At 71.3% G+C, this 55,677-nt stretch carries 51 protein-coding genes; 25 read left to right on the top strand and 26 right to left on the bottom strand.

Translation table 11 applies throughout. The features are described 5' to 3' along the window. The first annotated feature begins 7 nt into the window (after window positions 1–7). Together AB0F88_RS43345 and AB0F88_RS43340 are read left to right on the top strand one after the other, a co-directional pair. Complete coding sequence (locus AB0F88_RS43345) at window positions 8–1,246, top strand: FAD-dependent oxidoreductase (RefSeq protein WP_362698181.1); 1,239 nt, start codon at window positions 8–10, stop codon at window positions 1,244–1,246. A 196-nt stretch (window positions 1,247–1,442) separates the two neighbouring features. Continuing rightward, a complete protein-coding gene (locus AB0F88_RS43340; protein WP_362698178.1) occupies window positions 1,443–2,021 on the top strand; it encodes a GNAT family N-acetyltransferase in 579 nt (192 codons plus the stop codon). A gap of 25 nt (window positions 2,022–2,046) precedes the next feature. Here the strand turns inward: AB0F88_RS43340 and AB0F88_RS43335 are convergent, their stop codons facing one another. Further along, window positions 2,047–3,657, bottom strand: coding sequence for a hypothetical protein (locus tag AB0F88_RS43335; RefSeq protein WP_362698175.1), 1,611 nt, complete (start codon window positions 3,655–3,657; stop codon window positions 2,047–2,049). Between the two features lie 326 nt (window positions 3,658–3,983). Between AB0F88_RS43335 and AB0F88_RS43330 the strand changes: the two genes are divergently transcribed. Then, on the top strand, window positions 3,984–4,616 hold the full coding sequence (locus AB0F88_RS43330; protein WP_362698172.1) for an ATP-binding protein: 633 nt from the start codon (window positions 3,984–3,986) through the stop codon (window positions 4,614–4,616). Between the two features lie 4 nt (window positions 4,617–4,620). Here the strand turns inward: AB0F88_RS43330 and AB0F88_RS43325 are convergent, their stop codons facing one another. Beyond that, a complete protein-coding gene (locus AB0F88_RS43325; protein WP_362698169.1) occupies window positions 4,621–5,799 on the bottom strand; it encodes a hypothetical protein in 1,179 nt (392 codons plus the stop codon). 52 nt (window positions 5,800–5,851) lie between these two features. On the opposite strand from AB0F88_RS43325, the gene AB0F88_RS43320 reads away from it, so the two are divergent. Next, the gene (locus AB0F88_RS43320; RefSeq protein ID WP_362698166.1) at window positions 5,852–6,574 is read left to right on the top strand and encodes a serine hydrolase domain-containing protein; all 723 of its coding nucleotides are present in this window, start codon (window positions 5,852–5,854) and stop codon (window positions 6,572–6,574) included. Window positions 6,575–6,637: 63 nt separating this feature from the next. Continuing rightward, a complete protein-coding gene (locus AB0F88_RS43315; protein ID WP_362698164.1) occupies window positions 6,638–7,516 on the top strand; it encodes a patatin-like phospholipase family protein in 879 nt (292 codons plus the stop codon). Between the two features lie 174 nt (window positions 7,517–7,690). Here AB0F88_RS43315 and AB0F88_RS43310 read toward each other — a convergent pair whose 3' ends face one another. Further along, window positions 7,691–11,545, bottom strand: a complete 3,855-nt coding sequence (locus AB0F88_RS43310) for a S8 family serine peptidase (RefSeq protein ID WP_362698161.1) — start codon at window positions 11,543–11,545, stop codon at window positions 7,691–7,693. A 295-nt stretch (window positions 11,546–11,840) separates the two neighbouring features. On the opposite strand from AB0F88_RS43310, the gene AB0F88_RS43305 reads away from it, so the two are divergent. Further along, complete coding sequence (locus tag AB0F88_RS43305; protein WP_362698158.1) at window positions 11,841–13,214, top strand: hypothetical protein; 1,374 nt, start codon at window positions 11,841–11,843, stop codon at window positions 13,212–13,214. A gap of 165 nt (window positions 13,215–13,379) precedes the next feature. Here the strand turns inward: AB0F88_RS43305 and AB0F88_RS43300 are convergent, their stop codons facing one another. Next, a complete protein-coding gene (locus AB0F88_RS43300; RefSeq protein WP_362698155.1) occupies window positions 13,380–14,279 on the bottom strand; it encodes a hypothetical protein in 900 nt (299 codons plus the stop codon). Window positions 14,280–14,439: 160 nt separating this feature from the next. Here AB0F88_RS43300 and AB0F88_RS43295 point away from each other — a divergent pair, with 160 nt between their 5' ends. Both AB0F88_RS43295 and AB0F88_RS43290 read left to right on the top strand, forming a co-directional pair. After that, complete coding sequence (locus AB0F88_RS43295; RefSeq protein WP_362698152.1) at window positions 14,440–15,183, top strand: antibiotic biosynthesis monooxygenase; 744 nt, start codon at window positions 14,440–14,442, stop codon at window positions 15,181–15,183. 273 nt (window positions 15,184–15,456) lie between these two features. After that, entirely contained in the window at window positions 15,457–15,972 is a 516-nt protein-coding gene (locus AB0F88_RS43290; protein WP_362698149.1) for a hypothetical protein, read from the top strand. Here the strand turns inward: AB0F88_RS43290 and AB0F88_RS43285 are convergent. Continuing rightward, the gene (locus AB0F88_RS43285; RefSeq protein ID WP_362698146.1) at window positions 15,947–16,900 is read right to left on the bottom strand and encodes an alpha/beta hydrolase; all 954 of its coding nucleotides are present in this window, start codon (window positions 16,898–16,900) and stop codon (window positions 15,947–15,949) included. The genes AB0F88_RS43290 and AB0F88_RS43285 overlap by 26 nt on opposite strands. A 341-nt stretch (window positions 16,901–17,241) precedes the next feature. Between AB0F88_RS43285 and AB0F88_RS43280 the strand changes: the two genes are divergently transcribed. Then, a complete protein-coding gene (locus tag AB0F88_RS43280; RefSeq protein WP_362698143.1) occupies window positions 17,242–19,299 on the top strand; it encodes a hypothetical protein in 2,058 nt (685 codons plus the stop codon). Between the two features lie 321 nt (window positions 19,300–19,620). Here the strand turns inward: AB0F88_RS43280 and AB0F88_RS43275 are convergent, their stop codons facing one another. The 6 genes from AB0F88_RS43275 to AB0F88_RS43250 form a co-directional block, all read right to left on the bottom strand. Beyond that, window positions 19,621–20,382, bottom strand: coding sequence for an ABC transporter permease (locus AB0F88_RS43275; RefSeq protein WP_362698140.1), 762 nt, complete (start codon window positions 20,380–20,382; stop codon window positions 19,621–19,623). Then, window positions 20,379–21,206 (bottom strand): ATP-binding cassette domain-containing protein, encoded by an 828-nt coding sequence (locus tag AB0F88_RS43270; protein WP_362698137.1) that lies wholly within the window; start codon window positions 21,204–21,206, stop codon window positions 20,379–20,381. Before AB0F88_RS43270 ends, AB0F88_RS43275 begins: the two co-directional genes overlap by 4 nt. A gap of 23 nt (window positions 21,207–21,229) precedes the next feature. Further along, a complete protein-coding gene (locus AB0F88_RS43265; RefSeq protein WP_362698134.1) occupies window positions 21,230–21,622 on the bottom strand; it encodes a DUF1048 domain-containing protein in 393 nt (130 codons plus the stop codon). Between the two features lie 2 nt (window positions 21,623–21,624). After that, the gene (locus AB0F88_RS43260; protein ID WP_362698131.1) at window positions 21,625–21,954 is read right to left on the bottom strand and encodes a PadR family transcriptional regulator; all 330 of its coding nucleotides are present in this window, start codon (window positions 21,952–21,954) and stop codon (window positions 21,625–21,627) included. Window positions 21,955–22,781: 827 nt separating this feature from the next. Beyond that, window positions 22,782–23,222: a hypothetical protein gene (locus AB0F88_RS43255; protein WP_362698128.1), complete on the bottom strand. Its 441-nt coding sequence runs from the start codon at window positions 23,220–23,222 to the stop codon at window positions 22,782–22,784. Beyond that, window positions 23,215–23,484 carry a hypothetical protein gene (locus AB0F88_RS43250; protein ID WP_362698125.1) on the bottom strand — a complete coding sequence of 90 codons (270 nt, stop codon included), beginning with the start codon at window positions 23,482–23,484 and terminating at the stop codon, window positions 23,215–23,217. Before AB0F88_RS43250 ends, AB0F88_RS43255 begins: the two co-directional genes overlap by 8 nt. A 79-nt stretch (window positions 23,485–23,563) precedes the next feature. Between AB0F88_RS43250 and AB0F88_RS43245 the strand changes: the two genes are divergently transcribed. Next, entirely contained in the window at window positions 23,564–23,869 is a 306-nt protein-coding gene (locus AB0F88_RS43245; RefSeq protein ID WP_362698122.1) for a hypothetical protein, read from the top strand. A gap of 154 nt (window positions 23,870–24,023) precedes the next feature. On the opposite strand, the gene AB0F88_RS43240 is transcribed toward AB0F88_RS43245, so the two are convergent. Continuing rightward, window positions 24,024–25,139, bottom strand: coding sequence for a LacI family DNA-binding transcriptional regulator (locus AB0F88_RS43240; RefSeq protein WP_362698119.1), 1,116 nt, complete (start codon window positions 25,137–25,139; stop codon window positions 24,024–24,026). A 54-nt stretch (window positions 25,140–25,193) separates the two neighbouring features. On the opposite strand from AB0F88_RS43240, the gene AB0F88_RS43235 reads away from it, so the two are divergent. Then, complete coding sequence (locus AB0F88_RS43235) at window positions 25,194–26,627, top strand: MFS transporter (protein WP_362698116.1); 1,434 nt, start codon at window positions 25,194–25,196, stop codon at window positions 26,625–26,627. Window positions 26,628–26,807: 180 nt separating this feature from the next. On the opposite strand, the gene AB0F88_RS43230 is transcribed toward AB0F88_RS43235, so the two are convergent. After that, window positions 26,808–27,542 (bottom strand): SDR family oxidoreductase, encoded by a 735-nt coding sequence (locus tag AB0F88_RS43230; RefSeq protein ID WP_362698113.1) that lies wholly within the window; start codon window positions 27,540–27,542, stop codon window positions 26,808–26,810. Continuing rightward, window positions 27,539–27,805, bottom strand: a complete 267-nt coding sequence (locus AB0F88_RS43225) for an Atu4866 domain-containing protein (RefSeq protein WP_362698110.1) — start codon at window positions 27,803–27,805, stop codon at window positions 27,539–27,541. The genes AB0F88_RS43230 and AB0F88_RS43225 overlap by 4 nt, the downstream gene beginning before the upstream one ends. A gap of 133 nt (window positions 27,806–27,938) precedes the next feature. On the opposite strand from AB0F88_RS43225, the gene AB0F88_RS43220 reads away from it, so the two are divergent. The 4 genes from AB0F88_RS43220 (at window position 27,939) to AB0F88_RS43205 (ending at window position 31,035) form a co-directional block, all read left to right on the top strand. Then, window positions 27,939–28,784, top strand: a complete 846-nt coding sequence (locus AB0F88_RS43220; protein WP_362698107.1) for a helix-turn-helix transcriptional regulator — start codon at window positions 27,939–27,941, stop codon at window positions 28,782–28,784. Window positions 28,785–28,982: 198 nt separating this feature from the next. Then, window positions 28,983–30,203: an MFS transporter gene (locus AB0F88_RS43215; protein ID WP_362698104.1), complete on the top strand. Its 1,221-nt coding sequence runs from the start codon at window positions 28,983–28,985 to the stop codon at window positions 30,201–30,203. Window positions 30,204–30,466: 263 nt separating this feature from the next. Next, window positions 30,467–30,697, top strand: a complete 231-nt coding sequence (locus AB0F88_RS43210) for a hypothetical protein (RefSeq protein WP_362698101.1) — start codon at window positions 30,467–30,469, stop codon at window positions 30,695–30,697. A gap of 41 nt (window positions 30,698–30,738) precedes the next feature. Further along, window positions 30,739–31,035: a hypothetical protein gene (locus tag AB0F88_RS43205; RefSeq protein ID WP_362698098.1), complete on the top strand. Its 297-nt coding sequence runs from the start codon at window positions 30,739–30,741 to the stop codon at window positions 31,033–31,035. Between the two features lie 158 nt (window positions 31,036–31,193). On the opposite strand, the gene AB0F88_RS43200 is transcribed toward AB0F88_RS43205, so the two are convergent. Together AB0F88_RS43200 and AB0F88_RS43195 are read right to left on the bottom strand one after the other, a co-directional pair. Further along, a complete protein-coding gene (locus tag AB0F88_RS43200) occupies window positions 31,194–32,126 on the bottom strand; it encodes an acyl-ACP desaturase (protein ID WP_362698095.1) in 933 nt (310 codons plus the stop codon). A 253-nt stretch (window positions 32,127–32,379) separates the two neighbouring features. Continuing rightward, the gene (locus AB0F88_RS43195) at window positions 32,380–33,105 is read right to left on the bottom strand and encodes a helix-turn-helix domain-containing protein (protein WP_362698092.1); all 726 of its coding nucleotides are present in this window, start codon (window positions 33,103–33,105) and stop codon (window positions 32,380–32,382) included. A 222-nt stretch (window positions 33,106–33,327) separates the two neighbouring features. Between AB0F88_RS43195 and AB0F88_RS43190 the strand changes: the two genes are divergently transcribed. Together AB0F88_RS43190 and AB0F88_RS43185 are read left to right on the top strand one after the other, a co-directional pair. Further along, the gene (locus AB0F88_RS43190) at window positions 33,328–33,999 is read left to right on the top strand and encodes a DUF4097 family beta strand repeat-containing protein (RefSeq protein WP_362698089.1); all 672 of its coding nucleotides are present in this window, start codon (window positions 33,328–33,330) and stop codon (window positions 33,997–33,999) included. Window positions 34,000–34,073: 74 nt separating this feature from the next. After that, a complete protein-coding gene (locus AB0F88_RS43185; RefSeq protein ID WP_362698086.1) occupies window positions 34,074–35,189 on the top strand; it encodes a serine hydrolase domain-containing protein in 1,116 nt (371 codons plus the stop codon). 40 nt (window positions 35,190–35,229) lie between these two features. Here AB0F88_RS43185 and AB0F88_RS43180 read toward each other — a convergent pair whose 3' ends face one another. The 3 genes from AB0F88_RS43180 to AB0F88_RS43170 form a co-directional block, all read right to left on the bottom strand. After that, entirely contained in the window at window positions 35,230–35,937 is a 708-nt protein-coding gene (locus AB0F88_RS43180; RefSeq protein ID WP_362698083.1) for a DUF998 domain-containing protein, read from the bottom strand. A 233-nt stretch (window positions 35,938–36,170) separates the two neighbouring features. Beyond that, window positions 36,171–37,415, bottom strand: coding sequence for a glycosyltransferase (locus AB0F88_RS43175; protein ID WP_362698080.1), 1,245 nt, complete (start codon window positions 37,413–37,415; stop codon window positions 36,171–36,173). 8 nt (window positions 37,416–37,423) lie between these two features. Then, on the bottom strand, window positions 37,424–38,254 hold the full coding sequence (locus AB0F88_RS43170; protein ID WP_362698077.1) for a DMT family transporter: 831 nt from the start codon (window positions 38,252–38,254) through the stop codon (window positions 37,424–37,426). 210 nt (window positions 38,255–38,464) lie between these two features. Between AB0F88_RS43170 and AB0F88_RS43165 the strand changes: the two genes are divergently transcribed. Further along, window positions 38,465–38,866 carry a lipocalin-like domain-containing protein gene (locus AB0F88_RS43165; protein WP_362698074.1) on the top strand — a complete coding sequence of 134 codons (402 nt, stop codon included), beginning with the start codon at window positions 38,465–38,467 and terminating at the stop codon, window positions 38,864–38,866. A 34-nt stretch (window positions 38,867–38,900) separates the two neighbouring features. Further along, on the top strand, window positions 38,901–40,565 hold the full coding sequence (paaN, locus tag AB0F88_RS43160) for a phenylacetic acid degradation protein PaaN (protein WP_362698071.1): 1,665 nt from the start codon (window positions 38,901–38,903) through the stop codon (window positions 40,563–40,565). Here the strand turns inward: paaN and AB0F88_RS43155 are convergent. From AB0F88_RS43155 to AB0F88_RS43145, 3 genes are all read right to left on the bottom strand, one after another. After that, complete coding sequence (locus tag AB0F88_RS43155) at window positions 40,549–41,169, bottom strand: DedA family protein (protein WP_362698068.1); 621 nt, start codon at window positions 41,167–41,169, stop codon at window positions 40,549–40,551. The genes paaN and AB0F88_RS43155 overlap by 17 nt on opposite strands. A gap of 250 nt (window positions 41,170–41,419) precedes the next feature. Further along, window positions 41,420–41,893, bottom strand: a complete 474-nt coding sequence (locus AB0F88_RS43150) for a TspO/MBR family protein (protein WP_362698065.1) — start codon at window positions 41,891–41,893, stop codon at window positions 41,420–41,422. Between the two features lie 115 nt (window positions 41,894–42,008). Further along, window positions 42,009–42,668: a VC0807 family protein gene (locus tag AB0F88_RS43145; protein WP_362698063.1), complete on the bottom strand. Its 660-nt coding sequence runs from the start codon at window positions 42,666–42,668 to the stop codon at window positions 42,009–42,011. Between the two features lie 292 nt (window positions 42,669–42,960). Between AB0F88_RS43145 and AB0F88_RS43140 the strand changes: the two genes are divergently transcribed. Then, entirely contained in the window at window positions 42,961–43,308 is a 348-nt protein-coding gene (locus AB0F88_RS43140) for a luciferase family protein (protein ID WP_362698060.1), read from the top strand. Between the two features lie 132 nt (window positions 43,309–43,440). On the opposite strand, the gene leuE is transcribed toward AB0F88_RS43140, so the two are convergent. After that, the gene (gene leuE, locus AB0F88_RS43135; RefSeq protein WP_362698058.1) at window positions 43,441–44,103 is read right to left on the bottom strand and encodes a leucine efflux protein LeuE; all 663 of its coding nucleotides are present in this window, start codon (window positions 44,101–44,103) and stop codon (window positions 43,441–43,443) included. Window positions 44,104–45,073: 970 nt separating this feature from the next. On the opposite strand from leuE, the gene AB0F88_RS43130 reads away from it, so the two are divergent. Then, window positions 45,074–46,930 (top strand): cellulose binding domain-containing protein, encoded by a 1,857-nt coding sequence (locus tag AB0F88_RS43130; protein WP_362698056.1) that lies wholly within the window; start codon window positions 45,074–45,076, stop codon window positions 46,928–46,930. A gap of 187 nt (window positions 46,931–47,117) precedes the next feature. Next, window positions 47,118–48,674 carry a cellulose binding domain-containing protein gene (locus AB0F88_RS43125; RefSeq protein WP_362698053.1) on the top strand — a complete coding sequence of 519 codons (1,557 nt, stop codon included), beginning with the start codon at window positions 47,118–47,120 and terminating at the stop codon, window positions 48,672–48,674. On the opposite strand, the gene AB0F88_RS43120 is transcribed toward AB0F88_RS43125, so the two are convergent. Next, window positions 48,658–48,780, bottom strand: coding sequence for a hypothetical protein (locus AB0F88_RS43120; RefSeq protein WP_362698050.1), 123 nt, complete (start codon window positions 48,778–48,780; stop codon window positions 48,658–48,660). The two genes, AB0F88_RS43125 and AB0F88_RS43120, sit on opposite strands and share 17 nt — an antisense overlap. Window positions 48,781–48,844: 64 nt before the next feature. Here AB0F88_RS43120 and AB0F88_RS43115 point away from each other — a divergent pair, with 64 nt between their 5' ends. From AB0F88_RS43115 to AB0F88_RS43105, 3 genes are all read left to right on the top strand, one after another. After that, a complete protein-coding gene (locus AB0F88_RS43115) occupies window positions 48,845–50,875 on the top strand; it encodes a glycosyl hydrolase family 18 protein (RefSeq protein ID WP_362698047.1) in 2,031 nt (676 codons plus the stop codon). Between the two features lie 201 nt (window positions 50,876–51,076). Continuing rightward, the gene (locus tag AB0F88_RS43110) at window positions 51,077–52,465 is read left to right on the top strand and encodes a hypothetical protein (protein ID WP_362698044.1); all 1,389 of its coding nucleotides are present in this window, start codon (window positions 51,077–51,079) and stop codon (window positions 52,463–52,465) included. Window positions 52,466–52,694: 229 nt separating this feature from the next. Beyond that, window positions 52,695–53,546, top strand: a complete 852-nt coding sequence (locus tag AB0F88_RS43105; protein WP_362698041.1) for a PhzF family phenazine biosynthesis isomerase — start codon at window positions 52,695–52,697, stop codon at window positions 53,544–53,546. A 15-nt stretch (window positions 53,547–53,561) separates the two neighbouring features. Here the strand turns inward: AB0F88_RS43105 and AB0F88_RS43100 are convergent, their stop codons facing one another. Further along, entirely contained in the window at window positions 53,562–54,284 is a 723-nt protein-coding gene (locus AB0F88_RS43100; protein WP_362698038.1) for a DUF6597 domain-containing transcriptional factor, read from the bottom strand. Window positions 54,285–54,288: 4 nt separating this feature from the next. Beyond that, entirely contained in the window at window positions 54,289–55,398 is a 1,110-nt protein-coding gene (locus AB0F88_RS43095) for an AI-2E family transporter (RefSeq protein ID WP_362698035.1), read from the bottom strand. Window positions 55,399–55,677 lie beyond the last annotated feature (279 nt).

Here is a 55,677-nt window from a genome sequence, read left to right as displayed (position 1 = left end):
GGAACCCATGACTACCGAGCAGACGTTCGTCATCGTCGGAGCGGGCCTGGCGGGTGCCAAGGCGGCGGAGTCCCTGCGCGACGAGGGCTTCGAGGGCGGGATCACGCTGATCGGCGCCGAGACCGAGCCTCCCTACGAGAGACCCCCGCTCTCCAAGAGCTACCTGCTCGGCAAGGAGGAGAAGGCCAAGCTCTACGTCCACGACGAAAACTGGTACGCCGCCAACTCCGTGGAGCGGCTGCTCGGCCGCCGCGCGACGGGCCTCGACCGGGCCGCGCACCACGTGGAGCTCGACGACGGGCGGCGCGTCCGGTACGACAAGCTGCTGCTCGTCCCCGGCTCCTCCCCGCGCCGCCTCGACGTGCCCGGCGCCGACCTGGACGGCGTGCACTACCTGCGCAGTCTCGGCGACTCGGAGCGGCTGCGCGAGGCCGTCCGCGGTGGCGGCAGGAGAGTGGTCGTCGTCGGCGCGGGCTGGATCGGGCTGGAGACCGCCGCGGCCGCCAGGGAGTACGGCTGCGAGGTGACCGTCGTCGAGCCGAGGGCGGTGCCGCTGCACGCCGCGCTCGGCCCCGAGCTGGGCGCCTTCTTCGCCGACGTGCACCGGCGCCACGGCGTCGACGTACGGCTCGGCCGCGAGGTGACCGGTCTCATCGGCCCCGGCCACGTCCGCGCGGTCGCCACCCACGACGGCGAGGAGATCCCGGCCGACATCGTGATCGTCGGCGTCGGCGTGAGCCCCAACACCGAACTCGCCGAGCGGGCGGGCCTGGCCGTGGACAACGGGATCCTCGTCGACGAGTCCCTCCGCACCGACGACCCCGACGTCTACGCCGCCGGTGACGTGGCCAACGCGTTCAACCCCCTGTACGGCACCCGCATCCGCGTCGAGCACTGGGCCAATGCCCTCAACGGGGGAGTGGCCGCGGCCAAGGCCATGCTCGGCCAGAAGGTGGTCTACGACAGGCCGCCGTACTTCTTCACCGACCAGTACGACGTCGGCATGGAGTTCTCCGGCTGGTTCGCGCCCGGCGGGTACGACTCCGTGGTCGTCCGGGGAGAGCTGGAGTCGGAGGCCTTTCACGCCTTCTGGCTCTCCGGCGGACGTGTCGTGGCGGGCATGCACGTCAACCAGTGGGACGAGGGCATCTCACCGGCGCAGGAGCTGATCCGCGGCGGCGCGACCGTCGCCCCCGACCGGCTCACCGACCTCTCCGTACCGCTGGCCGACCTCGCGAAGAGCTGACCCGCTCCCGTCCCCTCGCTCTCGCCCCTATGCGGGAAGCCGGTCCTTCTGCGGGAAGCCGGTCTCTCCGCGGGAAGCCGGTTCCCTCCGGCTTCCCGATCTCACCCCCTCCCCGTGAACCGGAGCGGCTACCACGCCCGTCCACGGGTAAAAAGCCCTCGGGGGAGGGTGGTGCGACGAAGGCGAGGAGACGGGCATGACCGACACGGCCCCCACCGGCAAGTTGACCATAGAGACACACGGCCGCCGGGAGGCGCTCGCGCTGGCCGGGACGATCTGCGATCTCTACGAGGCGGTGTTCTCGCTGCCCCCGTTCGACGGGAAAGCCGCGGAGTTCGCCAACCAGCGCTCCTACTTCCCCCGGCTGGTCGACCGGCCGGGTTTCCGGCTGACCACCGCGCGGTCCGGGGCGGAGTTCGTCGGGTTCGGGTACGGACACCTGCTGCCGGCCGACACCCGCTGGTGGGGCGCGCTGGCCGAACCGGTCGGTGAGGAGTTCGCGGCCGAGACCGGGACCAGGACGTTCGTCGTCATCGACTACGGGGTGCTGCCCGACCGGCGAGGCGCCGGAATCGGGCACCGGATCCACGACGAGCTGCTCTCCGGATCCGGTGCCGAGCGGGCCACGCTCTCGGTGCAGCCCAAGGCCGTGCTGACCCGGGAGCTCTACCGCAGGTGGGGATGGCGGAAGGTGTCCGAGAAGCTGATGGACCCGCCGATCCCCGCCCCGGTCTTCGAGATCCTGGTGCTTGAGGAGATGCCCGGGGTGCGCTGAGCGGTCGCGGCGGGCCGGAAAGCCGTCAGGCGATGAGCTGGAAGGTGTGCAGCTTCTCGTCCAGGGCGGCGACCTGGCGGGTCCTCGCCCACGGATTCAGCGTCTCGCGGACCTCCACCACCGAGCGGGCCAGCCGCGGCGAGGTGTTCTTGCAGGTGAGGCGAGCGGCCTCGCCGATCTGCTCGCACGCATCGTCGATGGCGCGCAGCCGCAGGTGCCCGCGCGCCAGATCCAGGCGGCTGAACGCCATGTTGCGGACGAACGCCGGATCGATCCGGGCCAGGGACCGCGCGGCCATCTCGACGGCGGTCTGGGCGTCGCCCATGTCCAGCAGGCACTTGGTCCTGGTCGACAGATACTGGCCGTCGCCGTAGAAGTAGAGAAGCTTCGCCCCCACGTCGCCCTCGCCCGCGTGGCCCAGCTCGCGGCGGGCCTGGTCGAGGCTGGTCATGCACCGGGCGTGGTCCTTGTGACGGTCGTTCTTGGCCGAGCGGCGCAACACCGCCGAGTAGGCGCGGGCCCCCACGTCGCACGCGTACGACACCAGCAGCTTGCTGTTGGCGCGATGCCCCCAGGCCAGCGCCCCCAGCGCGTGCTCGACGCCCTGGCGGGGGTCACCCCGCCAGGTCGCCAGCTGCGACCAGTTGGCCAGCACGAAGCTGTTCATCGCGTCGTCGTCGGCCTGGTGTGCGGCCACCTTGGCCTGCTCGTAGTAGTGGTTCGCCCCGTTGAAGTCGTTGAGGTTGAACAACACCCAGGCGGTGAACCGGCAGATGTTGGCCAGCAGCGACAGCAACCGCTCACGCACCTCGTCGTTCGACGCGGCCGGGATGAGTGACCGCACTAGGTGGTGCTGGGCGAGCACGGTCCCCAGCACCGACTGGGGGCCGAGGGTGTCCTCCTGCCGCATGCAGTGGTGCAGCACCGCGTCGATGTGGTCGACGGTGGCGTCGTCCACCCGGGACGGTTCGGCGGCGATCAGGGCGAGCCGGTCGAGCTCGTCGTCGTTGAGCCGGGCCAGCAGCGGAGAGGCCGCCGCCGCGGCGGCGGCGGCCCTGATCAGGGCCAGGACGTCGCGCCGTTTCATGGTCGCCGCCCACTGGGCGAGCGCCCGCACCAGGGCGTCGTACTCCTCGTCGCGCGAGGTCCCGAACTGCACGGGTCCCGTGGGCAGGGTGGGCAGGGCGGCCAGCACCCCCCGGATGTCCTCGGGGCCGAGGCTGCCCGCAGCCCCGGCCGCGACCGGTGCCCGCCCCCGGGACCGGACGGACGGTGTGTTGTGCTCGTCGGCATCGCGGTGGTCTTCACCGTCGACCAGGTCGGCGGTGCGGCACTGGTAGATGCGGGCCAGCCGGTTGAGCCCGGCGATCGGCGGCTCGTTGCCGGTGGGGCCGGGCCACGCTTCCCACGACCCGAGTTTTCGGGTCGTCAGTGGCTCGTTCGGCCAGTACTCGTTCCATAGATGGCAGACCTTGGCTTGTGTCAGGCGATGCGCCTCACGGAAGCCCTGGCGGGAGTTCAGGCGCCAGCGTCGCTTGAACTCAGCGGCGACCTCGGCCCACGTGAAACCACGCTCGCGAAGCTCAGCGCTGAAGGCGTCCATCTGCTGCTTGACGCTGCGCGGTGCACGTGGCATCGGCTCGGCCCCTCCCGGCGGGTTCTCCGGCGGCGATTCTTCGGGCTGAACGTTACTGGTCGCTCACGTTCGGTGACGGTCGAGTGCAGAAACCGGCGATCAGATCACCGCTCCCTGCAATGCCGTCGCTCTTCGGGGCGATGTGACCTCTGAGAGTGACGAACAGACTCGGTGCCGTCGCCTGTTTCCAGCACGCTCCGTACAGCAGGGTTGAGACAACGCCGGAGCCGTCGGATTCGTGTGGTCTCAGCGCTCGGGCGGGGGCGTCCCCATTCTGCGCCGGGGACGCGCGACCGAACCTTCGTTGAACTTCCCTGGAGCCATCAATGACCGTGCTCCCCGTCGAACGGCCGGGACCGATGCACTCACCGTTTCACTCTGATCCGGACACCACCGACCACCTGCCACTGGACGCGAACGAGCTGTGGCTGGCGGCGCAGCCGGCCGCGGCCTCCCGGGCGCGCGACTTCACGCGTGCGCAACTGCTGGTGTGGGGCCTGGAGGAACTGTCCGACCTCTGTGTCCTGGTCGTCTCCGAGATGGCCACCAACGCCATCAAGGCCACCGCCACCCCGCCCGCCCCGTACGGCTACACCTGCCCGTCCGCCTCCGGCGGCCACCCGCACACCGCCGCCTGCCCGCCCACCTGCGCCCGCGCGCGGACCGCCGGCCCGGACCCGATCCTCCTGCGGCTCCGCCTCACCACCGCGGGCCTGTTCGCGGAGGTCTGGGACGGCTGCGACGGCTCGCCCGAGGTCACCGACGCCGGGGAGGACGACGAGAGCGGCCGGGGCCTGCGGCTCGTCGGCATGTGCACCGACGAGTGGGGCCACTACCGGTCACCGGGCGGGGGAAAGGTCGTCTTCGGCCGCTGGGCCCTGCCGTCCGCCTGGCACATCCCGGACGTGCTGCCCCCGCGGCCGTACGCGTACTCCCGGACCCACGCGGCGCGCGGGTGATCTCTCACCCGCGCGGGGTGTACGCGGGGTACGCCGCCCGGTCCACGTCCGCGTCCGGCCACCGGCGGCGCAGCGCCTGTGCCGCCCGGCGGGCCCATCCGGCCAGGTGGGGCAGGGCGCGATGGTTCTCGGCGGTCCACGCCGCGGCGTCCAGGGTGAAGATCAGCTGGAGCCGGCTGTTCTCGCCCGGCACCCGGGCGTCGAGTGTCGGGAACCGGGTGAGGCGGCCGGCGGCCCAGGTCAGGCACGCCGCGGCCAGGCCGAAGCCGAACAGGCGATCGTCGTCCGCCTCCGGTACGCCCCTGGCCAGCGCGCGGCGGTAACCGGCCTCCAGGCCGGTCGCGATCGGGTCGGACACCGTCAGCCACGCCGGGCCCGGCACGTACAGGCACACGGCCGAGGTCAGGGTGTGCCGGTAGCCGGCGAACTCGAAGTCGATGAGCCGCCCGTCGCCGTCCGCCGTCAGGAAGTTGTTCGCCTCGGCGTCCCCGTTGGTCAACGCCAGGAAGGGGCCCGGGTCGGCGAGTTCCGCCAGCAGTCGCGCGAGCTCGGTCTCGGCCCGGCTCGGCAGCGCGACCCCGAACCCCGCGCCGTGCTCCACGGCCCGCCGCCACGCGTCGGCGTCCGGGCACGTGAGGCCGAGACCCACGGCCGGTCGTCTCGCGAGATAGAGCTCCGCGCGCCCGGCCGTGGCCGCGCCCAGCTCGCCCAGCGCCCGCGCGAAGGCCGCCAGCCCCGCCGGTGGAGGCACCGCGCCGTCGCGGCGCAACACCTGGTCCAGCGGCGTGCGGGGAGCGAGGTCCTCCAGGACCAGGAGCGACGCCGCCATGTCGTCGGCCAGCACCCTGGGGGCGAGGTCGAGCCCGAGGTCCTCGGACAGGAAGCGCAGCGCGGCCCGCTCGGTCACCACCTGTCCCGCGTCCGTGCGTGATCTGGACGGATGGACGCGCAGCCACTTCACGATCACCGACGAGGGGAGTCCGGACTCCGGACCGGCCGGGTGCGTGTGCGGTGCGGGCTTCGGTTCGGCCGGGTGCGCGCGCAGGACCGCCCACGGGGCCAGGTGCTCCATGCGGCCGAGTGTCACCGGCACCCCGAACGCCTTCGCCAGCAGCTCCTCCAGATGAGCCCGATCGGGCAGCGGAAGGCTCGTCGCGGGAGGATCCACAGGGGGTGTCGGCACCCTGGCAGGGTGCCAGCCGGGGCCGCGGTCTTCAACGGGTTTCCCTTGACGCGTGGGCTTTTCCGGCCGGCTGTCCGCCGGGCCGTACGGCAGGGTCATCATCTCCGCGGGCGACGTCGCCCGGTTCGCGCGGGCGCACCTGGACGGCGGCGTCGCCCCCGACGGCACCCGGGTCCTGTCCGCCGGCGCCGCCGCGGAGATGCGGCGGCGCGTGGTCGACAGCCCGGACAAGTGGACCGTCAGCGCCGACGGCTGGGGCCTGGGCTGGACCCTGTACGACTGGGACGGCGTCCCCGGCTACGGTCACGACGGCGCCGCGATCGGCCAGTACTCCTACCTGCGCGTCGTCCCGCACGCGGGGGTGGCCGTCGTCCTGCCGGCCAACGGAGGCGGCACCGGCGGGCTGTACGCCGACCTGTTCCGTGAACTGCTGGACGAGCTGGCCGGGGTGCGCGTGCCGGAGGCCTTCGCACCGGCGGCGAACCCGCCCGCGGTGGACCTGACGCGGCTGGTGGGCACCTACCGGCGCGAGGGCGTCGTCACCACCGTCACCCAGGACGTCGACGGCGCGCGCATCCGGTACGAGTTCGTCGACGGCATGAAGGACTTCTCCCCGCCCCTGGAGATGGACCTGGTGCCGGTGTCGGAAACGGCCTTCGCCGCCTCCGGCGGCCCTTCCTTCGGCGGGGAGCACATTCCCGTGGTCTTCTCCACCCTGACCGACGGCACCGAGTGCGTGTACATCGGCATGCGCGTCACCCCCAAGGTCGCCTGAACCCCGGCCCGGCACCGGCGCCCGTCCCGCCGTGAGCCGACGCACAATGAAAACGCGCGTCCGATGTCCACATTGGAAGGGGCGGCGATGGGGAGCAGGGCACTGGTCCTGGGCGGCGGGGGCATCACCGGAATCGCCTGGGAGCTGGGCATGCTCACCGGCCTGGCCGAGCTGAGCGTCGACCTGGGACAGGCCGACCTCGTCGTCGGGACCTCCGCCGGTGCCGTGGTGGGCGCGCAACTCCTGGCGGACCTCGACCTGGAACAGCGGTACGCGGCCCAGCTGGAGTCCCCCGGCGGGGAGGCGAGGCCGCGCCTTCCCCACCTGTACCTGACCCGGCTGGTGTGGGCCACGATCCGGGCCCGCGATCCGGCGGAGTTCCGCGTGCGGATGGGCAGGATGGCACTCGCCGCCAGGACCTCGTCCGAGGCCGAACGGCGGGCGGAGATCGTGCGGTGGCTCGGAGGCGCCCACACCTGGCCGGAGCGCAGACTGGTGATCACCAGTGTGGAGGCGGAGTCGGGGAAGTTCGTGACGTTCGACGCGGCGAGCGGCGTCGAGCTCGTGGACGCGGTGGCGGCCAGCGTCTGCACCCCAGGAGTCCGGCCGCCCGCGACCGTCCGTGGCCGCCGTCATATCGACGGCGGGATGCGTTCTGCGGCGAACGTGGATCTGGCGGCGGGCCACGAGCAGGTGGTGGTGCTGGCACCGGTGACACGCGGAGGCGGGCCGATGCCCGCCGCGGAGGACCAGGTCACCGCGCTGCGACCGAATGCGCGTGTCGTGATGATCTCCCCGGACGAGGACGCCCGGCGGTCGATGGGGTCGAGCCCGCGGGACATGCTCGACCCGGCCCGGCGGCCCGCGGTCGCCCGCGCCGGCCGTGCCCAGGCGGCCAAGGTGGCCGAACTCGCGGCCGACGTGTGGCGAACGACCGGTTAGACCCGGCCGCGGAGCAGGCGGAGGCGCCCGGACCCACCCGGCACGCGGGTGGGTCCGGGCGCCTCCGCACCGAGCCCGGCGAGGAACCGGCCGGCCGGATCGGCCGACCGGCCCGCCAGGCCCGCCCGTCTCCGGTCACCTCGGCCCGAAGGCGTCGGTGACGTCAATCTCCGGTCATCTCAACCCGAAGGCCCGGACGATGGTCTGGGTGACGCTGTTGCCCGCGCTGTCGCGGGCGCCGGCGCGCAGGGTGACCGTGCGGGCGTCGCCCGGGGCGCGCAGCTTCGTCGTCCAGCCCTTCTCGCCGTGGTCGAGGCTCGCCCTGCTCCAGGTGGCGCCGTCGTCGTAGGAGACGTCCAGGGTGGCGGTGCCGATCCGGCCCGAGTCCACCACCGACGGCAGGTGCAGCGGGGTGACGGTCAGCTCGGCCCGGCGGCCGGCCCGGCCCGCCCTGTCCACGTCGACGTCGTAGTCGAGCTGGATCAGCGGCAGGTCCCTGGTCGAGTTGCTCTCGACGTACCCCGAGGTGAAGTTCCACTCGGTCAGGGTGCGGGTCGAGTACGGGTACACCGAGGCGTCGCGGGACGCCTCGTTGACCAGCCGGTAGGGCAGCCGGTCGGGGCTGACGATCGGCGCCAGCATCAGCGTACGGTCGAGCCGCTCGGTCTTCGCCTGCTCCAGGAGGGTGTCGCCCTGGTAGAGCGAGAGGGTCTGCGTGGCGTTCGGGTTGAAGAGCGCCTCACCCGCGTGGCTGCCGCCCGAGGCACCCCAGGAGGGCACGATGACGACCAGCCCGTCGCCCGCGCGGGTCGGCAGGAGGGACGCCGTGTTCATCCGGGGACGCTGGACCGGGCCGAGCCAGCGCGCCTCACTGGTCGTACCGCCCTTGTAGGTGAGGATGTCCGAGCGCTGCTGGGTCTCGTCCGGGATGACGTACAGCGACTCGTGCCAGCGGACGGAGTCGTCCGTGGAGACCCAGTCGGTACGCCTGCTCTGCGCGGGCAGTGCGCTGGTGTAGCCGCTGAACCCGGACTGCAGGCCGTCCTGGAGGTCGATGCGGATCTCCACGGCCGCCTGCTGCTTGTAGTTGTCGAGCGAGACGTCGACGCGGGCCAGGTCGTCCTTGCGCGGCCGGTAGGTCGGGTCGGCCGGGATGGCCCCCTCCCACTTGTGGACGAGGTCGTAGAGGTAGGCGACGGTCGGGTGGGAGACGACGCGCAGCGGCACCGAGCCGCGCTGGAGGCGGGTGATGAACCGCTCGCCCTCGTCGCGGGTGATCGACGCCACGGCCAGCGGGGCGTCGGTCTGCACGGCGTCCCAGGCGTCGAGCCGGCCGCGACCGGGGTTGACGATGAGCAGGAGCTTCGCGCCCGCCTTCGCCGCCGCGTCGGCCTGCGCCTCCGGGGTGACGGACTCGCTCCATCGCACCACGGCGACCTTGCCCGATGCCCGGACCCCGGCGAACTCCGCCGCGGATCCCGTACCGGCGAAGACCGAGCCGTAGGTCCAGCGGCCCTCGGGCAGCGGCTTGGAACGGGTCTGGATCAGCAGGTCGTCGAAGTCCTCCGTCTCGGAGGAGACCGCCAGGCGGGGCTGCTCGTCGCGCCAGCGCGCGGCGAACGTCAGCTTCCCGTCGGTGACCTTGCTGCCGGTGGGCAGCACCCAGAGGCTGTCGTGCTGCACGCCGGGGAGGTAGGAATCGCTCACGGCGCCGTTGCCGAACCCCCGGTAGAAGTCCATCCTGGCCATCGTCGTGGTCCGCGCCTGGTCCCTGCCGGGCGGCAGGACGGATGTGACCTGGCGCGCGGCGGAGGCGTCCAGGGTGATCTGCGTGTCACCGGTGAGGGAGATCTTCGGCTTGCCGAGCAGCACCCTGCCCAGGGAGTACGGGCCGTTGACACCTTCCACGTCGCCCCACATCCACAGGGCGTAGTCGCCGGTCGGCAGCCGCAGCTCGGCGGTGCCGGACGGGTCGACCCCGTGGTACTCGAACGTCTGGTGCCCGTCGGGCAGGTCCCGGGTGATCATCAGGTCACCGGCGAGGGGCTTGCCCGCGCGGTCCTTGGCGCGCACGGTGAGCTTCGCCCGCTCGCCCTCCTTGTGGAAGCCGATCGCGGTGTGGGCCAGCAGGGCGCCCTCGGCGTTCCTCGCGTCGAGCCGCGCGCTGAGGTGGCCGTCGAGCTCGGCCCGGTCGACGTTCAGGACCACGTTCACCGTGGCGGTGCCGCGCGCCGGTACCGTGACCTGGGCCGCGGACAGGTCGAACAGGCCCTCGGGTGCCCCGCCGGTGACCGACAGGTCGAGGGTGACCGGGTTCTCCCCGATGTTGGTGTAGGTGACCGGCTGCTCGCCCTTCTGTCCGGGGGTGTAGGGCCACCGGACCTTGACCTGGGCGGTGGCGGTGGCGAAGACGGTGTTCCGGGTGGCCGCCGCGACGTCGAGCATGCCGCCGCCGACCTGGTAGGCGCTGAACTGCGGAAGGAGCCTGCTGCTGCTGACCAGGGCGTCCTTGAGCTGCTGCCCGGTCCACCCGGGGTGGGTCCTCGACAGCAGGGCCGCCGCTCCCGCGACGTGCGGGGTGGCCATCGAGGTGCCGCTCATCGTCTGGTACGAGCCCTCGCCCTCGGCGGCGTACTGCGACCTGGCCGCCAGCACGTCCACGCCCGGCGCGGCGATCTCCGGCTTGAGGCCGAAGTCCTCCACGCGGGGGCCCCGGCTGGAGAACGGCGCCAGCGCCGTGCCCTTGGGGGCGACGCTCACCGCGGCGACCGACAGCGCGGCGTCCGCGGTGCTCGGCGCGCTGACCGTGCTCTCCTCGGGGCCGGAGTTGCCGGCCGCGATGGTGAACAGCGCGCCGGTCTCGGCACTGAGCTCGTTGACGGCCCGGCTGAGCGGGTCGGTGCCGTCCGTGGGCCCGCCGCCGAGGCTCATGCTGACGATCTTGGCCTTCTGGTCGCGGGCGGCCCACTCCATGCCCGCGATGATCCAGGAGTCCTGGCCGCTTCCCTGGTTGTCCAGGACCTTGCCGACCAGCAGGTCCGCGCCGGGGGCGACGCCCTTCTCCAGGCCCGCGGAGGCGGCGCCGGTGCCGGCGATCGTCGAGGCCACGTGCGTGCCGTGGCCGTTGTGGTCCTTGACGTCCTCGCCGGGGACGAAGGTGGCGGTGTTCTTGACCCGGTCCCTGAGGTCGGGGTGGTCGGCGTCGACCCCGGTGTCGAGGACGGCGACCTTCACCCCCTCGCCGGTGTTCCCGGCCGCCCACACCTCGGGGGCGCCGGTCTGCGCGACGGTGTCGGCCAGGTTCGCCCTGGCCTTGCCGTCGAGCCAGACCTTGGCGATCCCCGAGGTGAGGGAGGGGGCGCCGGTCGCGGTACGCGACTGCTCCCGCGTGTCCGACCCGGTGAGCGAGGTCCAGAAGCCCGCCGCGCCGTCACGGCCCGCGGACAGCGCGGCGCCCTGGATGCTGCTGAGCGTACGGACCTTCTCGGCCCCGCCCGGCACCTTCTCGGCGCGCCTGCCCACCGCGTCGTCGGTGTAGGTGACGATCAGGGGGAGGTGGTCGCTGCGCGCGTCGTCGTAGCCGTACTCCACGAGCCGCGTGACGTCGAAGAGCCCTTCGTCGAGGAGCCCCGCGCCGACGTACCGCGCGGCCGAGTCGGGATACACGTAGAGGTGGTCGTCGACGGTGCTGACCCGGGCGCCGACGCGCCCGCCGTCCGGGCCCGTGACCGACACGACGGTCAGGGCGCCGGCCACGCGTGCGAGCGTGACCTTGTCCCCGGTGATCAGGGTGACGGTGAGCGAGGTTCCGGCGGCCTTGGCGACCCCGGCGAGCTTCGCCGGGGTGTCCCCGGAAGCGGTCGCGGACGTTCGCGCGAAGGCTTTCGCTGAAGTCGCGGAGGTCGTCGCGGGAGTCGTCGCGCCGGCGGATCCGGTGGCGGCGGCCGAGACCGGCGAGGCCGCGAGGAGAACCGTGAGCGCGGAGGCGAGGGCGAGCAGCCCGTGCCTCCGGGGGGGAGTGCCGTGCAAGGAGTTTCTCCCGAAGTGGCTATGGTGCAAAAGATCAGGGGCCATGATTCGGGATAAAACGGGCGTATATCAACAATCCTGTATGGCCAATTTAGGACATGTCGTAATCCCGACAGGGAAGCGCGACGGCCGGGAGAGCCGCGGGCGGCGCGACCCGGCGTCCTGGAACGACAGCCCGGACGACGGCCCGGAACGCGGGGGGCCGCTCGGTGGAACGCCCACGTGGCCACGCACCCGATTACCCGTTCGCCCACTTGGCCACGTACCTGACCGCGCGCCGAACTAAGATCGACAAATGCTCGAGCCGCCCTCCACGGCGCAGGTGACACCGCCCCCGAGAACGCGTCCGAGGGCAGGCCGGGTGCTGCGGCGGCTGGTGGCCGTCGCGGTCGGCGTCTGCGCGCTGCTGGGCGCGGTACGGCTCGTCGTGCCCGCCACCGCGGGCACGGCCGGCGAGCCGCCCGGGGTCCGGCGGCAGCTGACGTTCCTGCGCGCGGCACTCGACGGCGGCGCCGGCGACCAGGCGCAGAGCCTGTTCCCCGAGGGATACTTCTTCCTGCACGCGCTGTACGGCCTGAGCTGGGTCGAGCTCGGCATGCGCGAACCGCCCGGCGAGCGGTCGGCGGCGCTGCGCGAGGCACGCTGGGCGCTGGCGAGGCTGGAGTCGCCGTCCGGCCGTGCCCCGTTCGGTTCGGACCTCACCCCGCCGCACGGCGTCTTCTACCGGGGCTGGACCAACTGGCTGCGCGGCGGGACGCTCGCCCTGCAACCGCCCGCGCGACGCGACCCGGTCGAGCTGCGCCGGTTCGCCGACGACTCCACCGCGCTCGCCGAGGCGTTCGGCGCGTCGGAGTCGCCCTACCTGGAGGCCTACCCCGGGCAGGCGTGGCCGGTCGACTCGACCGTCGCCATGGCGTCGCTGCGGCTGCACGACACGCTGCTGCCGCCCCGGTACGCCGGTACCGCCGATCGCTGGCTCCAGGCGGTGCGCCGGCGGCTGGACCCCCGCACCGGCCTGCTCCCGCACCGGGCCGACCCCGGCACCGGCGCCCCGGCCGAGGTGGCCAGGGGCAGCTCGCAGAGCCTCGGCCAGCGTTTCCTCGTCGAGATCGCCCCGGCCTTCGCCGCCGACCAGTACCGGCGCTTCCGCGACCGCTATGTCGTCTCCCCGCTCGGCCTCGGACCGGCCGTGCGCGAGTATCCCGCCGGCGTGGACGGCCCGGGTGACGTCGACTCCGGCCCGCTCCCGCTCGGCGTGAGCCTGTCGGCGACCGCGGTCGCCCTCGGCACGGCCCAGGTCCACGGCGACGCCCCGCTCGCCGAAGCCCTGGCGAACCACGGCGAACTGGCCGGCCTGCCGATCGACACCCCGTGGACCAAGAGGTACGCCTTCGGCCTCCTCCCGATCGGCGACGCGTTCCTGGCCTGGTCGAAGACCGCACGCCCATGGGTGGCCTCACCACCCTTCCCTCCACCGGCGAGCATCTCGCCCTGGTGGCGCGCGCCACTGCTGGCCTTGCTGCTCGTCATCGGTGCCGTTCCCTGGCTGCCCGCCCTGGTACGGCGCCGCCGGGACCGCCGCGCCCGTCCCGGACCGGCCGGCGCCCGGTTGCCGCCGGAGCCGACATCGCGTGAATTACGGGACGGCCCGGCGGTAGACCTGCCGTGAACCGCCCTCAGGACCCGGATCGGCGGCCTCCGCGGGGGCGAACCCGAGACGCTCGTAGAAGACGCGTGCGCCACCGGCGACGGCGCCCGGGGAAGTCCTGCTCCCGCGCGAGTCTGACGATCACCTGGGCAGTCTGGCAGGGGACGGACGTCGCCTGACGCGGCCCTAACCGAGGTCGAAGGCGACGTCGGCGAGGTTGACCGTCCGCACTTCCGGGTCGTCGAGGAGCTTGCGCAGGTCGGCGAGTTTCCAGCCGTCGACGACGAGCCCGTACACGACGCCCTCCTCGGCCGTCCCGGCGAGCCGGCCGCGGCTCAGGCCGAACTCCTCGAGGTCGTCCCCCTCGTAGAGCAGCCCGACCCACCTGCGGAACTCCGCCAGCGCCGCCTCGGGCTCGGTCCCGCACCGGTAGGTGAGATCCTCCCAGCGCTTCTTGGTCATGTCGCGATTCCAGACGACCGCGTTCATGGGGAACATGTCACTGGAATCGTCGTAGAGGTACGGGGCGTAGATGTAGGAGACGTCCTCTCCTCCGCAGAGTTCGTGCCTCCGGTTGAAGGCGACGAACCGCTCGACGGCCATCGGGTGCGTGAACTCCACGACCGCGACGGCCTCGAGCGTCGGGGGGAGCCCGTCGATGGTCTTCCTGGCCTTCTCCATCAGCTGCCTGTCGACGCCGAGCTCCACGTCCAGGGAAGTGAGCGCGTCGGCCAGGCTGCCGGACGGCCCGCCGAGGGAGGGGGCCCGGACCGAGCCGAACAGGTCTTCCGTGATCTCGTACCCCGTCCGGTCCTCACCGGGACCGGCCCGGCGCGGCTCGCCCCGCAGCGTGTACGTCGTCACCAGCAGGCCGCCGTCGCTGTGGTCGTCCGTCAGGCGCTTGTCCGGATTCACGGCGCGGGCGGCGGTGCCGTACACCAGAGCCGTCCGCTCGTCGTCGAAGCCGCCGAAGAACCACAGAACCCGCTCGACCACGCTGAGGGCCAGGAACAGCGCCGCGGCGACGGCCACGACCTTGACGAGGGACCTGGCCACGTACGCCCAGTCGGGCTCCCTCACGTTCATCGCCGTGCGCTCCTGCGATCGAGATCAAATCGGGTACGGCGCACCATAGCCGCCCGCGACAGGCTCCGGGCGAGGCGAAGTGGATATTGACCCTTCCGGCCGAGATCGTCGGCCGCATAGGATGATTACATACTTACTTGATCACTCGAAAGTGGAAACGATGATCGTTGAGTACATCCGTTACCGCGTCCCCCGGGCCGAGGAGTTCGAGGCCGCCTACCGCCGGGCGGCGGTGCCGTTGGGCAGGGCGCCCCAGTGCCTGGACTACGAGCTGTCGAGATGTGCCGACGAGCCGGGCGCCTACATCCTGCGCATCGTCTGGACCTCCGCCAAGGGTCACCTGGAGGGCTTCCGCGACAGCGAGCACTTCACGGAGTTCTTCGCCGAGATAAAGCCGTACGTCGCGGACATCGAGGAGATGCGGCACTACGAGCCGGTGCTCGGCAAGACCGAGCCGACGCTGTTCGACTGGGCGGGCGGCGCGACGGCGTTCGAGCGGCTGACCGAGACGTTCTACGGCCACGTGCGCGAGGACGAGGTGATCGGCCCGCTGTTCGCGCACATGGATCCGGACCATCCGCGGTACGTCGCGCTGTGGCTGGCGGAGGTCTTCGGCGGCCCCGACCGCTACACCCGCGAGCGCGGGGGCTATGCGCACATGCTCTCCCAGCATCTCGGCAAGCACCTCACCGAGCGGCAGCGCCGCAGGTGGGTGAGCCTGTTGACGGACGCGGCCGACGAGGTGGGACTCCCCGCCGACCCCGAGTTCCGGGCGGCGTTCGCCGGATACATCGAGTGGGGCACCCGCCTCGCGGTACAGAACTCCCAGCCGGGCGCCACCCCGCCCTCGCAGGCGCCGGTCCCGCGCTGGGGCTGGGGAGTCGCCCCGCCGTACCGGCCGTGACCCCGGCTCCGCGCCGAACGGCGCGGGGCCGAAGGCGGTCCCCGGTCGCGGAGGGCTCCACGCCGGTGCCTCTCGGCGAAAGAGGGTGCCTCGTCGACATATACCCCGATAACTGGCGTCATTGGTCATATACGGCGACGGGGTCCATGACACCATGTGCTGCGGCGCGCGACCCGCTCAGCCGATGAGCGCGTCCCGACCCCGGCGGCACGTTCCGCCGGTGGGCGGCAGCAGAGAGCGATGCCGGAAGCGGCTCAAGGAACGGGGCGATCGATGCCGATGCGGATGACTCGACTGGCGGCGGCGGCACTGGTGGCCGTGAGCCCGGCGCTGACGATCGCGAACCCGGCGGGAGCCGTCGCCGTCGCGCAGGCTCCGGCGGCGATCGTCGCGCCGGGCACCTTCGGCCCGTACGGCTACGGCGGCGTCAAGCTGGGGATGACCGCCAGGCAGGCCAGGGCCACCGGCAAGATCGTGCTCAAGTTCGGCGGCGACTGCTCCAACTGGAGCTACAAGGCCCACCGCGACGAGGGCGGGCTCTACATCTCCAAGAGGCGCGGTGTCGCGGTCATCTTCGCACCGGCCGGGGCGCGCACTCCCCGGGGCATCGGCCTCGGCTCCACCCTCCGCCAGATCAGGAAGGCCTACCCGGCCGTCAAGGAGCGGGAGAGCGGCTACTACGTCACCGTTCCGGGCAACCGCAAGGCGTACTACTACTTCGGCGTCAACCGGCGGGAGAAGATCGAGGAACTCGGGCTCGGCCTCAAGACCCAGGACTGCGTGAGCTGACCTCCCGCTCCCCGCGCCCGGCGAGGGAGACGTGATCGCGGATGATCTCGCCGACCCGGCGGGGCAGCATGGGGGAGAAGAAGCCGTGCCCCATGCCGGGCACGGTCACCAGGCGCGCGTGCGGGATCTGCGCGGCGACCGCCTCGCCGTGCGGCAGCGGGCGGAGGGGGTCCTCGGTACCGTGCACGACCAGCGTCGGCGCGGTGACGGCGGAGAGCGGCGCGAGCCTGTCCTCGGTCATCGCCTTCCCGGCCAGGTCGTGATTGGCCGCGGCGCGCGGGTCGCCGCCCAGCTCGCTCGCGGCCTCGACGAGCCGTCGTGCGGCCCGCTCGTCGAAGGGCAGGGCATCGCCGTTCAGCACGCGAAAGGTCTCCAGGCCGGCCGCGATGTGCTCCTCGCGGTTGGCCGGGGACGAGGTCGCCGTCCGGACGAGGTGCCGGAGGAACCGCGGCGCGGGCGGCGGCAGGTCGTCGGGGTCGGGATCCTGCCCGGCGAGGGCCCGGGCGAAGGCGGGCCCCGCGCTGTGGCCCATCGGGCCCGTCATGATCGCGGTAAGGGTGAGCACGCGCTCGGGGCGGTGCACCGCCAGCCACTGCCCGATCGCGCCGCCGAGGGAGGCTCCCACGACGTGCGCCGCGGCCACCCCGTGCCCGTCCAGCACGGCCGTCGCGTCGCCGGCCATGTCCGCCAGCGTGTAGGGGTGCGTGGCGAAGTCCACGCGGTCGGACCGCCCGGTGTCGCGATGGTCGAAGCGGATCACGTGCAGCCCGCCGTCGAGGAGGACCTCCACCAGTTCGTCCGGCCAGCCCATTCCCATCGTGGAGGTGCCCATGACGAGCAGCACCGCTGGATCTCGCGGATCGCCGAACCGTTCCGTCCACAGCCGCACATTTCCGGACGCGACAAACTTCTCTTCGTTCGCCTTCACGGGCGTGAATTTATCGATTTCTCTTATCTGGAGCAAATTGCAATTAATGTGCTATTGGCGGTAATTCGTGGTATAATGGTAATTGTCTTTCGGTTTCCGATGGCCGTGCGGCCTCGGGTGACCTTCGGGATTCGGCGCGGTGGCCGGGATCGCCACGAACGTCACCGCCCCCGCCCCGATCGCCCGGTGGGAGACAGGGGCCACTCCTCCAAGAAGATCCGTGGGCATCTGCGGCGGTGCGGTACCCAGGCGGTCATTTCCGATTCGAATTGTCAGGCGGACCTTGATGAGGCGGGCTCGCGCATGGTCGGCCCGATCGTCGCGCGCTAACATGATCCGCCATGCGCAGCAGAGGCTTATCGAGTCCTCGATTCCTGTTGGCGGCCTCCACGTTCATCGGCGCAGCATTGGCGGTGGCCCTGAACCAGGTGCTCAACGACGGGGCTTGGAGCCCGCAGTGGATCGCGATCGCCTGCGGGCTGATGGCACTCAGCTACTGGCTGGGCCACCGACTCACCCTGGCCACCGCCCCCACCCCGACGCTCTCCGAAGCGAAGGCCCACCTGGCCGAGCTGGTGGCCCGCCAGTGGGCGGAGGAGGCGGTGGCGCGGCGGCAGGGGGACGCGCTGATCCCGGTCTCCTGGAGTGTGACGCTCCGCCCCAGGCTCGGCAGGCAGCCGCGCCGGTCCGAGCCTTGTCTGCGCTCGGACGAGGTCGCCGGGCTGGCCGCCTTCTTCCGCGGACTGCCACGCCACCGACTGGTGATCACGGGCGGGCCGGGGACGGGCAAGACCACGCTGGCCATCGAGCTGCTGTTGCACCTGATCGAGACCCGCACCGCCGACGAGCCCGTCCCCGTGCTGTTGCCCATCGCCGAATGGGACGTCAAGACGCACCCGCGTTTTCATGACTGGGTGGCCTCGCGCGTGCGTGCGGACTACGCGGCGTTGCGCGGGATGGGGAAAGGCGCTGACGGGACCGACCTGCTGGTCGGCCACGGGCACTTCCTGACCGTGCTCGACGGGCTGGACGAACTGCCCGAGGACGCCCGCGCCGGGACGCTGCGCGAGCTCTCGGGCGCTCTGGGCGACCGTGACCAAGTGATCGTCACCTCGCGCAGCAGGGCGTACAAGGACGCCGTGGGCGCGACCCGGGCGCTCAAATGGGCGACCGTCATCGCGCCGAAGAACCTGGACCGGGAGGTCGCCGCGGCGTACCTGGACGCGTGCATGCCGACGGAGCCCTCCCCGGCGTGGGCGAAGGCGCTGGACGCGCTGCGGGAGGGAAAGGCCCCCGCTCTGGCGTACGTCACCTCCGCGGCCTGGGGGCTCTGGCTGGTCAAGGTCGTCTACGTCGATCGGGACGCCGACCCCGCTCCGCTGCTGAGCGTGCGGGACGAGGAGAGCGAGGCGCTGCGGGCCCACCTGCTGGACGGTCTCGTCGAGTCCCGGCTGAGCGGCGGGCCCGCCGCCCGGGGCGCCGAGCGGCTCACCTGGCTGGCCGGTCTGCTGGCCAGGAACGGGACACAGGACCTGGCCTGGTGGCGGATGATCGACTACGTCTTCCCCGGCAAGGGCCGCTCCTTGGTCTCCGAATGGGTCGGAATCCTGGCCGGGGCCGTGCTCAGCCTGCCCGCGGCGGCCATGGGCGGCATGCTCCACGACACCGGATTCGGGCTGATGCTCGGTCTGGGTTTCTGCCTGGGCGTGAGCATGCCCAGGCAGCCCGCCACCGACGCGCCGGACTTCGCCCCGCTGCGGGCACGCCGCCGGCTGCTCGACTTCATCCGCATGATCGGGGCGAACAGCCCGCTGATGATGGTGGGAATGCCGCTCGGGCTGCCGGTGGTCGCGTACATGTGGTGGTCGGACGGCCCCATGATGGGCCTGGCGACCCTCGTGTGCGTCGCCGGGCTCAACTGGATCACGCTCCGGGTGATACAGGCTCATTCCACCGCACCGGACGAGCGGCCCCCGGTGTTCACCGCCGCCGTGACGCCCGCCTCCACATGGCGGGTGAACCGGGCGCTGACCGGCCTGCACCTCGTGAACGGCGTGATTCTCGGCACGGCCCTCACCTTCGCGGTCGAACTGTTCGCCTTTGTGGACGGGCAGCGCGGGCTGTCGTCCCCGGTCAACGACAAACTGATCGTCGTCGTTTTCGCCTTCGGCTTCGGTTTCATGGCCCGGCGGCGGGACACCTGGCTCAGATCGGTGATCTTCCAGGGGCACCTGGCCCTGCTGGGCCGGGGACCCCTGCGGCTGGCACGGCTTCTGAACGACCTGCACCGGCGCGGACTGCTGCGCGCGGCCGGCCCCTTCTACCAGTTCCGCCACGCCGAGTTGCAGGAGCATCTGGTCCGGCGGCAATCCGGCGGGCCGGTTCCCGCGGGGCGCTGACGCCGCCGGAGCCGGGCTCGCCCATGCGGGGAAGGCGGTCTGCAGCTCGGCGCGGCAGGGCGAAGACGCCCGAGGCCGGCGTGTTCGAGGTGGTGTCGAGCCCGGTCGCCGACAGGATCAGGGCGAGACCCCTCAGCTGCCGCGCGTGCCGCAGGTGGTCCGCTGACGGCTCGGCGCTCATCTCTCGCGGATTTTCCGGAACCCTTCGACCGGCGGCGCGAGCCGATCAGGGGATGTGTTGTTCTCCGTCCCGGCGACCGCGTCGCGGTCCGCCTGTCCGCCACGTCGATCCGGATCAGGACGGACTCGATCGGCACGGCCCTAGGAGATCTTGCGGCGGTAGGTGTTCATGGCGAAGACGTAGGCGACGACGAGGATGCCGGCGCACCAGCCGAGGGCGATCCAGATGTCGGTGCCGACCGGCTGCTGGGTGAACAGGTCGCGGATGGCGTTGACGATGGAGGTCACCGGCTGGTGCTCGGCGAAGAAGCGCACCGGGCCGGGCATGGTGTCGGTGGGCACGAACGCCGAGCTGAGGAACGGCAGGAAGATGAGCGGGTAGGAGAACGCGCTCGCGCCCTCCATGGTCTTGGCGGACAGGCCGGGGATGACGGCGATCCACGTCAGCGCCAGGGTGAACAGGATCAGGATGCCCGCGACCGCGAGCCACGCCGGCACTCCCGCCGCCGAGCGGAAGCCCATGAGCAGGGCGACGAGCACGACCACCACGAGCGAGATCACGTTGGCGACCAGCGAGGTCAGCACGTGCGCCCACAGCACCGACGAGCGTGCGATCGGCATGGACTGGAAGCGCTCGAAGATCCCGCCCTTCATGTCCATGAACAGCCGGAACGCGGTGTAGGCGATGCCCGAGGCGACCGTGATGAGCAGGATGCCGGGCAGCATGTAGTTCACATACGAATCCGACCCCGTTCTGATCGCGCCGCCGAACACGTAGACGAACATCAGCATCATGGCGATCGGCATGATCGCGGTCGTGATGATGGTGTCCGGGCTGCGCGCGATGTGGCGCAGGGATCGTCCCAGCAGGACGGCGGTGTCGCCGAGGAAATGCCTGTTCATCGTTGTCCCTTACTCGTCGGTGCCGGCGTTGCGGTCGTCGTCGGTGTCGCGCCCTTGCCGTCGGCGCCGACGAGCGAGAGGAAGACGTCCTCGAGGGTCGGCTGCTTCTCGACGTACTCGACCTTGGCGGGCGGGAGCAGTTGCTTGAGTTCGGTGAGGGTGCCGTTCACGATGACCCGGCCCTCGTGGAGGATCGCGATCCGGTCGGCGAGTTGTTCGGCCTCGTCCAGATACTGCGTGGTGAGCAGCACCGTCGTACCCTGGGCGGCGAGTTCCCTGACGGCCTGCCACACCTCGATGCGCGCCTGGGGGTCGAGCCCGGTCGTCGGCTCGTCGAGGAAGATGATCGGCGGGTTCCCGATGAGGCTCATCGCGATGTCGAGGCGGCGGCGCATGCCGCCCGAGTACGTCGACGCCTTCCGCGCGCCCGCGTCGGTGAGCGAGAAACGGGCGAGCAGGTCGTCGGCGATCCTGCCCGGATCCTTGAGGTGCCGCAGCCGGGCGACGAGCACGAGGTTCTCCCGCCCGCTCAGGATCTCGTCGACCGCCGCGAACTGCCCGGTGAGGCTGATGGACTCGCGCACGTCCGCCGCCTGCGTGGCGACGTCGAAACCGTTGACCCGGGCGGTCCCCGCGTCGGCCTTGAGCAGCGTGGACAGGATTCTCACCGCCGTGGTCTTGCCCGCCCCGTTCGAGCCGAGCAGGGCGAAGATGCTGCCCCGCGCCACCTCGAAGTCCACGCCGCGCAGCACGCGCAGCTCCTTGTACGACTTCTCCAGGCCCCGCACGTGGATCGCGGGCCCCTGGACCTGATCGGTTGTCATCCGTACATCCGTTCTCTGCCTGGTCACGGCTTGTCGCCCGTGACGCGATCGATGGCCTTGGTCAGCCGTTCCCGCTCCCGGTTGATCCACTGGCCCCCCGGGTAGTTCTGGAGGAACGCCTCGACGAACTCCACGGGGTTCTCCCCGACGACTTCGCGGATCGGGGTTCCGCTCGCCACGCTCTGTTCGAACAGGTCGGCGAGGTCGTCGTACATCGCGGTCGCGTCGGCGCTGTCCCCCGGCCCGAAATACATCAGGTACCGCTCCAGCGCCTCGACCGCCGCGCGATAGTCCTCGGGAAGCTGCCTGACGCGCGCCTTGTACTGCCGGTAGCGCTTCTTGTCCTCGAGCGGCCCTGTGACCACCTCCAGGTACTGCCGGTAACGGCTCTTCGGCTCGTTCGACCCTGTTTCCATGTCTAGTTGCCTCCTTCGTGGAGCTGTTCGAGCCGTTCTGCGAGGAAGCTCCAGTTCCTCCAGAACTCTTCGAGGTATTCACGTCCCTGAGCGTTCAGGGAGTACACCTTGCGCGGCGGCCCCTTCTCGGACGGGACCTTCTCCACGTCGACGAGACCGCGCCGCTCGATCCTGACGAGCAGCGCGTAGACGGTGCCCTCGGCGATGTCGGAGAAGCCCTGGTCCCGCAACCACGCCGTGATCTCGTAGCCGTACGCGGGCCGGCCGGACAAGATCGCGAGGACGATGCCCTCCAGCGTTCCCTTGAGCATCTCCGTCAGCTGCTTGCTCATGGGACACCCCCTTCAGCTACTTAATGTCGCTGACTACTGGTACAAAGTAACACTGACTACTAGTACATAGCAACACTAAATAGCTGAGACGTGAGATCGGACCGCGAGCGTGTGACCTGATCGCTCCTCGCGAGCGGGCCTGCCGCCTCTCAGGAGAGAAGGGGTTGCGTCGGCCCCTCGGAGGCCGCGATCCCCGGCCTGGCCGGCGCGGACACGACGGGAGCACCGGCGACCACGAGCACGGCCGCGAGCGGCGCGATCACTGAACTTCATGGTGTCCACCGTCGCCGACCGCCCTGACACCGGGCCGTCGCCGTGCTGACACGGCCGCTGACGCGGCACCGCGTCAGATCCGATCGTCGCCGGGACCTCCGCCGGCCTGGAGTGCCACCCGAGGTGGCCTTCGTCGCCGGTCCCTTCGGGGGCGCCGGGTGGATTCGCGGCCGACCAGGCGCCAGGCGACCTCGTCGTCCCGGTCGGCGGGGGTGGGGTGGCCGAGGGCGGTACGGGCGCAGCGGGCGCCCTGGTCGCGAAGGGCCTGGGCGACGGTGGTGAGACCGGCGGAAGCGGTGTCGGAGTCGTTCTAACCGTTGCGTTGCTGCAACGAGATCAGGTTCGAAGACTGGAGTGAATCAGGCGATGGAGAGTCGTCTGGGCGAGCTGAAACACCGGCCGCAATGAGATCGGTCCGGAGACCGGAGTGAAACTTGGCTCAGTTCATCTGGCAGAAGAACTCCCTCAGTAACCCGCAAGGAGACCGGTCTGGAGCCCGTGCTTGCCGTTCGTGCTGGTGAAGGCGACGGAGTGCTCGATCGTGAGAGGCGTTCTCACTGGTCTGGGTCAGCGATCTCGATGATGTGCAGCGGCGCGTCCAGGGTGTTCGACAGCCACGCCCACTTGGAGGCTTTGAGCGTGAGGATCGGGCAGATCGCCACGTCGGCGATCGCGGCCGCGTGGGCGTCGAATGAGTTGAGCTCGGTTGACGACATGAGATTTACCATGGCGGCGAGTTTCGCGGCCTGGGGGATGCCGTCAAGCGGAGCAACGGTGGTGCGTTCGAACGCGGCCAGGCCGGTGAGGAGCGCCTGTGCGTCCGGGAGGCCCTGGCTGTCGAGCAAGGCGCCGGCCACCGCGAGGGACGGGATGACCAGGGAGTGACCTGCCCGGTCGAAGTCCTGCAGGAAGCCGATCAGATCGGCGTCACCGCGGGCGACATCGACGAGGACGCTGGAGTCGAGGATGTAGGGGGTGGGGGTGAAGTCACTCACCGGGCGCCGCCGGGAACCCCTGCTCGGCGAGTTGGAGGTTCACGTGCCGCCGCATGCGCGCCACCCGGTCGGGGTCGGCGCTGCGGGCGCGTTCCCGCAGGAGGGCTAGGCCGTGCTGGTCGGCGATGCGCTTGGCGGCGACGGAGTCGTTGAAGACGGCGGCGACGCTGGTTGCTTTGCCGGTGGCAACCAGGTGTTCGGCGTATCTAGCGACGTCGGGGTCGACGGTGATCGTGATTCGTTCCTTCTTCTCTCCGCTCATACTCGTCATCATACTCAAATGGTGTTGGCTGGGCAGGAGAAACCCCGCCGGCCGCGATGAGACCGGTCCGGAGACCGGGGTGAAACGTTTGCGAGCTGGCTTTATGGCCAAGAGTAACCAGGCTGAATCGACGAGGCGTCCGGTTTGGTGCTTCAAGTGTTCGGGCGGCGAGCGTGGCACGGCCGGCCATACAGGCTTCGGCCGAGGCGTCACCGAAGCGCAGACGCTCAAGGCCCGCGAAGAAGATGCTCGCGATCCGGCGGATCTCCTTGACGGTCGCCCCGCCCGGCACAGGGTTGTGGGCGATGTTGCCGTGCCCGATCTCGCTGATCTTGCCCTGCTGTCTGTTGGCGGCGTGTTCGCCCATGGCGACACTCCATCCTAGGAATCGTTGGGGTATTTCCGAGTTGGGAGAGTGTAGGGCAAGAGGCGGGAAGGTCTGAAAATAGGAAAACTGATCCTACTTACACGCTGCCTGCGCACCATTACTGCAGAGAATCCGTATTTCCCGAGCCGTCCGGGTAGGAAAGTCCGCTTTCTCAAGGACGCAGAGTGGAGGTACGGCTGACGAGATGCCAGGTGACCTCGGTGTCCCGGTCGGCCGGGGTGGGGTGGCCGAGGGCGATGCGGGCGCAGCGGGCGCCCTGGTCGCGGAGGGACTGGGCGATCGTGGTGAGCCCGGCGGGGGCGGCGGCGTCGGAGTCGTCCCAGCCGCTGAGGGTGAGGTCGCCAGGCACGGTCAGGCCCAGGCGGGTGGCGGCGCGCAGGACGCCGAGGGCCAGCTCGTCGCCCATGGCGGCGATCGCGTCGCAGGCGTGCGGGCCGGTGAGCAGCTCGGCCGCGAGTGTCTCGGCCTCCCGCGCGCTGTTGGTGGAGCAGACGGCCACGCGGACCCACGACCATTCGCCGCCGGTCTCGGCCCAGGCGTCGCGGTAGCCGCGCAGGCGCCGGCGGGTGACCCGGAAGGTCGAGGCGTCCGGATCGATCCCGCCCGGAGGCAGGGTGCCGGACCCGGCGGGCGCGGCGTCGTCCAGGGGGGCGCCGGAGGTGACGCCGGACAGCCTCGCGCGGTCGAGGGGGAAGCTCAGCACCCCGGGCCGCCGCGCCCCCGCGAAGACCTCGCGGCCGACGGCCGCCGCCGCGGCGCGGTCGTCGGCGGCGACGAAGGAGAGGCCGTCGCGGCGCGGGCCCCCGTGGACCACTGCGGGCAGGCCGGTGGCGGAGATGGCGTCGATGACGGGGTCGTCGTCGGCGGTCGTCCAGACCACGAAGGCGTCGACGGCCGCCTCGGTGACCCGGTCGACGTCGGAGGGGCTTCCGGTGACGGGGACGAGCGTGAGCGCCATGCCGTGGTCGGCGCAGACCTGCGCGACGCCGGACAGGAAGCGGGTCGCCTGCGGGTCGTCGAAGGCGTAGGTGAGGTGCTCGCCCAGGACGACGCCCAGGTTGCCGGTCCGGCCGCTGCGCAGCGAGCGCGCGCCGGGGTGCGGGCCCGGGTAGCCGAGACGCTCGGCGGCCTCGCGGACCTTGGCCCGCGCCTCGTCGGAGACCCGGCCGGGCCGGCCGTAGGCGTACGAGACGGTCATCACCGACACCCCTGCCGCGCGGGCGACCTCGGCCATGGTCACCCGGCGTCGCGCCGCCCGTCCGCTCATGGGCCGAGGATAGCTGTGTATCGATACACAGCTGATTTGTGTATCGTTACACACATGTCAGGAGGAATAGGCGGAGTCCGGGCGCGTACCGCTTATATGGGGTTCGCCGCGTTCGGTGCTTTCTGGGGAGTGTGGGGTGCCTCGGTGCCCGCGATCCGTGCTCAGGCGGAGCTGAGTGACGGGCAGCTGGGCACGGCGCTGCTGTTCGTCGGGGCGGGGGCGCTGCCCGCGATGCTCGTCACCGGCAGGGCGGTCGACCGCTGGGGGCTCCGGGTGGCCGCGTTCCTGCTGGTGACGCTCGGCGCGGTGGGGACGCTGGTGGCCGTGGCGGGGCGCGACTTCTGGAGCCTGTCGGCGGGGCTGGCGCTGCTCGGCGCCTCCTCGGGGGCGGCCGACGTCGCGATCAACTCGGCGGCGGCCTCGGCGGAGCGGACGTCCGGCCGGCCGGTCATCACCCGCGCGCACGGCACCTTCTCCGCCATGGTGGTGGCCGGCAGCCTCTCCGCAGGGCTGCTGCTCGGCGGGTTGGGCCTGCCGGTCGTCGTGCCGTTCCTGCTGGTCGCCGGCGCGGCGGCCGGCGCGGCCCTCGGCGTGTCGGCCGACCGGCGAGCCGCCTCGGCCCTCGGCGTCGTGACCGACGGGTGGGCCGCCTCGGCCATCGGGAGGACCGTCCCGGACGCGACGAGGGTTCCCCTGGCCGCTGGGAGAACCGTTCCGGAACCGGCAAGGGCCGCCCCGGTCGAGGGGACCGTTCCGGAATCGGTAAGAGCCGTCCCGGTCACCGAGGGGACCGTCCCGGACGCGGCGGGGGCCGCCCGGGGTGGCGAGCGGCGGGGGCGCCGAGGGCGCAGGGGACAGCAGGGACACGCCGTGCGCCCGTTCCCGTTGCTCGTGGTCGGCGGCCTGGGCGCGCTCGCCTTCGCGGTGGAGAACGCCCACCAGAGCTGGGGCGCGGTCTACCTGGCCGACGTGACCGGCGCGGGTCCCGCGCTCGCCGCGGCAGGTCCGGCGGTCTTCGCCGCCGTCGTCGCCCTCACCCGCTTCGCGGCCGGCGCGGTCGGCTCCCGGCACGCCGCGACCGTGCTCGTCTGCGGCGCCGCGACGGCCGCGGCCGGGACCGCGCTGGTGTCCGTCGCGACGGCCGTCCCGGCGGTCCTGCTGGGACTGGCCCTGGCCGCCGCCGGCACGGCGGTGCTCTTTCCCATGCTGATGGGTGTCGTCGCGGCACACGTGGGCGAGGCGGCGAGGGGGAGGGCGACGTCCGTGGTGACCACCGTGGCCTACCTGGGATTCCTCGCCGGTCCTGTCTACGTCGGGGGCTGGGCCGAGGCGACCGGCCTGCCGGGGGCGATGGTGGCCGTCGCCGCCCTCGCCGCCGCCCTCGCGGCCCTGTCCTGGCCCGCACTGCGATCGGCCGTCCGCACGGGCTCCCCGTGGGACCGCGGTGACCTTCACCATGCGGAGAAGATCAGCGGTCGAACCTCATGACGCCCATCTGGCCCCTGCCGGCTTTCGATCTGCCGAAGGGTTGCCTTTCGATCTGCCGAGATTTCGAGGTGTCGGATGGCGCTCAGAAGTTCTGCTCCGGCGCTGTCGTGCACCCCATCCGGTCGTCCGCCCGCCGGAGCCTGGTCGCCCGTTTCCGGATCAGGCTCCGGCATGACGCCGTCACTGGGCGCCGGCGGCCGGGCGTATCACGATCTCGTTGACGTCGACCTCGGGGGGTCGGCCGATCGCGAAGGCGATGGCGTCCGCGATCGCCTCGGCCGGGATGGTCACCGACCGGTAGGTCTTCATGGCCTCGCGGGCCACCGGGTCCGAGATGGAGTCGGCCAGCTCGGACTCGGTGACGCCGGGGGAGACGACGCTTACCCGGATGTCGCCCGCGGACTCCTGGCGCAGCCCCTCGGAGATCGCGCGCACCGCGAACTTGGTGGCGCAGTACACCGCGGCGGTCGGCGACACCTCGTAGGCGCCGACCGAGGCGATGTTCACGAAGTGCCCGCCGCCCTGCTCCCGCATGACCGGCAGGGCGGCGGCGATGCCGTGCAGTACCCCGCGGACGTTCACGTCGATCATCCGGTCCCACTCGTCGACCTTCAGTTCCGCGAGTGGTGACAGCGGCATCACGCCGGCGTTGTTGACCATCACGTCCAGACGCCCGTACCGCTCCCGCGCGGCGGCCACGAAGGTCCGCACGTCAGCGGCTTCGGTGACGTCCAGCCGCCGGAACGAGGCGCTGCCACCGTCGGCGATGATCTTCGCCGTCAACTGTTCCAGCCGGTCCGTACGCCGCGCGCCGAGGAGGAGGTGATGGCCGTCGGCGGCCAGGCGGAGCGCGGTCGCCTCGCCGATCCCGCTGCTCGCCCCGGTGATCGCGATGATCTTGGCCGATGCCCTCATGCCTGCTCCTTCTCCCGGTACAGCACGAGGTGCTCGTGGTAGAGCACGCCGTCGCGGATGTCACCCGTGGCGGTGAACCCGGTGTCGTCGACGTAGTCCAGATGGCTGCCGGTCACCGTGTACCGGCCGGTGTACGCGCTGCGCCGACCGCCGCGTGCCTCGTCGTACCGGCCGTCCGCTCGCAGCTCCTGGCGGATGTGGCCGTCCGCGGTCACCCACATGCCGGCCACGTCCACCTTCCCGTCATCGGTGGTTCTCGTCATGCTCTTCTCCCTCACATGGTGATCTGTCCTTCGTCACCGAGTCTGGGCTGAGTGCGGACCGTCAACCAGGACGCTCACCGCCTGGGTGCGACACACCCGGGCAGGCCGCTGTCCACCCGCCTAGCCTGGAGATATGGCCAACAATGAGCTGGGAGACTTTCTGCGCGCACGCCGTTCGGGCCTGCGGCCAGAAGACGTCGGCATGGCGACCTACGGGGTCCGCAGGGTCGCCGGACTGCGGCGCGAGGAGGTCGCCGTTCTGGCCGGCATGAACGCCGACTACTACACCCGCCTGGAACAGGGACGCGAACGCCATCCCTCCCCCCAGGTGCTCGACGCGCTCAGCCGTGCCCTGCACCTGGACGTCGACGCCCGCGCGCACCTGTACCGGCTGGCGGGCGCCGCGCCGGATGAGCGGCCAGGGCAGATCCTGGACGCGGTCAGTCCCGCACTGCGCCAGCTGATGGACGGCTACCCGAACACTCCCGCGTTCGTCATCAACCGCACCCTGGACATCCTCGCCGCCAACGTGCTGGCCGACGCTCTGTTCTCACCCTTCGAGCCCGCCGACAACCTGGCCCGGATGGCCTTCCTCGACCCCGCCGGGCGGCACTTCTACACCCGCTGGAACTGGGCCGCCCAGGTCACCGTGGCCAATCTGAGGCAGGCGGCCGGCTTCGACCCCGGGCATCCCCGGCTCCGCGAGCTCGTACGGACCCTGACCGAGCGGAGCGGCGAGTTCGCGACCCTGTGGAGCGCGCACGACGTGCGGGGCAAGACCCGGGACGCGAAACACCTCATGCACCCGGACGTCGGCCCCTTGGTCCTTACCTATCAGGCCTTCGACGTGCGCGACGCGCCCGGCCAGCAGCTGATCATCTACCACGCAGAACCCGGTAGTCCCAGCGCCCAGGCGCTCACCCTGCTCGGCAGCATCGGCGCCTCCCGGCGACAGACCCTGGGGCGTTCGGCCGATTGACCCGCGGTCTCGGCCGGAGAGAGGCCGGATTCGGACGACGGCGGTTCGTGGCATAAGGTAGCTCGTCGGTGCGTTCAGGATGGACGCACACGATGACCGCTCGGCGGCCGCGAAAGCGGTATCAACCCCGGTCGAAGCCCGCCACCCCGGTGGGCTCCCGAACCGGGCGGAGTCTCCGTCTGGATGATGGACGGAGAGATGTTGACCTCGTACGTCGCCGTGCTCGGCTCGCCCGGAGCCTGGCGCTTCCTGCTTCCCGCCTTCGTCGCGCGCCTTCCGAACGCGATGCTCCAGCTCGGCGTGCTGCTGCTCGTGCACTGGTCCACCGGCTCGTACGGCGCGGCCGGGGTCGCCGCCGCCGTGGCCGCGGTGGCACCCGCGCTGGTCGGCCCGAGGACCGGGCGGCTCGCCGACCGGTACGGGCAGGCGAGGGTGCTGGTCCCGCAGGTCGCCGTGCACGCCGTCGCGCTGGGCACCCTGCTCGTGCTCGCCTCGGCACACGCCTCCGCGGTCTCGCTGGTGGCCGTCTCGGCGCTGGCCGGGGCGACGATGCCGCAGGTCGGCTCGATGGTCCGCGCCCGCTGGGCGCACGTGCTCGGCGGGTCGGGCAGGCTGGACACGGCCTTCGCCCTCGAATCCATCACCGACGAGCTGACCTTCACCCTCGCCCCGGTGCTGCTCGTGGCCATCTCGACCGGGTTCTCACCGGTGTGGGCGCTGTCGGTGGCGCTGGTCATGGTCGTGGTGGGGACGCTCGCGTTCGCCGGGGTCCGCAGGGGCGCGCCCGAACCGATGCCGGTCCGGGTCCGTTCCCAGCGCGGTGTGCTGCGGTTGCGCGGGGTGGCCGTGCTCGCGCTGGCCTTCGTCGCCCTCGGCACCGTCTTCGGCAGCCTGCAGGTCGGCGTCACCTCCTACACCGCGGCCCTCGGCCAGGCCGGCGCCGCCGGACCGGTCTACGCCAGCTTCTCCGGCGCCAGTTTCGTCGGGGGCATCCTCTACGGCGTGGTCCGCTGGCGGGTCGGCGCCCCGGCCAGGCTGGTCGCAGCCTTCGGCCTGCTCTCCGCGGCCACCGTCACCCTGACGCTCGCCGGATCGGTCCCGCTGCTGTACGCCGGAGCCGCCGTGGCCGGGTTCGTCATCGCCCCGGCCGTCATCACCGGCTACACCCTGGTCGAGGGCCTCATCCCGGCCGAGGTGAGGACCGAGGCGTTCACCTGGCTCAACGGCTCCGTCGGCGTGGGCATCGCCGCGGGCGCGGCCGTCGCGGGCCAGCTCGTGGACCGCTTCGGCGCGGCGTTCGCCTTCCTCGTCCCCCCGGTCACCACCGGCCTGGCCGCCCTGCTCGTGCTGGTCTTCCTGCGCCGCCTGCGGCCGGGGGCCGACCGCGCCCCGGCACGCGACCTGGTCGCCACGGGCTGAGAACACCGGGCCGGGAGGCCGACCACCCGTCAGCCGTGTCACCGACCTGCCGGGGCGGTACAGCCAGGTCATGTCCGACGAATTGGCGATGTTGTCAGAACGACCGGACACGCCCGGCATGGGGATCTTCTATGCTCCGTACTCCGCGTACTCCGCGTGTTGCGGGGCAACGGGCACGACGACGAACGGACACCGGTGACATACACACTCCAGGAAGTCGGGACGAACGGGCCGCGCGCGCTGCCCGGAGAGCTGGTGGCGACATGAGCGGCCTTGGGAGGTGGAGCCTCGGTGTCGGCGTCGGGCTCCTGGTCGTGGCCGTGCTGTGCAGGGCGCTGAACCTGATCCCGGTCACGGTGATCACCGGCCTCCTGGGCCTGATCGCGCTCGGCATGGCGGGGTACGACGCGCTCTACGAATGGCAGGGCCGGGTCAACCTGCGCCGTCGGGCAGCCAGGGCACACCGGGAACGTGAAGGCCGCCAGGACCGCTGAACCCGCGGTGCGGGACCCACGCGAGCTGGTACAAATGCGGCATGAGCGAATCCGTCGGGTTTCCCCCGCAGCCGAACGTGCCGCCGGCCCGGCGTGTCCGCAGCCGGAGGTATCGCGTGTGGGCCCGCGCCCTCCTGTGGACGCCGATCGCGCTCACGGTGGCCGGTGTCGTCCTCGGCCTGGGGCTGTTCGCGGCCGCCGACGCCGACCCGGCGTACGGTTCGTCCGCGCTCGGCTATCTCGGCCTCTTCGTGTGGGGCGGCCTCGCGGTCCTGTCGCCGGTCCTGCTCGGGTCGTTCGTCGCCGGGCTGGTCATGCTGATCCGCGCGCGCGGCTGAGGTCGCGGCAGGACACGGCTCCGCCTCGGCATGCTCCGTGGAGCGTGCCCGGTGACCGGGCGACGGCGGTCGGCGCCGGGCCGCCGCGAAGCGGATGCCGCGGTGGCCCGGACGGGGATGCGGTACCGCGAAGAGGAACGCGGCGGCCGGAAGAGGGATCAGGCGCCGGCGGCCTGGCGGGCGCGGCGGGCCTCGCGGCGCTCGACGAATCGGGAGGCGGTGGTCTCCAGCTTGCCGAGGAAGTCGGAGAGCTCCTCGCGGGCCTTCTCGCCCTCGGCGCCGAGGTTCTTCATGTTGAACACGTCCCACTGGCGCAGGACCGGCTGCAGGACGTCGTCGATGTGCAGGCGCAGGTCGTAGATGCCCGCGTTGGCGATGGTCATGGCCTTGCGGGTGAAGCCCTCGATGCCGGTTCCCGGCATCTGGAAGGTGGTGACGACGTCGGTCACGGCGCGCATCGTCTGGTCGGGGGCGAGCTGGAAGGCCGCGTTGAGCAGGTTGCGGTAGAAGAGCATGTGCAGGTTCTCGTCGGCGGCGATCCTGGCGAGCAGCCGCTCGCAGTTCGGGTCCTCGGAGGCCTTGCCGGTGTTGCGGTGCGAGATGCGGGTGGCCAGCTCCTGGAAGGAGACGTACGCCACCGAGGCGAGCACGCCCTCGTAGGAGTTGGTGAAGCCCTCGCTCATGTGCACCATCCGGGCCCGCTCCAGCTCGACCGGGTCGACCGCGCGGGTGACCGTCAGGTAGTCGCGGATGGCGGTGCCGTGGCGGCCCTCCTCGGCGGTCCAGCGGTGCACCCAGGTGCCCCACGCCGCGTCGCGACCCAGGGTCGTGGCGATCTCGTGGTGGTAGCTGGGGAGGTTGTCCTCGGTCAGCAGGTTGACGATGAGGGAGATGCGGGCTTCCTCGGGAATCTTGGTGTCGGTCTCGACCCAGGCGTCCCCGCCGTAGAGGCCGTCGTAGTTCCGTCCCTCCGACCAGGGGACGTACTCGTGCGGGAACCACTCCTTGGCCACCTTGTGGTGCCGGTCCAGCTCCCCCGCGACGACAGGCTCAAGCTCGAGCAGCAGCTCGGTCTCACTGAACTCTCGCATCAGGTTTTTCTCCCTCGAAGACTACGCAACCGTAACCTACGTTAGCGTAGGTAAGACGTGATGGGTACGTGCCGCATGTCTCATTTACTCACCCGTGGGCGATTCAAGGGAGCCTCTTCGCCGTCAGCCGTCAGCCGCGGCTTGAGTGGCGATCGGACGTCCACCCGGCATGGGAGCCGACCAAGCCGACCCCGCCGAACCCGGGGTGCATCACAGCCTCCGTCGAAACAGCCTCCGTCGAACCCGGCGCGGCTCAGTCCGAACTCCTCCCGGGTTTCGTGTGGAGGATCTCGCGGGCCTGGTCCGCGGCGCGGGCGATGCTCTCGGAGACGAACTCGACGAAGCGGGCGATGTTCTCCAGGCGGGCGGCGGCCGGTGTGCCGGGGCCGATGATGCCGACGCCCTGCCGGGCGACCTCGCCGAGGTGGGCGGTGGCGCGGGCGCTGGCCATCGTCGACTGGTACAAGACGTCGTCGTCGACGACGTAGCGCTCGCGGCGGCGTTCGTCGCGTTCCCGGCGGATGAGGCCCTGGCCTTCGAGGAAAGTGATCGCTTTGGAGACGGACGCCAGGCTGATCCGGAGGCGACCGGCGAGTTCGGAGGCGGTGAGGCTGCCGGTGTCGGTGGTGTAAAGGCCGGCCAGCACCCGGGCCGTCATCCTGGGCAGGCCGGATTGCATGAAGACGGCGGCGAGCACCTCCTCGTACTCGCGCACGGCCTCGTCGTCGAGCCCGTGCGTCCGCCGGGGCGCGTCGGGGTCGCCGGGCGTGGCGCGCCTGCGGCGGCGGGTGCGGTGTTCGGTGGCGCGGTGGGCCAGGTCGGCGCGGTAGGCGGTGGGGCCGCCGTTGCGCATCACCTCACGCGTGATCGTCGAGGTCGGGCGGTCGAGACCCCTGGCGATCTCCGCGTAGGCCAGGCCGTCGGCCAGTCCCAGCGCGATCTGCCGACGGTCCTGCTGGGTGAGTCTGCCTCCCGGCATCGCGGTCCTCCTCGTGGTCCGTGGTGTCCCCAGCCTAGCGTTCACTCTCGAACCATTGCAACGGTCAGGGCGGTGATCATTGCGTTGATTTCAAAAGCATTGCAACACATTATCGGCTATGAGCTGCGGATTCAGCGTCTGAGCACAATGAGCTTGTTGCCACATACGGAAATGCAACGTAGTGTTTCCAGTGTCGGAAACAGCAAGCCGAAGGAAGACACCATGCAGAAGTTCGACACCCCCGCCCCGGTGACCGCCGTCCTCGACGTCCCCGCCGGCCGCATCCAGCTCATCGCCGCCGACCGGGCCGACACCGTGGTCGAGGTCCTCCCCGCGAACGCCTCGAAGAGCCGCGACGTGAAGGCGGCCGAGCAGACCGAGGTCGCATACGGCGACGGCGTCCTGCGGATCAAGGCACCGGAGGGGAAGAACCAGATCCTCGGCGCTTCGGGATCCGTCGAGGTCACGGTCCGGCTGCCCGCGGGCTCCCGCGTCGAGGCGAAGGCGGCCGGCGCCGAACTCCGGGGCGTCGGACGGTTCGGCGACGTCACCTTCGAGGGCGCGCAGGGTTCGGTCAAGATCGACGAGGCGGCGAGCGCCCGCCTCACCCTCCTCGCCGGAGACCTCTGGGTCGACCGCCTGGGCGGTCCCGCGGAGATCAGCACCCAGAAGGGCGACCTCCACATCACCGAGGCCGTGCGCGGCACGGTCGTGCTGCGCACCGAGTCCGGCGGGATCTCCGTCGGCGCCGCCCGCGGAGTCTCCGCCACCCTGGACGCCGGCACCTCCTACGGCCGGATCCACAACGCGCTCAGGAACACCGACGGCGCCGACGCCGCCCTGACCATCCACGCGACCACCGCCTACGGCGACATCACCGCCCGCAGCCTGTGAGAGGGACGCCCGCGGACGCGGCACCCCTGTCCGATCAGTTGGATTTCCCACCGCTTACGAAGGAGCACACCACCATGTCCGTCACCCTTGCCGACCAGGACCGCCCGGAACTGCGGAAGGTCATCGAGGAGATCGTCGATTCCGGTTTCACCGGGATGACGCTGCGCGTGCACGACGAGCGGGGCGTGTGGAGCGGCAGCGCCGGTGTGGCCGAACGGGGCGGGATCGCCAGGCCGCCGATCGACGGGCACGTCCGGATCGGCAGCAACACCAAGACCTTCACCGCGACCCTGGCGCTGCAACTGGTGGCCGAGGGCACGATCGGGCTGGACACCCCCGCGGCGGACTACCTGCCCGGGTTCGGGCTGGACGAGCGGATCACCGTGCGGATGCTGCTGCAGCACACCAGCGGGGTGTTCAACTTCACCGGCGAGTACTACGACGACGGGACGTACGCGCCGGGGATCCCCGCCACGACCGCGGGCCAGGAGTGGGTGGACAACCGGTTCAAGACCTACCGGCCGCAGGAGCTGGTGGAGCTGGCGCTGTCCAAGCCGGCGCGGTTCGAGCCGGGGACGGGCTGGAGCTATTCCAACACCAATTACGTGCTGGTGAGGCTGCTGATCGAGAAGGTCACCGGCCGCTCGGTCGCCGAGGAGATGCAGCGGCTGATCCTGGGTCCGCTCGGGCTGTCGGGCACCCTGGTGCCCGACGGCCCGGAGATCCCCGGCCCGCACGCCCACGCCTACTACCGGTACGAGGAGGCCGGCGAGCACAAGACGGTCGACGTCACCCGCCAGAACCCCTCCTGGATCTCCAGTGGCGGCGACATGATCTCGACCGTCCAGGACCTGCACACGTTCGTCTCCGCGCTGCTGGGCGGCAAGCTCCTGCCGGCCCCGCTACTGGCCGAGATGTGCACCCCGTACCCGACGGGCGTCCCGGACATGGACTACGGCCTGGGGGTGTTCGTGCTGACCACGGAGGGCGGCACCGTCATCTCCCACAACGGAGGCATGGCGGGCCACGCGGCGCTGATGTACGGCACGCCCGGCGGCGGCAAGACCCTGATCGCCGCGCTGAACTATGTGGACGACGTCGAGATGTCCCTGGGGGAGGCGTTCCAGAAGGCGACGCGAAGGCTCATCGAAGAGGTGTTCGGCAGCGGGCAGGCCGGGCCGGCTCGGTAGGCGGGGACGAGCGGCGTGGGACTGACCGCTCCGTCGTCGATCAAGTCCCCAGCCGCGACCGGATCGGCCGGCGAGGATGCCGGGTGTCGTCCGGGCCCGGCTGGGCGGGGATCGTCGTGCTCCGCCCCGGCACCGCCGGCCGGCGGGCGGGGTGCCCCGGCCAGAGGGCGGCCAGGAGGATCAGCGTCGTCTCGCAGAGCACCAGCAGCCGTTGCACCAGGCCGTAGTGGTCGGCGCCGCCGATCAGGTCCGAGACGAGCGAGCCCGGGTGGGCGGCCAGGAACCAGGCGAGGAACAGCGCCGACAGGACGGAGACCGTCGCCAGCGGCCCGTTCCCCGTCCGGCGGCCGAGCATCCACCCCGCGCAGGGCAGCGCGGTGAAGACCACGGCCGCCGACCAGCGGTGGATCTCCCCGGCGATCGAGACGACGCCGGGCGCCGCGTCGGTGGGGAACGCGGCGGTGAGGAGGAGTCCCAGCGCCGCGGCCACGAACAGCGCGCGCGAGGCGGCGCCGCGCACCGGCGCCACCCGGGCCAGCAGGTACGCGACCCAGAGGCAGCCCACCGCCAGGGCGATCGTGCCGCCCACCATGGCCCAGGCGCTGTCGTCGCGCAGCGCGTAGTCGCTGATCAGGCCGTTCATCGGGTCCACCGTGTCGGCCGCGACCAGGTGCGCGTAGCCCATCGCGGCCAGGGCGGACAGCGGCCCGGCCACGCCGGGCCAGCGGGACGGCGGGCCCTCGTTCATCGCGTCACCTCCCGGTGTGCCGCTTCGGAGTTCATCGCGTCACCTCCCGGTGTGCCGCTTCGGAGTTCATCGCGTCACCTCCCGGTGTGCCGCTTCGGAGTCCGGTCCCACTTCCCGGTGGATCGTCTCGAGGTCCGGTCCCACTTCCCGGTGGATCGTCTCGAGGTCCGGTCCCACTTCCCGGTGGATCGTCTCGAAGCCCGGTCTCATCTCCTGGCGGATCCTCTCCGGCCTCATCGCGCGACCTCCTGGTAGATCCGCTCGAACCTGGTCAGGGAGGCCTGGTGGTCGTGGGTCAGCGCGATGGCGCGGCTCGCGGCGCCCATCGCGGCACGCGTCCCGGGGGAGGAGAGCAGGGCGCCCAGGTGGCGGGCCAGTTCCAGGACGTCGCCGGGCCGGAACAGGTGGCCGTTCTCGCCGGGCCGTACCAGGTGCGGCAGGGCCATCGCGTCCGCGGCGACGACCGGCAGGCCGCTGGCCATGGCCTCCAGCGTGGCGATGCTCTGCAGCTCCGCGACGCCCGGCATGGCGAAGACGTCACCGGCGGCGTACACCTGGGGCAGCGTCTCGTCGGGGACGAACCCGAGGAAGGACACCCGGTCCCCGACCCCGAGCCGGTCGGCCAGCCTGGCGAGCGCGGCCCGCTGCCCGCCGGTTCCGGCCAGCGCGATCTGCGCGTCGGTGTGGACGAGCACGTGCGGCAGGGCGCGGACGAGCTCGTCCAGGCGCTTCTCCTCGTCCAGCCGGCCGACGAACACGATCGTGTCCCGGTCGGGCAGGCCGAAGGCCCTGCGGGCCCACGCCTTAGGCTCGGCGCGCGGCTGGAACCTCGCCAGGTCGATGCCGCAGGAGATGGGTTCCACCGGCGGGCCGAATCCCTTGCCCGTGAGCAGCCCGGCCGCGATCTCGGTGGGCGTGGTGACGCGGTCGGCCCTGGAGAAGACGCGGTTGAAGTCCTTCCAGGCCAGCGCGCCCGCCTTCTCGCGGAGCCGTCCGGGGATGTGCGCGAACTGGAAGAGGTTGTCCGGCATGAAGTGGTTGGTCGCCACGACCGGGACGCCGGCGCGCCGGGAGGCGGAGATCGCCGCGCGGCCGACGACGAAGTGCGCCTGCACGTGGACCACGTCCGGGGCGATCCTGTCGATCAGCCGGTCCAGCCGGGCCGGCACCGCGACCCGCATGGTGGGGTGGACCAGCACCGGCGCCGAGCGCAGCCGGTGCACGGTCACCCCGTCCATCTGCTCGGTCCTGGCCGGTCCCTCGTCCGAGGCGCACACCACGTGGACCTCGTTCCCCCGCTCGGCCAGGCCCTGGGCGAGCCGGTGGGCGAAGTAGGCGGCGCCGTTCACATCCGGCGGGTAGGTGTCGGCCCCGATCAGCACCCGGCGGGGCCGGGTGGCGAGAAGGGCCGGGGTCCGCGCGGGGGTGTAGGTGTAAAGGGGGGCGGTGGCCGGCATGACCATCGGTGCTCCGTTCATCGTGCGGTTCATCGTGCTGTCACGTCATGTGAGGGGGACATCGGGGTGGTACGGGCCAGCGCGACGGTCCCGGCGGCGGTGAGCGCGGCCGCCGCCAGCGCGGTGAGCGTGCTCGCCGCGCCGGTCGGCAGGGGCTCGCCGAGCAGGAGGGCGCCGAAGGCGACGGCGGTGAGGGGGTCGGCCACCTGCAGGGCGGCGAACGCCACGCCGAAGTGGCCGACGGCGTAGGCGCGCTGGAGCAGCGCCAGCGCGATCACGGCGGGCATCGGGACGGCGAACAGGAACCACGGCTCCCAGTCGCCGTCGACCAGGACGCGGGTGAGCGTGGCGGTCGCGCCGTACAGCACGCCCGCGCCCGTGGCGAGCAGGCAGGCCCGCGCGGCGGGGGAGGCCCGCCTGGCGAGGGCCCACAGCACCAGGGCGGCGGTGGCCGCCCCCGCGAGCAGGGCCACCGCCTCCCCGGTGCTGAGGTGGGGGTTCCCGCCGTGCTCGGGCACGACCAGCACCAGGCCGATCAGCCCGATGGCGATCACCGCCGCCGAGGCCAGCTCGCCGGGCCGCGGCCTGCGGCGTTGCAGGGCCGCGGCGCACGGCAGGGCGAACAGGAGGCTGGCCACGCCCATCGGCTGCACGAGGGTGAGCGGGCCGTACTTCAGCGCGACGATGTGCAGGGCCGTGCCGGCCGCGATGGCGAGGCCGCCGAGCAGCCACCGGGGGCGCCTGGCCAGGTACCGGAGACCGGCGCGGGACGTGCTCGCCGCCTCGAACTGCTGCAGAGCGGCACCGAGTGCGAAGAACAGGGATCCCAGCAACGCCAGGCCGGCCGCGAGCACGGTCATGCACACTCCTTCCAAGCAGATGAAGACATGGCGAGATGACCGGATCGCCTCGAGGAGGCGTCCGTTGAGGGGTTCGGGATGAACAGTCGAAGCGTCCCGTGCGGGGAGGTGCCGGAGCCATAGGGGTTCACCCTGACTTCGCAGGGAATTCCCCGAGATTCGCGTCGGGGCTGTTGACCTGCTGGCTTCTCTTATCGTAGTTTCTCGGGCATGGATCTCGTGGGCGCCTGGCACCTGGTCGAGTGGCGGATCGTCGGTGCCGACGGGCGGGTCTCACACCCCTTCGGCACGGACGCGGTGGGCCTGCTCTGCTACACCCCCGACGGCCACATGAGCGTGACCATCGCGCGGGCCGGGCGCGCCCCGCTGCCCGGCGCCGGCCCGCGGCAGGCGCCCCCGGAGGCGCTGGCCGAGGCGTTCACGTCGTTCTTCGCCTACGCGGGCCGCTACGAGGTCCGCGACGGTCACGTCGCCCATGACGTCGAGGTGGCGCTCAACCCGGCCTTCGCGGGCACCGTCCAGGTCCGGGAGCTGAACGCCGACGGTGACCGGCTGGTCCTGGCGGCCGGCGAGGGCTGCCGGTGGCACACCCTGATCTGGAGGCGGTCGTGAACATCGTGCGTTCTGTACGGATCCGGAGGCGGTCGTGAACGCCGAGCGTTCGGTACGGCTCGCGCGGGCGGTCGAGGCCAGGAGCACCAGGGAGAGCTGGAACGCCTACCCTGACGCGCCCTCCCGCCACCCCGGGGGCGAGGCCGCGCGGGAGGCCGGACGCAAGGCCCACGAGTCCCGCCTCGGCGGCCGGTTCGACCTGCCGGAACACCCCGGTTCCCACGCCGTCGCCCCGGGTGAGGTCTCGCCCTACACCGGCGAGCCGCTGGGCGTCGCCTACCCGGTCGCGAGCGCCGGCGAGGTCTACCGGGCCGCTCTGGCCGCCTGGCCCGCCTGGCGCGGCGCCACTCCCGAGACCAGGGCGGACCTCTGCCTGGCCGCCTGCGACCGGATCTACGAGCGATCCTTCGAGTTCGTGCCCGCCACCATGCACACCGCCGGTCAGAGCGCGGCGATGAGTTTCACCGGCAGCGGCACGAACGCCCTCGACCGGGGGATCGAGGCGATCGCCGCCGCCTGGTCGGCGATGGAGCGGGTCACCCCGCACGCGACCTGGACCCGCGGCTTCGGCACCTCCGAGCTCAGCCTGGACAAGCGCTACCGGATCGTGCCGCGCGGCGTCGCTGTCGTCGTCACCTGCGCGAGCTTCCCCGCCTGGAACGCCTACCCGGCGATCTTCGCCAACCTCGCCACCGGCAACCCGGTGATCGTCAAGCCGCACCCCACCGCGGTGCTGCCGATGGCGCTGGCGGTCGCCGCCTGCCGCGAGGTCCTCGCCGGGGCAGGGTTCGACCCCGGCCTGGTCACCCTGGCCGTCGACACCGTCGAGGCGCCGATCGCCAAGGAACTGATCGGCCACCCCGCCTGCCGGATCGTCGACTTCACCGGCAGCGCCGCGTTCGGCGCCTGGGTGGAGGCGAACGCCTTCCCCGCGATCTCCTACACCGAGACCTCGGGACTCAACGCGGTCGTGCTCGACTCCGCAGACGACCTCGCGCCCGTGCTGCGGGCCGTCGCCGGGTCGCTCTGCCTGTTCTCCGCGCAGATGTGCACCAGCCCGCAGAACATCTTCGTGCCCCGCGCCGGGGTGCGGACCTCCTCGGGAACGGTCTCGTTCGAGGAGGTCGGCGAGGCCCTGGCGGAGGCCGTACGGCAGATCTCCACCGTGCCCAGGCGGGCGGCCTCCGTGCTGGCGGCCATCCAGTCGCCCGCCACGCTCGCCCTGCTCGACGAGCTGCGCGGCCGGGGTGGCGTGCTCCTGGACGCCGCGCCGTACGAGCACCCGGAGTTTCCCGCGGCGCGCACCAGCGGTCCGCTGCTGCTCGCCACCGAGGACCCGGCGGTCTACGGCGAGGAGCGCTTCGGGCCGGTCGCCTTCCTCGTCCCCGCCGAGGACCGGGAGGCCGCGCTACGGACCGCCTCCGCCGACGCCAGGGACAAGGGCGCGATCACCGCCTTCTGCTACTCGGTCGACGAGGACTTCGTCGACCGGGCCGAGGACGCCTTCGCCCTCGCGGGCGCCGCGCTCACCTCCAACCTCACCGGCCCGATGCCGCTCAACTTCTCCGCCGCCTACAGCGACTACCACGTCAGCGGGCTCAATCCGGCGGGGAACGCCTCCCTCACCGACGACGCCTTCGTGTCCGGGCGCTTCCGCGTCACGCAGTCGCGCCGCCCGGCCGTCAGTCACCGGAGGTGACCGGTTCCGCCTCCGGCGCGGAACGGCGGCGGAGGTAGCGGACGGCCTCGACCGCGACGGTGACCGCCAGGGCGATGCCGAGACCGAGCAGCAGGCCCTTGATCGGGTCGTGCTCGAAGGCCGCGCCGCCCACGTAGCCGATCACCCCCGAGTAGACCGCCCAGGTCACCGCGGCGAGGGCGTCGAAGAGGGCGAAGGAGCGCCGGGGATAGGCGACCGCGCCCATGGTCAGGGTGCAGGCGGTCCGGCCGCCGGGAATGTAGCGGGCCACCACGAGGACCAGCCCGCCCCGCTCGGCCAGCGCCCGCTCCGCCCAGGCGAACGCCTTGCGGCTGCGCCTGCCGTTGCGCAGCCGGTCGTTGGTGGTACGCCCGATGGCGTACGAGATGTGGTCGCCCGCGAACGCGCCCACCGCGGCCACCACGATCACCAGGAGCAGGTCGGGCGCGCCGGTGGCGGCGGCGAACACCCCGGCCGTGATGACGGACGTCTCCGCCGGGACCACGGGGAAGAAGCCGTCGAGCATCGCCAGCGCGAACAGCGCCAGGTAGATCCATGGGGATGTCATCACATCGTGCAGGACGTCGAGGATGGCCTGTGTCACGTCGGGCTCCAGCCGGGGGTCGCGAATGTCTCACGCAGCACGCTGACGGCCCGGTGACTCTCAGGGCATCAGGGAGGAACCCCGGTGTTCTCGGATCACATCCCTGAGATCACCGGGGGTCCGTGTCCCGTCGACTCTAGAAACCGGGCGGAGCCGGTCACATCGCCCGAACGGCCTGGGCCACCCCCCTCTTCGGTCGGGGCTCCCTCCTCCTCAGGGTGGAGACCACTGGAGACGCTGGAGACACCGCTCAGTTGAGCTGCCAGATGGCGAGATTCAGCGAGGCCGCGTACGTCACCCAGAGCAGGTAGGGCACCAGCAGCCAGGCGGCCGGGCGGCTGATCCGCCGGAACATGACGATGTTGAGCACGATCGTGAGCCAGAGGACGACGATCTCCGCGAACGCCAGGCCGTACTGGCCGGCGCCGAAGAACAGCGGTGTCCAGGCGGCGTTGAGGACCAGTTGGACCGCGTAGACGCCGAGCGCCGGTGTCAGGCCGCGCGCCGACCAGGCGAGCCAGCCGGACAGGGCGATCATGACGTACAGGACCGTCCAGGCCGGGCCGAACAGCCACCGCGGCGGCGCCCAGGGCGGCCGCTCCAGCGACAGGTACTCGCCCCCGGCGTCGACGGCCGCCAGCGATCCCACCACCGCCACCAGCACGAGCGCGACGGCGAAGACCGGCAACCCGGCCCAGCGTTTCGGTTGATCCGCGATGACCATGGAGACCTCCCTGCCCCCTTATTCGCGCGTCTACCGCGCCGCGGTTTCCCGTAGGGGAACCGGATCCTGGCGGGGGTTCGGGCGGGTGGAACGTTCCCGGGCGGGTGGGGCGGTTCTAGGCGGGCGGAGCGGCGACGGCCGGGGTGGCGACGGGGTCGTAGTGCAGGCGGCGCAGCATCCGGCGGAAGGCGTACAGGGAGAAGGCCACCGCCAGGCCGCTGATCGCGGCCACGGCCGTGGTGCGGACCAGCAGGTAGGTGCCGATCGACTCGTGCAGCAGGAGCCAGATGCTCACCGCGGAGTTGGCCAGCAGCACGAAGGCCCACAGCAGGGTGATGCGCGCGAAGAACCGGCGGACCCGCTCGTGTTTCAGCACCGCCGAGGGCAGGTGGATGTAGTCGAGGGTCAGCTTCTGCACCAGCGGGCGGTTGAACCGCACCGAGGCGAGGAAGACCATGCTGATGCAGATCGTCCCGAGTTCCGGCTGGAGGAAGTAGATCACCGCGCTCCCGGTCCAGAACCCCAGCAGCGCCCGTACGGTGATCGCGATGATGGCGAGGATCATCGTGCCGGGCACGGGAATCCGCCGGACCAGCCGCCACCCCACCCCCGCGTACACCCAGGTGACCGCCGCGATCAGCGCGCCCTTCAGGCCGAGGAGGGCCAGCGCGGCGTAGAAGACGGCGAGGGGGGCGACGACGCCCTCCAGCAGCTTCGGTGCCGCCTGCCTGGCGAGAGCGGTGAGGCGGGGGAGAACGATGGGCTGGTGGCTCATGACGCTCCACGGGCTGGTGCGGTGGCAGGCGCTGGGCGTTCACGCCTACCCCGGCATGACACGGGCATGTCAGGCCGTCGCGAGGGGTTGCGGAGAGGGTTGCTTCCGGTGTTCACCGGCCACTCACCGTACCTGACCCCGTGCCGTGCTCTCGTGAAAACAACTCAATAACACTGCAATAACGGATGAGACAGGTGCGGATCATTACGATTCACGAAAAGGATCACTATGCCGGTAACGGTTGAGAAACGGGAGCTTTCCTGATCGGGTCCGGTCCGCGACCATGAGAGGCATGGCAGTGCTGCGCACGCACGCGTTCCGCCGTTCCACCGAGGGTGTCGAGAATGTGGCCGCCCAGCTCGTCCGCTGGCCGGACCTGGCGCTGAAACGCACCAGGAAAGGGCTGGGATTCCGGGCCGGCGGCAGGGAGATCGTCAGGATGTCCGGCGATCACACCGCGGAATTGCTCCTCACCAAACCCATGATCGACAAATGGGCGAGGGTGCTCACCGACTGCCATCGGATCACCCCCGGCGCCGACGCCGGATGGGTGGCCATGTCCATCGAGGGCCGGGCCGACGCCGAGCTGTTCCTCTCGCTCGTCAGCGTCGCGATCAAGGTCAACCAGGGCCCGCGGTAGCCGGCATCGTCCGGGCCGCGGTAACCGGTGTCGGCCGAGGGCGGCGGTGGGCGGTGCCGTCCGGGTTCGCGGTGACCGGTGTCGTCCTGGCCCGCGGTGGCCGGTGTCGGCCGAGGGCGGCGGTGGGCGGCGTCAGCCGAGGGTCGCGGTGGCGAGCCTCGCCCCGAAGCCGATGAACAGCGCGCCCACGCCTGTCCGCAGCCCGGTCGACAGTCCGCGGCGGGCCCGGAACTGCCCGGCCAGGAACGTCCCGCCGAAGATCAGCGCCGACAGGTAGAGAACGCTGAACAGCTGGCAGATCGCGCCCAGGATCAGGAAGGACACCGCGGGGGTGCCGTAGGCGGGGTCCACGAACTGGATGAAGAACGAGATGAAGAACAGGATCGCCTTCGGGTTCATCAGGCTGACGATCAGGGCCTTGCGGAAGGGGTTCTCCGTGATCCCCTCCCGGCCGGGCGCCGCCTTCGCGGCCTCGCTCCCGGCGTCGGGCGAACGCCGCGAGCTCCAGGCCGACCGGAGCATCTGGAAGCCGATCCACGCGAGGTAGGCCGCACCGGCGTACTTGACGACGTTGAACAGGAGCGGCGTCGACTTCAGCAGGGAGGCGGCTCCCGCCGCCGCCAGCACCATCAGGACGGTGTCGCCGACGAAGACCCCCATCGCCCCCCGGTACCCCTGCCGCACCCCGCGCTGGGCGGCGGTGCTGAGCACGTAGAGCGAGTTCGGGCCGGGCAACAGGATGATGAAGAAGGCGCCGACCACGTATGTCCAGATGTCGGTGATGCCGAAGAACACGTCGATACTCCAGGGGGCGTTACGGATGCGTCATTACCGTACCGCCTAAAGGTGCTTATCTCTCTTTCCGGGTTTTCCGTGGACGGGAGTGACGAAAGGGAGCGACGGGCGGGGGAGGGGCGGCGGGTGGGGGGTCGCCGTGCCGTTCCTCCGCGCGCCCGAGGGCGGGCGGAGGAACGTGCCCAGGCACGGCGCCGGAGGCCGACGTTTTTGGGCCTTGTGGCAAGGGTCTGTCAAGGCTACGATCGCGACAACTCTTAGGAAACTTTCCTAAAAGAAATGCCGACTGGGGGTGCCCATGGCCCGTGCCTCCCCTCCGACCGATTTCAAGCTGCGAAAACTCGGCGGCGGCGGCCGTCGCTGCTGAAGGTCCGACCGTCCGGACGCCTCACCCCCCAGGTTCCACGTCCATGGGAGCGATCATGCGGCGCACCTTTTCCTTACTTGTCCTGACTGCGGCTGCAAGCCCTCACCGCGGCCTGCCCACCCCCGCCCCCTCGCCTCCGGCGACACGGCCGTCCCGGCCACCGCGACCCCAGCTGCAGTCGGCACGGCCGCCGGGGCCACCATCGGCGCCGCCGTCGCCGCCTCCGCCCGTCCCGAGGCCCCCGGCCGGGGTTCGCGAGCCATGGGTGAGCGCCGGCGCCCGGGAACCACGAGTGAGCACGCGCCCACGGACGCCGCCGAGCCCCCGACCCTCCCGAAGGGCGGGCGCGGCCCGTCCTCGAAGCGCCGGCACCGGATCCCGCCGGCACCGCACGCCGGTCGGCGGCGTCCAGAGCGCGTGACGGCGGCCCAGGCGCCGGCGACCCGGTGACGACTCGCTGAACCCGGCGGTCTCCGGCGTCCCGCGCCGGTCGACGGAACGCTCCCCCGGCCGGAGCCGTGCCCACCCCGCCGTACGGCCCGCGTCCACGTTCGCGCCCGCGCACCCCCCGCGTGGCGCGGGTCGTACGGTCACCCCCACGGAATGCATGAGGTCAACGTGAAATTACGCGCCATCGCTCGTTCTCTCGTCGCCCTGGCGGCCCTCGTCCTGGCGATGACGGTCGCGCTTCCCGCCCAGGCCGCCTCGGCGACCGCCGTCTTCACCAAGGTCTCCGACTGGGGTACCGGTTTCGAGGGCAAGTACACGATCACCAATGGTGGTACGACGACCGTCAACGGCTGGTCGGTGGCCTTCGATCTGCCTTCGGGGGCGAACATCGGGTCCTTCTGGGACGCGTCGTTGAGTCGTAGCGGGCAGCGTTTCACCTTCACCAACGTCGGCTGGAACGGCACGTTGGCTCCCGGCGCGACCGCGAGTTTCGGCTTCAACGGCAGCCCGGGCGGTGTGACCCCGTCCAACTGCACCCTCAACGGCGCCGCGTGCGGCGGCGGCACCACCCCCGTCACCCCGGGGACACCGGGGAATCCGACCGTCACCGGGACGACCAACTCCTCGATCTCCCTGTCGTGGGGTGCCTCCAGCGGCACGGTCACCGGTTACCGCGTCTACGAGGGGTCCACGCAGCGGGCCCAGGTCACCGGCACCAGCGCGACGATCGGCTCGCTGGGCACCTGCACCTCGCACACGTACACGGTCAAGGCGTACAACGCCCAGGGTGAGTCGGCGGCCAGCGGCGCGGTGAGCGCCACCACCACCGGCTGCAACAGCGGTGCTCCCGGCAAGCCGGGCGCGCTGTCGGCGACCGGCGGCACGAACAGCGTCGCGTTGTCGTGGGGCGCGTCCTCGGGGACGGTGACGGGTTACCGGGTTTACGAGGGGTCCACGGTGAGGGCGACCGTGACCGGCACGAGCGCGACGGTGTCGGGGCTGGGCGTCTGCGAGGCGCACACCTACACGGTGGCGGCGTACAACTCCTCAGGCGAGGGCCAGAGGAGCGACCCGGCGAGCGCGACCACGAACGGCTGCACCGGCGGCGGCCCGCTGCCCAAGCACTTCCTCACCGGCTACTGGCACAACTTCGACAACCCGGCCGTCGAGCTGCGGCTGTCGGCGGTGCCCAACGAGTACGACCTGATCGCGGTCTCCTTCGGCGAGGCCACCGCCACCCCCGGTGAGGTCGTCTTCGGCGTCGACCCGGGCCTGTCCGCCTCCCTCGGCGGCTACACCGACGCCCAGTTCAGGGCCGACGTGCAGACCCTCCACTCCCGCGGCAAGAAGGTCATCCTCTCGGTCGGCGGCGAGGCGGGCCGCGTGCAGGTGGCCAGCGCCGCCGCCGCGACCAAGTTCGCCGACACCGTCTACGCCCTGATGCAGAGCTACAACTTCGACGGCGTCGACATCGACCTGGAGAACGGCCTCAACTCCACCTACATGGGCCAGGCGCTCCGATCGCTGCGGGCCAAGGCGGGGGCGAACCTGATCATCACGATGGCGCCGCAGACCATCGACATGCAGTCCACCGGCGGCGAGTACTTCAAGCTGGCGCTGGCCATCAAGGACATCCTCACCGTCGTCCACACCCAGTTCTACAACTCCGGCTCCATGCTCGGCTGCGACCAGATGGCCGCCTACTCGCAGGGCTCGGTCAACTTCATGACCGCGCTGGCCTGCATCCAGCTGGAGAACGGCCTCCGCCCCGACCAGGTGGCGCTCGGCCTGCCCGCCGGGCCCGGCGCGGCGGGCGGCGGGATCGTCGCCCCCGCCCTGGTGAACCAGGCCCTGACCTGCCTGGCCACCAGGACCAACTGCGGCAGCTTCGTGCCGCCGCGCACCTACCCCGGCATCCGTGGCGCGATGACCTGGTCCATCAACTGGGACGCCAGCAACAACTGGAACTTCTCCAGGACCGTCAAGCCGCACCTGGCGACCCTGCCCTAGCCCCCGGAACCTCCTCACCTCCCGCCCCCGGACCCCCGGCCCACCGATCTCCGGACCTGCCCGGCACCGCGCGACCCACGACCGGGCCGGGCAGGCCCCGGATCCCGTACCTCGAGCACCTCGCGTCTTTCGACCTCCCGGCACCTCGCACCCCCAGCACCTCGCATCCCCCAACCGAGGAAGAGCCATGAGATTTCGACGAACGCTGACCGCGGTCCTGGCCGCGCTCGGCATGTCACTCGGCCTGTCACTGGTCGCGACCCCCGCGTTCGCGGCGCCCCCCACCGCCGTCTTCACCAAGGTCTCCGACTGGGGTACCGGTTTCGAGGGCAAGTACACGATCACCAATGGTGGTACGACGACCGTCAACGGCTGGTCGGTGGCCTTCGATCTGCCTTCAGGGGCGAACATCGGGTCCTTCTGGGACGCGTCGTTGAGTCGTAGCGGGCAGCGTTTCACCTTCACCAACGTCGGCTGGAACGGCACGTTGGCTCCCGGCGCGACCGCGAGTTTCGGCTTCAACGGCAGCCCGGGCAGCGCGACGCCGTCCAACTGCACCCTCAACGGCGCGGCCTGTAGCGGCGGCACCACCCCCGGAACGCCGGGCGCGCCCGGCACCCCGTCGGTCACCGGGACGACCAACTCCTCGATCTCCCTGTCGTGGGGTGCCTCCAGCGGCACGGTCACCGGTTACCGCGTCTACGAGGGGTCCACGCAGCGGGCCCAGGTCACCGGCACCAGCGCGACGATCGGCTCGCTGGGCACCTGCACCTCGCACACGTACACGGTCAAGGCGTACAACGCCCAGGGCGAGTCGGCGGCCAGCGGCGCGGTGAGCGCCACCACCACCGGCTGCACCAACCCGCAGCCCGGCAAGATGGCCGGAGCCCCGTACCTCTACATGGGCTGGGGCAACCCGCCCAACCCCGTGACCGTCATGAACGCCACCGGCGTGAAGTCCTTCACCATGGCGTTCATCCTGTCCAGCGGCGGCTGCACCCCGCGCTGGGACGGCAACCGGCCGCTGACCGGCGGCACCGACCAGACCGCGATCAACCAGATCAAGGCAGCGGGCGGCAGCGTGCAGATCTCCTTCGGCGGCTGGTCGGGCAACAAGCTCGGCCCGAACTGCTCCACCCCGGCCGCCTACGCCGGAGCCGTGCAGCAGGTCATCAACGCCGTCGGCCCCGCGGTCGTCGACTTCGACATCGAGAACAACGACGAGTTCGAGAACTACACCGTCCAGGACCGCATCCTCAACGGCCTGAAGATCGTCAAGCAGAACAACCCGAACATCAAGATCGTCGTCACCTTCGGCACCGACACCACCGGCCCGACCCCGGCCGGCGTCCGCCTGATCAACCAGGCCAGGGCACTGGCCGTGCCGATCGACAACTACACGATCATGCCGTTCAACTTCGGCGCCTCCAACATCTACAACGCCACCGTCAGCGCCTCCGAGGGCCTGAAGAACGCGCTCAAGGCCGCCAACGGCTGGACCGACGCGCAGGCGTACGCCCGGATGGGCATCTCCGGCATGAACGGCCTGTCCGACCAGCAGGAACTGACCACGCTGGCGGCCTGGACGCAGATCCGCGACTGGGCCAGGTCCAAGGGCCTGACCCGCCTGGCCTACTGGGCGGTCAACCGCGACCGTCCCTGCCCGGGCGGCGGCGTGGCCGCCCACTGCAGCGGGATCGCCCAGAACGACTGGGACTTCACCCGCGTCACCGCCGGCTTCTGACCCGCACGACCCGTACGACCGGCACGGCCGGCACGGCCGGCACGACCCGTACGACCGGCACGACCCGTACGACCGGCACGACCCGTACGGCCCGTACGGCCCGCACCCCGCCCGGGGTACGGGCCGTACCCCCACGACACCCTCCTAAAGATCTTTGCGGGGTAAATCGGATGTACCTCAGGAAACTCGCCGTGGCCGCCGTACTGGCGCTCGGCGGGACGATGCTGGCCGCGACACCGGCCCACGCGGCCAACATCGCGACGAACCCGGGCTTCGAGAACGGGCTGAGCGGGTGGACCTGCTCCGCCTCCTCGGGCGCCACGACCGTCTCCTCACCCGTACACGGCGGGACCGGCGCCCTGCAGGCCACACCGGCCGGGAACGACACCGCCCGCTGCCGGCAGACGGTCAGCGTCAGGCCGTCCTCGGCCTACACGCTGTCGGCCTGGGTCAGGGGCGGCTACGTCTTCCTCGGCGCGACCGGAACCGGCGGGACCGACCCCAGCACGTGGACGTCCTCGCCGTCGTCCTACGCCCAGCTGTCGACCTCGTTCACCACCGGTGCCTCGACCACCTCGGTGACGATCCACGTCAACGGCTGGTACGGCCAGGGCGTCTACCAGGCCGACGACGTCGTCCTCGACGGAGCGCCGGGGCAGGGGCAGCCTCCCGCGACGCCCACCGGGCTCACCGGCACCGGCAACGCCACCACCGCCTCGCTGAGCTGGACCGCCTCCTCGGGCGCCACCGGCTACAACGTCTACCGCAACGGCACCAGGGTCGGCACCGCCACCGGGACCACCTTCTCCGAGACCCCCGGCGCGGGCAACCACTCGTACCAGGTGAGCGCGACGAACGCCTCGGGAGAGTCGGCGCGGTCCGGCGCGGTCTCCGTGACGGTCGGCAACGACCAGCCCCCGCCCCCGCCCGTACCGTCGGGGCTGGCCGCCACCGTCAGCGGCACGAGCGTCTCGCTGAGATGGAACGCCTCCTCGGGCGCGACCGGCTACAGCGTCTACCGGAACGGGACGAGGGTCGGCACCCCCACCGCGACCTCCTACACCGACACCCCGGGCGCGGGGACGCACAGCTACCAGGTGAGCGCCTCCAACTCCGCCGGTGAGTCGGCGAAATCCGGCGCGGTCTCCGCGACCGTCACCGGCACGCCTCCCGGCGACCTGCCCAAGCGGGTGCTGGTCGGCTACCTGCACGCCTCCTTCGCCAACGGCTCCGGCTACACCCGGATGGCGGACGTGCCCAACGAGTGGAACGTCATCAACCTGTCCTTCGGCGAGCCCACCTCGGTGACCTCCGGAGACATCCGCTTCACCCAGTGCCCGGTCGCCGAGTGCCCCAACGTCGAGTCCGAGGCCGAGTTCATCGCCGGGATCCGGGCCAAGCAGGCACTCGGCAAGAAGGTGCTGATCTCGATCGGCGGCCAGAACGGCCAGGTCCAGCTGAGCACCACGGCCGCGCGCGACAAGTTCGTCCAGTCGGTGGGCGCCATCATCGACAAGTACGGCCTCGACGGGCTGGACATCGACTTCGAGGGCCACTCCCTCTATCTCGACAACGGCGACACCAACCTGTCCGCCCCCACCACCCCGGTCATCGTCAACCTGATCTCCGCGCTCAAGACCCTCAAGGCCAGGTACGGCGCCAGGTTCGTGCTGACCATGGCCCCCGAGACGTTCTTCGTCCAGCTGGGCTACCAGTTCTATGGCCCGGGCCCCAACGGCTCCGCCGACCGGCGGGCCGCCTCGTACCTCCCCGTCATCCACGCGATGCGCAACGACCTGACCCTGCTGCACGTCCAGGACTACAACTCCGGACCGATCATGGGGCTGGACAACCAGTACCACACCATGGGCGGCCACGACTTCCACGTCGCCATGACCGACATGCTGCTCGCCGGCTTCCCCGTCGCGGGCAACCCGAACAACGTCTTCCCCGCCCTGCGCCAGGACCAGGTCGCCATCGGCCTGCCCGCCGCCCCGTTCGCGGGTAACGGTTTCACCACGGTCGCCGAGGTCCAGAAGGCCTTCGACTGCCTGGCCAAGGGGACCAACTGCGGGTCGTACCGGCCGAGAGGGGTCTACCCGAACCTGCGCGGCCTGATGACCTGGTCGATCAACTGGGACAGGTACAACGCCTTCGAGTTCTCCCGCAGCCACCGGGCCTATCTCGACGGCCTGGGCTGAAAGCCCCTCGCCGCCGGGGGAGACGGACTTCCGGCGGCGAGGTTCACCCTTCCGTCTCCGAGGGCGTGCGCACCCGTACCCGGAGGCGGTCGCCCGCCGTGACGGCCCGGATTCCCGAGGCCGGGAAAACTGGCAGAGTGGTCTCGGTTTGGAGATCCGGGTGGCTGGTTGGTCGCCAGGTCCGGCAGGCTAGGGGCCGTCATGGACTACGCAATTCTCACGGGGTTCGTCCTCGTTCTCGGTGTCGTGCTCGCCCTGGTCGCGCAGTGGAAGGGCTGGAGACCCTCGCTGCTGGTCATCCTGGGGGTCGGAATAGCCTTCCGGGTGCTCATCATGGCCACCTCGGCGGTGGACACCTGGCAACCGGTCGACTTCGTCAACAGCTTCAAGCCCGCCGGCGAGGCGGTCCTGAACCGCGAGGACCCCGTTCTGGGCAGCTCGGGAGGCTGGCACTTCCTGCCGACCATCCCCTACGTCTACGGCCTCCTGCTCTGGCTGGGCATCCCCTGGGAGATCGGCGGTCGCCTGGTCACCGTGGTCGCCGACATCGTGCTGATCCCGCTGGTCGGCAAGCTCGCCGGAGGGCCCAGGGCGTCGCTGCGCGCCTTCCAGTACGCCTGCAACCCGCTGGCCATCCTCGTGGCCTCCGTCCACGGCCAGGTCGAGCCGGTCGCCCTGGTCTTCGGCGTCGCCGCCTTCGTCGTGGCCCGGGGCCCCGGCGACCCCGACCGGCCGGGCATGACCACCAACCCGCTCGCGCTGGCCCGGCAGAGCGTCGCGCTGCACGGCCTCGCCGGCGCCGTACGGCACGCCTTCGGCCCCGAGGGGGTGCTCCGCGGGGCGCTCACCCCGCGCGAGGGCGACCGGCAGTCCCTGCGCCGAGCCCTGTTCGCGGGACTGCTGATGGGACTGGCGCTGTGCGCCAAGAGCTGGCCGATCTGGCTCATCCCCGGCATGCTCCTGCTGCTGCCCACCTTCCGCGCCCGCGCCGTGGCGTTCGTGGCCACGGGCATCGCGCCGGTCTTCTTCCTGGTCACCCTGCCGATCTTCGCCGGCACCTCGCTGAGCCAGATCCCCGAGGTCATCCGGGTGATCCAGGACGTCCGCCCGATCGTCGGCCAGTGGGGCTGGACCGCCGTCGGCATGCACGGCGTCAACGACCTGCACCAGGGGTTCGCCACGTTCGGCACCCGCCTGATCTACGTCACCATGCTGGCGGTGGCCTTCGTGTGGCGCCGCGCCGACCCGATCGACCTCACCACGGCGCTGCTGCTCGCCTTCATGGTCGTCACCCCCAGGCTCGGCGCGCAGTATCTCCTGTGGTTCATGCCGTTCCTGATCGCCCGTCCCACCCGCTTCGCGTGGCCGGCGATCATCGGCGTCTCCCTCTGGGCGGGCTACGGCTACCTCTACATGACGCAGTTCGACTCCGCCACCTGGCGAAGTCTCCACGTCGTCTGGTCGCAGGCCTCGATCGTGCTGCTGCCGATCCTGGCGCTCGCCATGCCGTGGGGACGCCGTGTCCCCCGCGCGCCCGTCGCCTCTCCCGAGGGACCACCCCCCTCGGCACCTGTTCCGGCGTCCGCCTGACGTCTCGCGGCGTCCGGACCCCGATGCCCGCCTGAACGCGCCGGTCGTTTCCCCCCTCAGCCCCTCAGCCCCTCAGCCCCTTGGTCCTGTGGCCCCGCCCTCGGCCCTGGGTCCGTCCGGGTCGCCCGATCCCGGGGGTACGCCCGCGCTCCCAGGGGTACGCCCGCCCCGTCACCGCCGCGTGACGGGGCACCGGCGCGGCCCGGGGAGGCTGGTAAATTCCGGTTCTGTGACGAGCACCGTGGAAATCCTGCGTTACACCGCCTTCACCCACGACCCCGAGGGGGGCAACCCCGCCGGGATCGTCCTCGACGCGGCCGGGCTCTCCGACGCGGAGATGCTGGCCGTCGCCGCCGAGGTCGGATACTCCGAGACGGCGTTCGTGACCGCACGCGACGACGAGCGACGCGCCTTCCGGGTCCGATACTTCGCCCCCTCGGCGGAGGTGGCGTTCTGCGGGCACGCCACGATCGCCACCTCGGTGGTGCTGGCCGAACGCCTCGGGACCGGGCGCCTGGCGTTCGACACCAACGCGGGCGAGATCGTCGTCGACACCGAGATCGCCGACGACGCGCTCCGGGCCACGCTCACCAGCGTCCCCACGCGCTCACGGCCCGTCGCGGAGGAAGCGCTGGAGGAGGCCCTCGCCGCCCTCGGCTGGTCCCACGAGGAGCTCGACCCGGCCTTCCCTCCGCACGTCGCGTTCGGCGGCGTCGAGCATCTCGTGCTCGCGGCCTCCTCGCGCGAACGCCTGGCCGGCCTCGACTACGACTACGAGCGGCTGAAGGCGCTGATGACCCGCGAAGGCTGGACGACGGTGAACCTGTTCTGGCGGGAGAGCGACGAGCGGTTCCACGCCCGCAACCCGTTCCCGGTCGGGGGCGTCGTGGAGGACCCCGCCACCGGGGCCGCCGCCGCGGCCTTCGGCGGCTACCTGCGTGTTCTCGGGAACGGCTCCCCGGAGTTCACGGTCATCCAGGGGGTGGACATGGGGCGGCCCAGCACGCTGAAGGTCTCGATCGCCTCCCCGGACGGCCGCAGCCGGGTGAGCGGCGGAGCGGTGGCGCTGGAGACCGCCTGACCCGCACCGGTCCGGTCAGGTGGTCCCGTCGCCGGGCTGGTCGAGCAACCGGCCCAGGGGCACTCCCGCCAGCCGCCGTACCTCGTTCGCCATGTGCGCCTGGTCGGCGTACCCGCTGACCGCGGCGGCCTCGGCCGCCGTGACGCCGCGCCTGGCCAGCCGCAGTGCCCGCTGGAACCTGACCACCCGCTGCAGCACCTTCGGGCCGTACCCGAAGGACCGCAGGGACCGGCGCAGGAGCTGCCGCTCGCCGAACCCCAGGTCCCAGGCCACCTCCCTGACGCTCCGGCCCGCCCGCAGTGCCTCGGCGATCGCGGGCGCGGCCGGGTCGGGGCCGGGCGCCGCGCGCAGCCGTACGGCCAGCGCCCGCTGTACGACGTCGGAGAACGGCTCCGGCCCGGCCTGCGCGGTGAGCGGTTCCAGCTCGGACAGCTCCGCGAACGGTCCCAGGTCGGACAGCGGCACCCGCAGGTCGCGCAGGCTGTCGAGCGGCACGCCGAACAGCTCGCCCACCGCGCCGGGTCTGAACCGGATCCCCGTGTAGCGGTTGCCCGGCGTCATCCGGACGGATTTCGGGCCCGTGTCGGGCCCCGCGACAAGCGCCCCTTTCGGTCCCCAGATCAGATCCACGCAGCCGTCGGGCACGACCAGCTGCGTCATGACGGAGGTGGCCTCGTTGCTCCACACGCAGGCCACCCGCCCGGCGAGACGGGAGTCCGGCGCCCACTCGCGATACATGACCTCAGGGTACGGGCGAAGGAGGAGTCTTCTCCTGCCCCCCGCCAGGCTTCTTCCCCGCGCCGGATCGCCCGTCGTCGGGCACGTCCCCGGAGACGAGAGCGGCGGCCCAGTCACCGTCGGGATCGCTGTCGATCAGCAGCGCCCGGGTCAGCAGGCTGAGCGGGATGGCCAGCAGCGCGCCCAGCGGGCCGAGCAGGAACGTCCACAGGATGAGCGAGAGGAAGGTCACGGTGGTGGACAGGCCGACGGCGTCACCGAGGAACTTCGGCTGGATCAGTGACTGCACCACGAAGTTGATCAATATGTAGGCGGCGATCACGAAGATCATGGTTTTCGGCCCGCCCTCCAGGAGACCGAGCAGGGCGGGCGGGATCAGTCCCAGGATGAAACCGACGTTGGGGATGTAGTTCGTGATCAGTGCCAGTACTCCCCAGAGGAGGGGGAGTGGCACGCCGAGGATCCAGAGCGCGGCCACGTCCAGTGCGGAGCAGACCAGCCCGAACCCCGTCGAGACCAGGAGATAGCGGCGGGTCTTGTGGCCGAAGTTGCTGAGTGCCTCGATGAGCAGGGGCCTGCGCGCCGCTCCCATGGCGAGGATCCTGGAGAAGGCCTGAGCGTCCAGGCACATGGCCAGGAGCAGGACGATGACGAGGACCAGGCCGGAGAACACGCCCAGCAGTCCTGAGACGAACCCCTGCGCGAGCGCGAAGATCTTGCCGGGATCGAAGGAGTTGATCGCCTCGTTCATCTGCTGGGTGCCGATGCCGAGCCTGGCCGCCTGCTGCTGCGCCTCCGCGACGAGCTGGTTGAACTGCGCGTCATAGGTGGGCGCGAGGGCCGCCATCTGCGCGACCGCCACGGTCAGGATCGCCACCATGCCCAGGAGCACCAGCAGCACGATCGCGAGGGGGACCGCCACCAGCGTCCAGCCGGGAGCCCCGCGTTCGCGAAGCCATGTCCTTACCGGGGAGACCGCCAGGACCAGAACCAGGGCCAGCAACACCGGCCCGACGATCGACCCGATCTCTCTGATTCCCGCCAGGGTGACCACGGCGCCCGCGGCGCAGAGGAGCACGACGAGCGCCCTGGGCAACACTCTTTGGTCCGTCATGACGGATCTCTACCCAGCGGGTGAGAAACACGTCATGGCGGGGCGCGCTCTTCGATTTGACGGAGCTCGGCGGCGTACATAGAGTTCACAGGCCCGAGGGGGTCGGCGGAGATCGCCGGAGCCTCGGGACCCTCCTTCTGATCACTTCCCTTCGTCGGGACGCATGCGTCACGCCGAAGTCCGGTTGGACAACGACCGGATGTTGGAGTAAGTTAGAGGGGTTGCCCTGGAAACGGGGCAGTCGCAATCCTAGCGGGTTCGGCGGGATCGAGTCGAGAG

The sequence above is a fragment of the Streptosporangium sp. NPDC023963 genome (assembly GCF_040639135.1).
Taxonomy (GTDB): domain Bacteria; phylum Actinomycetota; class Actinomycetes; order Streptosporangiales; family Streptosporangiaceae; genus Streptosporangium.
The sequence above is the reverse complement of the archived record's forward strand: the minus strand, read 5'-3'. Positions and strand labels throughout refer to the sequence as shown.

What these genes read in the sequence shown, in the direction of transcription:
- AB0F88_RS43190 (WP_362698089.1), top strand. Translation starts at nt 33,328, where the DNA reads ATGCAGAAGTTCGACACCCCCGCCCCGGTGACCGCCGTCCTCGACGTC.
- AB0F88_RS43340 (WP_362698178.1), top strand. Translation starts at nt 1,443, where the DNA reads ATGACCGACACGGCCCCCACCGGCAAGTTGACCATAGAGACACACGGC.
- AB0F88_RS43275 (WP_362698140.1), bottom strand. Translation starts at nt 20,382, where the DNA reads ATGAACAGGCATTTCCTCGGCGACACCGCCGTCCTGCTGGGACGATCC.
- AB0F88_RS43280 (WP_362698143.1), top strand. Translation starts at nt 17,242, where the DNA reads ATGCGCAGCAGAGGCTTATCGAGTCCTCGATTCCTGTTGGCGGCCTCC.
- AB0F88_RS43115 (WP_362698047.1), top strand. Translation starts at nt 48,845, where the DNA reads ATGTACCTCAGGAAACTCGCCGTGGCCGCCGTACTGGCGCTCGGCGGG.
- AB0F88_RS43220 (WP_362698107.1), top strand. Translation starts at nt 27,939, where the DNA reads ATGGCCAACAATGAGCTGGGAGACTTTCTGCGCGCACGCCGTTCGGGC.
- AB0F88_RS43240 (WP_362698119.1), bottom strand. Translation starts at nt 25,139, where the DNA reads ATGAGCGGACGGGCGGCGCGACGCCGGGTGACCATGGCCGAGGTCGCC.
- AB0F88_RS43290 (WP_362698149.1), top strand. Translation starts at nt 15,457, where the DNA reads ATGCCGATGCGGATGACTCGACTGGCGGCGGCGGCACTGGTGGCCGTG.
- AB0F88_RS43230 (WP_362698113.1), bottom strand. Translation starts at nt 27,542, where the DNA reads ATGAGGGCATCGGCCAAGATCATCGCGATCACCGGGGCGAGCAGCGGG.
- AB0F88_RS43125 (WP_362698053.1), top strand. Translation starts at nt 47,118, where the DNA reads ATGAGATTTCGACGAACGCTGACCGCGGTCCTGGCCGCGCTCGGCATG.
- AB0F88_RS43335 (WP_362698175.1), bottom strand. Translation starts at nt 3,657, where the DNA reads ATGCCACGTGCACCGCGCAGCGTCAAGCAGCAGATGGACGCCTTCAGC.
- AB0F88_RS43250 (WP_362698125.1), bottom strand. Translation starts at nt 23,484, where the DNA reads ATGAGCGGAGAGAAGAAGGAACGAATCACGATCACCGTCGACCCCGAC.
- AB0F88_RS43315 (WP_362698164.1), top strand. Translation starts at nt 6,638, where the DNA reads ATGTCCACATTGGAAGGGGCGGCGATGGGGAGCAGGGCACTGGTCCTG.
- AB0F88_RS43210 (WP_362698101.1), top strand. Translation starts at nt 30,467, where the DNA reads ATGAGCGGCCTTGGGAGGTGGAGCCTCGGTGTCGGCGTCGGGCTCCTG.
- AB0F88_RS43345 (WP_362698181.1), top strand. Translation starts at nt 8, where the DNA reads ATGACTACCGAGCAGACGTTCGTCATCGTCGGAGCGGGCCTGGCGGGT.
- AB0F88_RS43270 (WP_362698137.1), bottom strand. Translation starts at nt 21,206, where the DNA reads ATGACAACCGATCAGGTCCAGGGGCCCGCGATCCACGTGCGGGGCCTG.
- AB0F88_RS43295 (WP_362698152.1), top strand. Translation starts at nt 14,440, where the DNA reads ATGATCGTTGAGTACATCCGTTACCGCGTCCCCCGGGCCGAGGAGTTC.
- AB0F88_RS43095 (WP_362698035.1), bottom strand. Translation starts at nt 55,398, where the DNA reads ATGACGGACCAAAGAGTGTTGCCCAGGGCGCTCGTCGTGCTCCTCTGC.
- AB0F88_RS43165 (WP_362698074.1), top strand. Translation starts at nt 38,465, where the DNA reads ATGGATCTCGTGGGCGCCTGGCACCTGGTCGAGTGGCGGATCGTCGGT.
- AB0F88_RS43225 (WP_362698110.1), bottom strand. Translation starts at nt 27,805, where the DNA reads ATGACGAGAACCACCGATGACGGGAAGGTGGACGTGGCCGGCATGTGG.
- AB0F88_RS43180 (WP_362698083.1), bottom strand. Translation starts at nt 35,937, where the DNA reads ATGAACGAGGGCCCGCCGTCCCGCTGGCCCGGCGTGGCCGGGCCGCTG.
- AB0F88_RS43205 (WP_362698098.1), top strand. Translation starts at nt 30,739, where the DNA reads ATGAGCGAATCCGTCGGGTTTCCCCCGCAGCCGAACGTGCCGCCGGCC.
- AB0F88_RS43260 (WP_362698131.1), bottom strand. Translation starts at nt 21,954, where the DNA reads ATGAGCAAGCAGCTGACGGAGATGCTCAAGGGAACGCTGGAGGGCATC.
- AB0F88_RS43215 (WP_362698104.1), top strand. Translation starts at nt 28,983, where the DNA reads ATGTTGACCTCGTACGTCGCCGTGCTCGGCTCGCCCGGAGCCTGGCGC.
- AB0F88_RS43200 (WP_362698095.1), bottom strand. Translation starts at nt 32,126, where the DNA reads ATGCGAGAGTTCAGTGAGACCGAGCTGCTGCTCGAGCTTGAGCCTGTC.
- AB0F88_RS43185 (WP_362698086.1), top strand. Translation starts at nt 34,074, where the DNA reads ATGTCCGTCACCCTTGCCGACCAGGACCGCCCGGAACTGCGGAAGGTC.
- AB0F88_RS43235 (WP_362698116.1), top strand. Translation starts at nt 25,194, where the DNA reads ATGTCAGGAGGAATAGGCGGAGTCCGGGCGCGTACCGCTTATATGGGG.
- AB0F88_RS43330 (WP_362698172.1), top strand. Translation starts at nt 3,984, where the DNA reads ATGACCGTGCTCCCCGTCGAACGGCCGGGACCGATGCACTCACCGTTT.
- AB0F88_RS43140 (WP_362698060.1), top strand. Translation starts at nt 42,961, where the DNA reads ATGGCAGTGCTGCGCACGCACGCGTTCCGCCGTTCCACCGAGGGTGTC.
- AB0F88_RS43110 (WP_362698044.1), top strand. Translation starts at nt 51,077, where the DNA reads ATGGACTACGCAATTCTCACGGGGTTCGTCCTCGTTCTCGGTGTCGTG.
- AB0F88_RS43265 (WP_362698134.1), bottom strand. Translation starts at nt 21,622, where the DNA reads ATGGAAACAGGGTCGAACGAGCCGAAGAGCCGTTACCGGCAGTACCTG.
- AB0F88_RS43195 (WP_362698092.1), bottom strand. Translation starts at nt 33,105, where the DNA reads ATGCCGGGAGGCAGACTCACCCAGCAGGACCGTCGGCAGATCGCGCTG.
- AB0F88_RS43300 (WP_362698155.1), bottom strand. Translation starts at nt 14,279, where the DNA reads ATGAACGTGAGGGAGCCCGACTGGGCGTACGTGGCCAGGTCCCTCGTC.
- AB0F88_RS43305 (WP_362698158.1), top strand. Translation starts at nt 11,841, where the DNA reads ATGCTCGAGCCGCCCTCCACGGCGCAGGTGACACCGCCCCCGAGAACG.
- AB0F88_RS43170 (WP_362698077.1), bottom strand. Translation starts at nt 38,254, where the DNA reads ATGACCGTGCTCGCGGCCGGCCTGGCGTTGCTGGGATCCCTGTTCTTC.
- AB0F88_RS43145 (WP_362698063.1), bottom strand. Translation starts at nt 42,668, where the DNA reads ATGAGCCACCAGCCCATCGTTCTCCCCCGCCTCACCGCTCTCGCCAGG.
- AB0F88_RS43150 (WP_362698065.1), bottom strand. Translation starts at nt 41,893, where the DNA reads ATGGTCATCGCGGATCAACCGAAACGCTGGGCCGGGTTGCCGGTCTTC.
- AB0F88_RS43175 (WP_362698080.1), bottom strand. Translation starts at nt 37,415, where the DNA reads ATGAACGGAGCACCGATGGTCATGCCGGCCACCGCCCCCCTTTACACC.
- AB0F88_RS43130 (WP_362698056.1), top strand. Translation starts at nt 45,074, where the DNA reads ATGCATGAGGTCAACGTGAAATTACGCGCCATCGCTCGTTCTCTCGTC.
- AB0F88_RS43100 (WP_362698038.1), bottom strand. Translation starts at nt 54,284, where the DNA reads ATGTATCGCGAGTGGGCGCCGGACTCCCGTCTCGCCGGGCGGGTGGCC.